Here is a 52,724-nt window from a genome sequence, read left to right on the forward strand (position 1 = left end):
CGCCTCCCCGGGGCGCCCGGCGGCGCGGGCCCCCCCCGGGGGGGGGGGGCGGCCGGGGGGGGGGGGGGGGCGGGTGAGTGGGGGCTGGTCGCGCAGTTCCCCGCGCCCCTTAAAAGCAAGGGCTACCGCCCCCAAAGACAAAGGCCGGGGCGCAGCCCCGGCCTTTGTCTTCAGGGGCGCGGGGAACTGCGCGACCAGCCCCCACCGCCCCGCACCCGACGAACTGACCCCGAGCCGCTATTCCTTCTCAGGACCCTCGGGGAGCTCCGCTGCCAAGGCCGCCGCGGCCTGGACCAACGGCAGGGCGAGCAACGCCCCCGCCCCCTCCCCGACAGTCACTCCGTGATCGAGAAGCGGCTCAAGGGCCATCCGGTCGAACGCCTTCGCCTGGGCCGGCTCACCACTGGTCTGCCCCGCCAACCACCAGTCCGGCGCCCGGAAGGCAACCCGCTGCCCGACCAGCGCGCACGCGGCCGAGACGACTCCGTCAAGGATCACCGGCGTCTTCCGTGCCGCACTCTGCAGCAGGAACCCGGTGATCGCGGCAAGATCCGCCCCGCCCACCGCCGCGAGCAACTGCAGCTGATCCCCGAGCACGGGCCGAGCGCGACGCAGGGCGTCGCGAACCGCCGCGCACTTGCGCATCCAGGCGAGGTCGTCGATGGCCCGCCCTCCACGCCCGGTGACGACCGACGCGTCGGTGCCGCACAGCGCCGCGATCAGTACGGCCGCGGCGGTGGTCCCGCCCACGCTCACATCGCCGAGCACGACGAGATCGGTCCCGGAGTCCGCCTCCTCGTCCGCGACGGCGACGCCCGCGAGGAAGGCGGCCTCCGCCTCCTCCAGGGTCAGCGCGTCCTCCACGTCGATCCGCCCGGAGCCGCGCCGCACCCGGTGCCGTACGACCTCGTCGGGCAGGCTCTCCGGCTCGCAGTCGAGCGCCATGTCCACCACGCGCACGGGCACACCGAGCCGCCGGGCCAGTACGGAGACGGGGCTCGCGCCGTCGAGTACGGCGCGCACCAGCTCGTCCGCGCTCCCCGCGGGCCGCGCCGACACTCCGAGTGAGGCGACCCCGTGGTCGCCTGCGAACAGCACCACACGCGGACGCTCGATCGCCCGCACCGGTACGGCCGACTGCGCGGCCGCAAGCCACTCACCGAGGTCGTCGAGGCGTCCCAGGGCCCCGGGCGGCACGACCTGTCGCTCCCGGCGCGCCTCGGCGTCACGGCGCACACCGCCGTCGGGGCGCTCGATCAGATCGGTGAAGTCGTCGAGATTAAGCGAGCTCATTCGCCGAACAGTACCGGCAGTGATCGGACCGGTCCCCTGACGGTCGGTCAGTGCGCTGCACGGGGTCGTTGCATCGGAGATCGCCATCCCATACGTTCCGGTTTGCAGTGGATTGTCATACCGGTTTGTATCGACCGGTAGCAGCTCATATCAGCCTCTACAGGGTCGTACCGCGTCGTACCGGCAGGAGCAGACAGACCATGCCCCCCACACCCGCCACACCTCCCGCACCCCCCACACCTCCCGCCCAGCAGACCGCCGCCCGGCGCCGCGCCGCGTATCTCAGCGAACTCGCCCAGGGCACCGACCACTTCCACGAGCCCCGCCGGACCGACTGCCCCTGGTGCGGCTCCCGGCGGCTGCGCACCCGCCTGCGCACCCCGGACCTGCTCCAGCACAAGCCCGGCACCTTCGTCGTCGACGAGTGCGAGGACTGCGCCCACGCCTTCCAGAACCCCCGTCTCACCGCCGAGGGCCTGGCCTTCTACTACCGGGACTTCTACGAGGGCCACGAGCACACCGAGACCCACGAGGGCTTCGCCGAGCGGATCCTGCGTGGCCGCGCCGGACGCAGACGCCACGAGGCCGCCGCCCGCGCGATGCTCCCGTACCCCGAACCCGAGAGCTGGCTGGACGTCGGCACCGGCCACGGCCACTTCCCGGCGGCGGCCAAGGAGTTGTACACGTACACGTCCTTCGACGGGCTCGACCCCACCTCGCGCGTCGAGCAGGCCCGGACGGCGGGCCGCGTCGAGGAGGCGCACCACGGCCGGCTGCCCGACCTGGTCGACCGACTGCGCGCCCGCTACGACGTGGTCAGCATGTTCCACCACCTGGAGCACAGCCCCGACCCGCGCGAGGAACTGCGCGCCGCGCTCGCCGTACTGCGCCCCGGCGGGCATCTGCTCGTCGAAGTCCCGGACCCGGACTGCGCGTTCGGGGCGCTGCTCGGCAAGTGGTGGGTGTCCTACTGCCAGCCGCAGCACCTCCACCTCATGCCGCTGCGCAACCTCCTCGACGAACTCGACGAGCTCGGCTGCACGGTCGTCTCCACCGACCGCCGCGAACCCCACATCCCGTACGACCTGACGGGCGCCCTCGCTCTGGCGATCGGCAACCGGCTGCCGGGCGGCGACGAGCCCTGGCGCCCGAGCCCGCCGACCGACCTCCAGCGCACCCTCCGTACGGCCCTGACCCGGGCCACCACCCCGCTGCTGGCCTCCGCCTTCGCCCTGGACCACGTCCTGGCCCCGCTGCTGCGCCGCACCCGCTTCTCGAACGCGTACCGCATCATCGCCCGCAAGACGGCGGGCAGACACACTCCCCGCCCTTCGGACGCCTAGCGCATGGACTCCTCGCCCTTCAGGGTGAGCGCCTGCCCCGCCACCACCAGCAGCACGTGCTCGCACTCGGTCGCGAACGCCGCGTTGAGGCGGCCGAGTTCGTCGCGGTAGCGGCGGCCGGAGGGGGTGGCGGGGACGATGCCGGAGCCGACCTCGTTGGAGACGGCGACCACCGTGCGGCGGGTCTCGCGGACGGCGGCCGTCAGCTCCTCCACCCGGGCCCGCAGCGCACGCTCACCGCCACCGCCCCACTCGTCGTCGTCCCACGCGTTCACCGAGTCCATCGCGTCCGTCAGCCACAACGACAGACAGTCCACGAGCAGCGGCGCCCCGTCGTCCTTCAACAGGGGTACGAGGTCACAGGTCTCGGCGGTACGCCAGGAGCCGGGCCGCCGCTCACGATGGGCGTGCACCCGGGCGGCCCACTCGCCGTCCCCGTTCCGCGTCCCGCCGGTGGCCACGTACAGCACATCGGGAAACGCCTCCAGACGCCGCTCGGCCTCCACCGACTTCCCGGACCTGGCCCCGCCCAGCACCAGAGTCCGCCTGGGCACGTCGGGCACGTCCTCGTAAACCCCCACGGTCAGCGTCGTGCCGTCCGGCACCGCCCGTGCCCCCGCCGCCGCGAGCCGCCGTGTCAGCTCCCGGCCGGGCGGCACGTCATGGTCGAGGTGCACCGCGATCACGTCCGTGGCCGGCCCGACGGCTCCCGCCAGCCGCAGCCGGGCCAGCGCGTCCGGCCGCCCGACGACATCGGCGACCACCATGTCGTACGCCCCGGCCACCCCCTCAAGACCCGCGGGCGCCGCACCCGGCGGCAGATACAGCAGCCGCTGCCCGTCCGGCCCCGTCACCGCGTATCCGGTGCCCGGCGCGTCCATCGGCACCGCCCGCACCCGATGCCCCGTCAGCAGCGCCAGCTCCCGCCCGTCCGGCACCCGCCCAGGCTGCGGCAGCCCCGCCGGCACCTCCACCGCGGGCCCGTTGTGCGGATGCGACAGCAACACCTGCCGCACCCCGCCCAACGACCGCCCGGCCCGAGCCGCGGCAAAGGCCGCCCCGGGCGTCAGGTCCAGCAACAACGCCCCGTCGACCAACAAGGCGGCGGCCGCCCGCGCATCCACACCCAGCGCCACCGCACAAACAGCACACGGACAATCGGGCCGAGGCAGCCCCGCAGGCCCACCAGTACCAAGCAAAGTCACTTCCACGGATCTGATTTTCCCGCGTCAACACGGCTTGTGCCCGTCAGGGGGGTACACGGGAGCGCGCCCCTTAAGGGGCGCGGGGAACTGCGCGACAAGCCCCCACCAACCCGCAGACAGCACACAACACTTCTCGACCTGCACTTTTGAACACCGGACAACCACCGAACCGCCTAGGCTTCAGGGCGAGAGCCCGATCTTGCTGGGAACTTTGGGAGGCTGACATGGCGGCATGGACGTGGCGGTTCGAGAAGGCCGACGGGACGGAAGTCCAGCCCGCGGTCCAGCCCGAGGAGTTCACCACCCAGGGCGACGCGGAGTCCTGGCTCGGCGAACACTGGAAGGCGCTGGCCGAGGCGGGGGCGGACCAGGTCCGGCTCTCCGAGGACGCCACGGAGATCTACGGTCCGATGAGCCTGCACGCAGAGGCTTCCTAGGCCCCCGTAGCCCATACGCGTGAGGGCCGCGGCCGTACGAACGACCGCGGCCCCTCCGCAGCCCATCTCCCCCCGTCTCCACCACCCGCCGAAGGCCGTGACACGGCCGGCCTCCCGCAGGGTCACTGCTCGCCGAGCGTCACTTCGGCGCTCTTCTCCTCACCGTCGCGGGTGTACGTCACCCGCACCTTCTCGCCCGGCTTCCGGGCCGCGAGCGCCTCGGAGAGCGAGGTGACCGTGGTGATCCCGGTGTCATCCAGCCCGGTGATGACGTCCCCGCGCTCGATGCCCGCGTTCGCGGCCGCGCCGCCGTCCTTGACCTCGACCACCGCGACCCCGGCGGGCAGGTAGTCGGCGCCCACCACGGTCCGGGCGGTGATGCCGAGCGCGGCCCGTCCCGAATCGGTGACCCTGCCGTCCTCGACGATCTGGTCGGCGACCGTGCGTACCATCGACGCGGGAATCGCGAAGCCGATGCCCGCCGCCGCGCCCTCACCCATGCCGGGATCGGTCGCGGCGAGCGTTGGGATGCCGATGACCTGCCCGTCGAGGTCGACGAGGGCGCCACCGCTGTTGCCCGGGTTGATCGCGGCCGACGTCTGCACCATGTTGGCGATGGTGGCGCCCGTCCCTCCGTCCGTACTGCCCTCGCTGACGGTGCGTCCGGTCGCCGACACGATGCCCTGGGTGACGCTGGACGACAGCCCGAGCGGCGAGCCCATCGCCAGCACGATCTGGCCGACGTCCACCTTCGAGGAGTCCCCGAACTCGGCCGCCTTCAGCCCTTCCGGCCTCTTGTCCAGCTTGATGACCGCGAGGTCCTGCTGCGGGTACGTGGAGACGAGCTTCGCGGTCAGCTCGTCCTCGCTGTTGGCCGTCGTCACCTTGAAGGTCTTCTCGTCCCCGACCACATGCGCGTTCGTGACGATGTGCCCCTTGTCGTCGTACACGACCCCGGAGCCCAGATCACTGGTCGCCTGGATCTGCACGACCGACGGCAGGACGTCCTTGATCACCTTCTGGTAGTCGTCCTGCAGATCGTTCGCGGCCCGGGGAGCGGCGGCCCGGGCGGCCTTGGTGCCACTCCCGGTCCCGGTCGACGCCCCACCGCCGGAACACCCGCCGAGCAGGACCACGCAGCAGCCGACGATCAAGGGAAGGACACGGGCAAGGGCGCGGCTACGGGGCCGGGCAGGCGGCGACGCAACATCCATGTCCCGAGTCTTGCCTCGGGGCGGTGGGTCCGGCCTGCGGTGCGGGGCCGAACAGGGGGTTCTCAGCCCCGTACGCCGCACAGGTGAAGCAGGGCGGCCACCCGGCGGTACGGATCCGTCCGCCCGGCCCGCTCCTCGGCGGCCAGCAGCGTCTCCACGTCGTCCGGGACGGCCGCGTCGTCCGCCGCGGTGTCCGTGAAGACCCGCACGCCGTACCAGGCGTGCAGCGGCGCCCCGATCCCGGCGAGCGTGCCGGTGAGCGCGTCGAGCCGGTCGGCCCGTACGTCGAGTCCGAGACGGTTCGTGTACGCGCTGGTGTCGAAGGACGCCAGGGTGCCCGCCCAGTCGCCGGCCAGCCCCGGCCGCATGGCCAGCGCGTCGGCGTTCCGTACGAGCAGGGAGAGCAGTCCGCCGGGGGCCAGCATCCGGGCGAGCCCGGCGAGGAGGGGGTCGGGCTCCTCGACGTACATCAGCACACCGTGGCACAGCACCACGTCGAAGCTGCCCGGCAGGAAGTGGACGCCGGTGTCCCGGCCGTCGCTCTCGACGAGCCGCACACGGCTGCGGATCCCCTCCGGCTCGGCGGCGAGGCTCTCACGTGCGACGGCGATCATCGTGGAGTCCTGCTCGACCCCCGTGACCTGATGTCCGGCCCGGGCCAGCCGCAGCGCCTGCGTGCCCTGGCCCATGCCCACGTCGAGCACGCGCAGCCGCTGCCCGACCGGGAACCGCCCGGCTATCTGCTCGTCGAGCTGCCGGGCGACCAGTTCCTGCCGTACGACATCACGCAGGCCGCCCAGCTTGCTCAGCCAGGCTTCGGCCGCGCCCCCCGTGAAAGATCCCGCGCTCAGGGCCGCTCTCCGCGCTTGACCTGCGGCTTCGGCAGCCGGAGGCGACGCATCTGGAGGCTGCGCATCAGCGCGTAGGCGACCGCGCCGCGCTTGGGCTCTTCCGGGAAGCGCGCGTTCAGCTGCTTCTTCATGCGGATCGCGATACCGATCGAGTCGACGATGATCATCACGATCACGAAGAGCCACAGCAGCAGCGCCACGTTCTGCAGCTGGGCGATCTGGACCATGCTCAGGACGAGGATGATCACCGCCAGCGGCAGGAAGAACTCGGCGATGCAGAACCGCGAGTCGATGAAGTCGCGCGCGAACTTGCGCACGGGGCCCTTGTCACGGGCGGGCAGATAGCGCTCGTCCCCACTGGCCAGCGCTTCGCGCTGCTTCGCCATCTGGGTACGGCGATCGTCACGCTGCCGCTTGGCGGCCTCCTTGCGCGTCGTCGGCGTATTGGCCACGCTGCGGCGCTGGGACTGGGCCTCACTGCGCTTGGGCGTGGGCCGACCCTTGGGGGCCTGCGGGTCACGGGGCTGAGTGGAGTCGGTCACCGGCGCCTTGTCGGCGTGGGCCTTCTCATCCTTGGCACGGCTACGGAACACAAAACCCAAGGGTAAGGGGTACGGAGGCATGGACGTCAGCCCAGTGGGGAACGATCCGGCAACACCGGTCGTCTGTAGGGGGACAGAAGAGCCCGAAAAGGGGTGGCTGCCCACGGTTCTCCGGGCCGACCCCGGGACGAACCCCGGGGGACACCTACTCCCTACGCCGGAGCAAGATCATTCACAGTCGTCCTTGGGGATGAGCGCATCCGTCCCCGAACAGTGCGGTAATGGATGCAGGGCCCGTACTGTGGGTTCTGTTGCAGTCGCTGGAGCTGGAGTCCGTCAGAAGGGGGCGCGCGAAGCCCATGAGCGGTGTCATGAAGCGTATGGGGATGATCTTCCGCGCGAAGGCGAACAAGGCCCTTGACCGGGCCGAGGACCCGCGCGAAACCCTCGACTACTCGTACCAGAAGCAGCTGGAGCTGCTGCAGAAAGTGCGCCGGGGAGTCGCCGATGTGGCGACCTCCCGAAAGCGCCTGGAGCTGCAGCTGAACCAGCTCCAGAACCAGTCCTCCAAGCTGGAGGACCAGGGCCGCAAGGCGCTCGCGCTCGGCCGGGAGGACCTGGCCCGTGAGGCGCTGTCGCGCCGTGCCGCGCTCCAGCAGCAGGTCACCGACCTGGAGACGCAGCACCAGACCCTCCAGGGCGAGGAGGAGAAGCTCACCCTCGCGGCGCAGCGGCTCCAGGCCAAGGTCGACGCCTTCCGGACCAAGAAGGAAACGATCAAGGCGACGTACACGGCCGCCCAGGCGCAGACCCGCATCGGCGAGGCCTTCTCGGGCATCTCCGAGGAGATGGGCGACGTCGGCATGGCCATCCAGCGCGCCGAGGACAAGACCGCGCAGCTCCAGGCTCGTGCCGGTGCCATCGACGAGCTGCTCGCCTCCGGCGCCCTCGACGACTCCTCCGGGCTCGCCAAGGACGACATCCAGACCGAGCTCGACCGGCTCTCCGGCGGCACGGACGTGGAGCTGGAGCTCCAGCGGATGAAGGCCGAGCTGGCCGGCGGTTCCTCCTCCCAGCAGGCGATCGAGGGCGGCAAGGACCAGACTCAGTCCAAGCAGCAGTCGCAGGACACTCCGCGCTTCGACAAGCAGTAGCAGCAGCCGCTGGCTGCGGTCCCACGCCTAGGAGGGCGTCATGATCGTACGGATCATGGGGGAGGGACAGGTGAGGCTGGACGACGGCCACCTCACCGAACTGAACAAGCTGGACGACGAACTCCTCGCGGAGATGCAGTCCGGTGACGAGGAGGGCTTCCGGCGCACGCTGGGGGCACTCCTCGACGCGGTCCGCCGCCTCGGCACGCCACTCCCCGACGACGCCCTCGAACCCTCCGAGCTGATCCTCCCGTCCCCGGACGCGACCCTCTCCGAGGTCCGGGACATGCTCAACGACGACGGCTTGATCCCGGGCTGACTTTTCTTCGCCCCCGCCGCCCCTACCCATTCCCGTCACTACTCGGGGGCCAGCCCCCGAACCCCCAAAAAGACTGCGCAGTTCCCCGCGCCCCTAAGGTCTTTTGGGGCGCGGGGAACTGCGCGACCAGCCACAGCCGGACCCGCACCCGAAATCGCACCCACGGGGTCTGGGGCGGAGCCCCAGGGGACGGGAATGGGTAGGGGCGGCGGGGGCGAAAAACGTCGGACCAGGCCCGATTACCGGTGGCACCAGTTCCGCCCCCTGCAAGGGCCCCGTACCGTAAACAACCGTGAGCACACTCGAGCGCGCCCGAACCCGCTTGCGGGCATACCCGCTGGTGGTGGACGGCGCCCTCGCGGCAGCAGTCCTCGCCTGCATGGTCGTCGGCTCGTTCGCGGAGCCGAACGGCAGACACGGCGGCCCGGACTGGGGCGCCCGCACCCCGGACGTCCTCAGCCTCACCCTCATGCTGCTGGCCGCGACCGCCCTGGTCTTCCGCCGCGGCCACCCCCTGAGGGTGCTCCTCGCGACGAGCGCCCTGTCGGTCGTGGAGTTCGTGACGGGCGACCCCAGGGCCCCGGTCGTGATGTCCGCCGTCGTCGCCCTCTACACGGTGGCGTCGGCGACCGACCGGCCCACCACCTGGCGCGTGGGCCTCCTCACGATGACGGTCCTGACCGGCATCGCCATGCTCGCGGGCCCCCTGCCCTGGTACGCACAGGAGAACCTCGGCATCTTCGCCTGGACCGGCATGGCGGCAGCCGCGGGCGACGCGGTCCGCAGCCGCCGAGCCTTCGTACACGCGATAAGAGAGCGCGCCGAGCGTGCCGAACGCACCCGCGAGGAGGAGGCGAGACGCCGCGTCGCCGAGGAACGCCTCCGTATCGCCCGCGACCTGCACGACGTCGTCGCCCACCACATCGCTCTCGTCAACGTGCAGGCCGGAGTGGCCGCGCACGTCATGGACAAGCGCCCCGACCAGGCCAAGGAAGCCCTCGCCCACGTCCGCGAGGCCAGCCGCTCCGCGCTCAACGAACTCCGCGCCACGGTCGGCCTGCTGAGACAGTCCGGCGACCCCGAGGCCCCCACCGAACCGGCCCCCGGCCTGCACCGCCTCGAAGAACTCGTCGGCACCTTCCGCAACGCGGGCCTGCCCGTCGAGGTGGCCCGCACCGACCACGGCACCACCCTCCCCGCCGCCGTCGACCTGGCCGCGTACCGCGTCATCCAGGAAGCCCTCACCAATGTGCAGAAGCACGCGGGCCCCGAGGCGAAGGCCGAGGTCAGCGTCGTACGCGTGGGACCGAACGTGGAGATCACAGTCCTCGACAACGGACCGGGCGACGACGCCGAGGCCCGGCTGGAGGAGAACGGCGGCCACGGACTGCTCGGCATGCGCGAGCGGGTCACCGCGCTGAGCGGCGTCTGCACCGCCGGACCCCGATACGGAGGCGGCTTCCGGGTCCATGCGATCCTGCCGGTCAAGAGCCGCACCGGAAGCACCGCGTCCACCGCGGCGGCACCCGCACCCGCACCCGCTCCGGCCTCCAGACCGGCGGCATCGACCACGGCACCCACGGGGGACCCCGCATGACCATCCGCGTCCTGCTCGCCGACGACCAGGCACTGCTGCGCAGCGCGTTCCGTGTGCTTGTCGACTCCGAGTCCGACATGGAGGTCGTGGGAGAGGCCTCGGACGGGGCGGAGGCCGTGCGGCTGGCACGCGACGAGCGGGCCGACGTCGTGCTCATGGACATCCGCATGCCCGGCACCGACGGTCTCGCCGCGACCCGGCTCATCAGCGCCGACCCGGGCCTCGCCCACGTACGCGTCGTGATGCTGACGACCTTCGAGGTCGACGAGTACGTCGTGCAGTCGCTGCGCGCCGGAGCCTCCGGGTTCCTCGGCAAGGGCTCCGAGCCGGACGAACTGCTCAACGCGATCCGGATCGCGGCCGGCGGCGAGGCGCTGCTGTCACCGGCCGCCACCAAGGGACTGATCGCCAAGTTCCTCGCCCAGGGCGACGGCGATGACGACGACCGGGACCCCGGCCGCGCCGAACGCCTCGAAGCGCTGACCGTCCGCGAGCGCGAGGTCCTCGTCCAGGTCGCCGGCGGGCACTCCAACGACGAGATCGCCGAGCGCCTCACGGTCAGCCCGCTCACGGTGAAGACGCACGTCAACCGGGCCATGGCCAAGCTGGGAGCCCGCGACCGGGCACAGCTGGTGGTCATCGCGTACGAGTCCGGACTGGTACGCCCAAGGGTGGAGTGAGCTCCACCCGCACGTACTGCGGGCGCGGTATGCGCGGCATAAGGAAACGGGACCTGGGGGCGAGGGTAGGGCCTCACCCATGGCTCAGAGTGATAGGCGGACGCTCACATGAGCCCATTCTGCCGCTCCAGAGACTCAAGCCACAGAAGAGAGACCCGTCACCCATGTCCTGGCTGTCCCGCTTCAGCCTCGCCCAACGTGCCCTCATCGGGCTCATGTCGATCATCGCGCTCGCCTTCGGGGCGATAGCGATCCCGCAGCTCAAGCAACAACTGCTGCCCACCATCGAACTGCCCATGGTGTCGGTGATCGCGCCGTACCAGGGCGCGTCCCCCGATGTGGTCGAGAAGCAGGTCGTCGAGCCCATCGAGGACAACCTCGAAGCGGTCGACGGGATCTCCGGCGTCACCTCCACGGCCAGCGAGGGCAACGCCCTGATCATGGCCTCCTTCGACTACGGCAACGACTCCGCCCGGATCGTCGCCGACGTCCAGCAGGCCGTGAACCGCGCCCGTGTGCAGCTCCCGGACGACGTCGACCCGCAGGTCGTCGCCGGTTCCACCGACGACATCCCGACCGTGGTCCTCGCGGTCACCTCCGACAAGGACCAGCAGGCCCTCTCGGACCAGCTCGACCGCACGGTCGTCCCCGCGCTGAAGGACATCGACGGCGTCGGCCAGGTCACCGTCGACGGCGTACAGGACCTTCAGGTCGCGGTCACGCCCGACGACGCGAAGCTGGCGAAGGCCGGGCTGAACACGGCCGCGCTCGGCCAGGCCCTCCAGGCGGGCGGCGCGACCCTCCCGGCCGGTTCCTTCGACGAGGACGGCAGCAACCGCACGGTCCAGGTCGGCGGCGGTTTCACCTCGCTCAAGCAGATCCAGGACCTGATGGTCACCGGCGAGGGCGGCAAGAAGCCCGTACGCCTCGGTGACATCGCCACCGTCGAGGAGGAGCCCGCCACGGCGGACTCCATCACCCGCACCGACGGCAAGCCCAGCCTCGCCGTCTCCGTCACCATGGACCACGACGGCAGTGCGGTCGCGGTCTCCGACGCGGTCCAGGACAAGCTGTCCGGCCTGCGCGAGGACCTCGGTTCCGGCGCCACGCTGACCGTCGTCAGCGACCAGGGCCCGGCCGTCTCCAAGTCCATCAAGGGCCTGACCACCGAGGGCGCCCTCGGACTGCTCTTCGCGGTCCTCGTCATCCTGGTCTTCCTGGCGTCGATCCGCTCGACGCTGGTCACCGCTGTCTCCATCCCGCTGTCGGTCGTCCTCGCGCTGATCGTGCTGTGGACCCGCAGCGAGTCGCTCAACATCCTGACGCTGGGCGCCCTGACCATCGCCATCGGCCGGGTCGTCGACGACTCGATCGTGGTCCTGGAGAACATCAAGCGGCACCTCGGCTACGGCGAGGAGCGCCAGGAGGCGATCCTCAAGGCCGTACGCGAGGTCGCGGGCGCGGTCACCTCCTCGACGCTCACCACGGTCGCGGTGTTCCTGCCCATCGGCCTGACCGGCGGCATGGTCGGCGAACTCTTCGGCTCGTTCTCCCTCACCGTCACGGCGGCCCTGCTGGCCTCGCTGATCGTCTCGCTGACGGTCGTACCGGTGCTCTCGTACTGGTTCCTGCGCGCCCCCAAGGACGTGCGCGGCATCGACCCGGAGGAGGCCCGCCGCAAGGCCGAGGAGAAGGAGGCACGCAGCCGCCTCCAGCGCTTCTACGTGCCCGTGCTGCGCTTCGCGACCCGCCGCCGCCTCACCAGCGTGGCGATCGCGGTGGTGGTCCTCGTCGGTACGTTCGGCATGACGCCCCTGCTGAAGACGAACTTCTTCGACCAGGGCGAGCAGGAAGTCATCACGGTCAAGCAGGAGTTGAAGCCCGGCACCAGCCTGGCGGCGACCGACGCCGAGGCCAAGAAGGTCGAGAAGATGCTCGACGGCGTCAAGGGCGTCGAGGACTACCAGGTCACGGTCGGCTCCTCCGGCTTCATGGCCGCGTTCGGCGGGGGCACGGACACCAACCAGGCCTCCTACACCGTCAAGGTCGCCGACTCGGCCTCCTTCGACGACGTCCAGGACGGAATCGAGGAGGGGCTCGGCAAGCTCTCCGGGATCGGTACGACGACGGTCGCGGCCGGTGACGGCTTCGGCAGCCAGGACCTGAGCGTCGTGGTGAAGTCGGCCGACGCCGCCGTACTGCGCGAGGCCGCCGAGGAGGTCCGGGACGCGGTCGCCGGGCTCGACGACGTCACCGACGTCACCAGCGACCTGGCCCAGTCCGTGCCGCGGATCTCGGTCAAGGCCAACGACAAGGCCGCCGCGGCCGGGTTCAACGACACGACCCTCGGCGCGGCCGTCGCCCAGGCGGTGCGCGGCACCACCAGCGGCAAGGCGATCCTGGACGACACCGAGCGCGACATCGTCATCAAGTCGGCGAAGCCGGCCGAGACGCTGTCCGAGCTGAGGAGCCTCAGCCTCGGGTCCGTGAAGCTCGGTGACATCGCGACGGTGAAGCTGGTCGACGGGCCGGTCTCGATGACCCGTATCGACGGTCAGCGCGCCGCCACCATCTCGGCGAAGCCGACCGGTGACAACACGGGCGCGGTCAGCGCCGACCTCACGGCGAAGCTCGACGCGCTCAAGCTGCCGGCCGGTGCCACGGCCGACATCGGCGGCGTCTCGCAGGACCAGGAGGACTCGTTCGCGTCCCTCGGCCTCGCGATGCTCGCCGCGATCGCGATCGTCTTCATGCTGCTGGTCGCGACCTTCCGGTCGCTGATCCAGCCGCTGATCCTGCTCGTCTCGATCCCGTTCGCGGCGACGGGTGCGATCGGTCTGCTGGTCATCACCGGTACGCCGATGGGTGTGCCGTCGATGATCGGCATGCTGATGCTCATCGGCATCGTCGTGACCAACGCGATCGTGCTGATCGACCTGATCAACCAGTACCGCAAGCAGGGGTACGGGGTCGTCGAGGCCGTGGTGGAAGGCGGCCGGCACCGGCTCCGCCCGATCCTCATGACGGCCCTGGCGACCATCTTCGCGCTGCTGCCCATGGCACTCGGCATCACCGGCGAGGGCGGCTTCATCGCCCAGCCGCTGGCGGTGGTGGTGATCGGCGGTCTGATCACGTCGACGCTGCTGACGCTGCTCCTGGTGCCGACGCTCTACGCGATGGTCGAGCTCCGCAAGGAGCGCCGCGCGAAGAAGAAGGCGGCGAAGCGGGGGGAGAAGGCCGAGGCCTCCGACTCCTCCGACAAGCCTGAGCCCGTAGGGGTGTAGGTCACCGATTGCGCAGTTCCCCGCGCCCCTTAAAAGGGGCGCGGGGAACTGCGCAATCTTTTTTGCTTTACGGAAGCGCCAGCATCCGCTCCAGCGCCAGCTTGGCGAACTGCTCGGTCTCCCGGTCCACCTCGATGCGGTTGACGAGGTTGCCCTCGGCCAGGGACTCCAGGGTCCAGACCAGGTGGGGGAGGTCGATGCGATTCATGGTCGAGCAGAAGCAGACCGTCTTGTCGAGGAAGACGACCTCCTTGCCCTCGCTCGTGAAACGGTTCGCCAGCCGCCGTACGAGATTCAGCTCCGTGCCGATCGCCCACTTGGAACCGGCCGGAGCCGCCTCAAGGGCCTTGATGATGTACTCCGTGGAACCCACGTAGTCGGCCGCCTCGACGACCTCGTGCTTGCACTCGGGGTGCACCAGGACGTTTACACCGGGGATCCGGGCGCGCACGTCGTTGACCGAGTCGACCGAGAAACGGCCGTGCACCGAGCAGTGGCCCCGCCACAGGATCATCTTGGCGTCGCGGAGCTGCTCGGCGGTGAGCCCGCCGTTCGGCTTGTGCGGGTTGTAGAGGACGCAGTCCTCCAGCGTCATCCCCATGTCCCGGACGGCGGTGTTCCGCCCCAGGTGCTGGTCGGGCAGGAACAGCACCTTCTCGCCCTGTTCGAAGGCCCACTCCAGGGCGCGCTGGGCGTTGGACGACGTGCAGATCGTGCCTCCGTGCTTGCCGGTGAAGGCCTTGATGTCCGCGGAGGAGTTCATGTACGAGACGGGCACGACCTGCTCGGCTATGCCGGCCTCGGTCAGCACGTCCCAGCACTCGGCGACCTGCTCGGCGGTGGCCATGTCGGCCATCGAGCAGCCGGCGGCCAGGTCGGGCAGGACGACCTTCTGGTCGTCGGAGGTCAGGATGTCCGCCGACTCGGCCATGAAGTGCACACCGCAGAACACGATGTACTCGGCCTCGGGGCGCGCGGCCGCGTCCCGGGCCAGCTTGAAGGAGTCCCCCGTGACATCCGCGAACTGGATGACCTCGTCGCGCTGGTAGTGGTGGCCGAGGACGAAGACCTTGCTCCCGAGCTTCTCCTTGGCCGCGCGGGCGCGCTCGACCAGGTCCGGGTCGGACGGCGAGGGCAGGTCACCGGGACATTCGACGCCGCGCTCGCTCCTCGGGTCGGCCTCACGGCCGAGGAGCAGCAGGGCGAGGGGCGTCGGCTGTACGTCGAGCTCCTGGGTCTGGGCGGTGGTCACGGCACGCACCCTTTCTGTTCTGCGGCCCGCTTGGATCGACCGGCTGGAACGATCAAGCAGAACAAGCCTTTTCGTCGAAATGACGTTATCTATCATAACCGCTTCACGTCACTTTGACGATGCCCATAGCGTCCATGTGACGTGAATCCCGTGGGGTGGTCGACGGGGTGGTCGTGGCGTGGCCGGCGAGGTGTGGGCGGTGGTTGTCCACAGGGCGTTTTCCGCTTCGGGGCGGGTGTGCGAGCATGAAGAGAGAAGCCAAAGACTTAACGCTCGGCGCGGAATGAATCCGCGGCTCCGCCGGTTGCAACCGTCGGCAAGCAGTCTCCGTACAACCCGGGAGAGAAGCAGATGTCCGTATCGGACGAGACCACCACCGTGAGCGACGGCATCCTCCTGTCGGACGCCGCCGCGGCCAAGGTCAAGGGCCTGCTGGAGCAGGAAGGCCGCGACGACCTGGCGCTGCGTGTCGCCGTTCAGCCCGGCGGCTGCTCCGGCCTGCGGTACCAGCTCTTCTTCGACGAGCGCTCCCTCGACGGCGATGTCGTCAAGGAGTTCGGCAGCGTGAAGGTCGTCACCGACCGCATGAGCGCTCCGTACCTGGGCGGCGCCTCCATCGACTTCGTGGACACCATCGAGAAGCAGGGCTTCACGATCGACAACCCGAACGCGACGGGTTCCTGCGCCTGCGGCGACTCGTTCAGCTAAGCCTGCTGCTTGCGTTTGACGGATGACGGCCGGGTCCGTCGTCCCGGACGACACCGAAAGGCGGCGCCCCCTCCAACAGGGCGCCGCCTTTCGCGTACCAGCGGGTTCTCACGTACCAGCGGGTTCTCACGTACCGGCGGGTGCGCGTCCTCCGCGTGCCGGTCGCCGGGTGTCCCCGGCAGCCCCGGCTACCTCGCCCCGGTCGGGTTCGGCAGGTCCTTCTCCAGCGGGACCGCCTTGCCGTCCGTGTCGACGACCTTCCGCTCCCCGAGCGACTGCTTGAGCTCGACCTTCTCGTGGAAGACCTTGGCGATCAGGATGCAGACCTGGTCCGTCTTCAACGTCTCGGTCACCCGGACCGTCACCTTGCCGCCGGACTCCTGCGCCGAGGCCTTGTAGTCACTGCACACCCCGCCCGTGAAGCGCACGGTCAGTTCCTTGCCGTCCACGCTGTAGCCCTCGACCCGGACATCCCGGGTCTCGGTCTTCGGCGCCCCCGTCGTCCCGCCGCCCGGCTCGCTCGGCCGCGGGCTCGGAGCCACCGTCGGGTCGTCGCTCGGGGTGCCGCCCGGAGGCTTCGGAGCGGTCAGATACCGCGGGTCGACCGCGGGATGCGTGACCGTGAAGCCGGCGCCCGCCCCCGAGGGCCGCACCTCGAAGAGCCAGGACGGCACCAGCGCCTGCCGCCCGTCCACGAAGTGCGTGGCCAGACCGAACACGGCGTCCTCGACGACGACCGTCTCGGGCTTCGGCGCCACCGTCGACGTCTCGCAGGGCTGCTCGTCCTTGTCCTTCAGCGGTACGGGACTCGCGCACCCGCCGATCCCCACGCGCCCGCCGCCCGTCCCGGACCCGTTCAGCAGGGCGAGCGTCTTCTCGGCACTGAGGACGGGGTACGTGTCGCTCTTCACCGGGGTCTTCAACTGGCCGCTGCCGCCGACCACTTGGCCGTCCGGGCCGATCTGGAGGCCGGTCGACCAGCCGTACGTCGGCAGCCCGCCCACCTTCGGATCCGCGTTCACCACGCGTACGGCGGCCATGAGCTGGCTCGCGTCGAGCTTCGCGTCGTCCTGGCCGACCGCCTTGAGAACGGGAGCGGCGGCCTTCTTCGCGGCCTCCACGCCGACCGGGTCGGTCTCGGCACCCTTGGCGCCGGTCTCGGCACCCTTGGCGGTCCCGCTCGCGCACACCGTGGTGCTCTTGCAGTTGTCGCTGCCGGGCACGAAGCGGTTGAACGTCCAGGTGCCGGGTGCCTTCTTGTTGACCCGCAGACCCGGCCCGGAACCGTCCTTCGTGGCACCGACCAGCCAGGCGTCGCCCTCCGCCTTCGGAGTGCCTTCCACGCCGAGGGCCTTGGCCAGCTTCGCCACCTCCGCCGCGGTGACCTCGCCCTTCGCACGGTGGACGGCCGCGGAGGAGGGGCCGTCGGGGAGTTCGCCCTCGGCGCGGTAGGTCGCGCCGTTCGGGTCGGGCTCGCCGGGCGCGATGCCGTTCGTGCCGTCCGTGCCCTTCGCGCCGCCCTCGGTGTAGCCGTCCAGGGCGAGCGGCGGCGGGTTGCCGTCGTCGCCCGGAGTACCGGAGCTGTCCTTGCTTCCACCGCCGCCTGACGCGGTCGTGGCGAAGTAGGCACCGCCGCCCCCGGCGAGCAGCACGGCGGCCGCGACCGAGGCGACGACCACCGGCGAATGCCGCCTGCGCGGCTTGTCCTCGTCGGCGGCCTCGGCCGCGTCGTTGTCGGGTCGCTCGCTGTCCACCGCATCGCTCCTTCTGCCGCACCGCTGTCCCATGAGACCCGCCCCTGACCGGGTCAGGACACAGCAGGGTCGTATCCTGCCTCCCCTTTACGGGGGACAGCGATGGGACGCGACGGGGGAGCGCACGGTTCCCTAATTGGCGCCGCTCACCTTTTTAGGACGCGGCACCCTACTTCTCCTTGGGGGCGGGCGGTGCCCTACGTCTTTCAGGGGCGCGGGGAACTGCGCGACCAGCCACAGCCGGCCCGCACCTTCCATCCAGCCCTCCGCGAAGCGATCAGTCGCCGTAGTCCGACATCGCATCCAGCATCCGCGCGGAAGCCGACGGCACCGTCACACCATGAATCAGTGACGGCGACACCGGAAGCGCCACGATCCTGGCGGGAGCCGACCAGTGCGGGACCATACGCGCGCAGTCACCCCGAAGCTCGGCCAGACCGCCGTCGAGATCGAGCGGAGCATCGCCATGGATCTTGAGGTTCGTCATAACGGAACCGTAAGCACCGCATGCCCTACGAAAAAAGCCCTACTATTGGGTAGTTTTGCCTGCTTCGAAGCCGCGGCGCGGACCCGATAGCGTTAGATGTCAATCTCCCTCCTCGCAGGAGCGTGTCCTAGCCGTGCGTATCGCAGTCTCGGGCTCCATCGCCACAGACCACCTCATGACCTTCCCCGGCCGCTTCGCCGACCAGCTGGTCGCGGATCAGCTGCACACGGTCTCCCTCTCCTTCCTGGTCGACAATCTCGACGTACGCCGGGGCGGCGTGGGTGCGAACATCGCCTTCGGCATGGGCCAGCTCGGCACCTCGCCGATCCTGGTCGGGGCAGCGGGCTCCGACTTCGACGAGTACCGCGCCTGGCTGGACCGGCACGGCGTCGACACCGCCTCCGTACGGATCTCCGAGGTGCTGCACACCGCGCGCTTCGTCTGCACCACGGACGCCGACCACAACCAGATCGGCTCCTTCTACACCGGTGCCATGAGCGAGGCCCGCCTGATCGAGCTCAAGGCGGTCGCCGACCGCGTGGGCGGACTCGACCTGGTCCTGATCGGCGCGGACGACCCCGAGGGCATGCTCCGGCACACCGAGGAGTGCCGGACCCGTTCGATCCCCTTCGCCGCCGACTTCTCGCAGCAGATCGCCCGCATGAACGGTGACGAGATCCGACTGCTGCTCGACGGTGCGACGTACCTCTTCTCGAACGAGTACGAGAAGGGGCTCATCGAGTCCAAGACCGGCTGGAGCGACGCCGAGATCCTCTCCAGGGTCGGCCACCGGGTGACGACCCTCGGGGCGCGCGGCGTGCGGATCGAGGGGGTCGGGGCGGACACGATCGAGGTCGGTGTGCCCGAGGAGACGGCGAAGGTCGACCCCACCGGGGTCGGGGACGCCTTCCGGGCCGGTTTCCTGTCGGGCCTGGCCTGGGGCGTCTCGCACGAGCGGGCCGCGCAGGTCGGGTGCATGCTCGCGACGCTCGTCATCGAGACCAAGGGCACGCAGGAGTACCAGTTGCGGCGGTCGCACTTCCTGGACCGGTTCACGAAGGCGTACGGGCATGACGCCGCGGCGGAGGTCCAAGGGCATCTGGCCTAGTGCCGGTGCCCTTTTGACGGGCGCGTCTGTTCGTTTATGTCTGCGGGTGCGTGGGGGCTGGTCGCGCAGTTCCCCGCGCCCCTAAAAGAACTGGGCTGGTCGCGCTCACGCGGCGGAGCCGCAGATGGATACAGCCCCGCGCCCCTGAAAGACGCCGGTGCGCGGGAGCCGCGATGGATACGGCCCCGGGCCCCTAGAGGGGCGCTCTGCGGCGGACCACGTACGCCGTTCCGCCCTCTGTCGGTTCCTCTCCCACGTACTCCTGGCCCCGCATCTCGCACCACGCCGGGATGTCGAGGCGGGCCGCCTCGTCGTCGGAGAGGACGCGGACCGTGCCGCCGACGGGGACGTCGGTGATCACCTTGGCGAGTTCGATCACCGGGATCGGGCAGCGCTTGCCGAGGGCGTCCACGACGAGGGAGTCGTCCTGGACGACGGTCACGGCGGGGGCGCCCGTGGGGGCGCCCAGCTTCTCGCGCACCGCCGCGACCGTGCGGGGCAGGACGTCCAGGAAGCGGTCCACCTCCTCCGCCGGGGTGCCGAGGGGGAGGGACACCCGGACGTTGCCCTCGCTCAGAACGCCCATGGCCCTCAGGACATGGCTCGGCGTCAGCGTGCTGCTCGTGCAGGACGATCCGGACGAGACCGAGAAGCCCTCGCGGTCCAGCTCGTGCAGCAGTGTCTCTCCGTCGACATAGAGACAGGAGAAGGTGAGGAGATGGGGGAGCCGGCGCACCGGGTCGCCCACCACCTCCACGTCCGGGACCAGTTCCGGCACCCGCGCGCGGATCCGGTCCGTCAGCTCCCGCAGCCGGGCCGACTCGGCGGCCGCCTCCGCACGTACGGCCCGCAGCGAGGCCGCCGCGGCGACGATCCCGGGGATGTTCTCGAAGCCGGGAGCGCGCCCCGACTCCCGTTCGTCGGCCGGGCCCTGAGGGGCGTACCGCACCCCCTTGCGCACGACGAGCAGCCCGACGCCCGAGGGTCCGCCCCACTTGTGGGCGCTGCCTGTCAGCAGTGACCAGCCACCCTCCACCCGGCCCCAGGCCAGCGACTGCGCCGCGTCCACCAGAAGGGGGACGCCCGCCGCGCGGCACGCCACGGCGACCGCGGCCACCGGCTGCTCCGTACCCACCTCGTGGTTGGCGGACTGGAGGCAGGCGAGCGCGGTGTCGGGGCGCAGGGCCTCGGCGTACGTGTCGGGGGAGACCGCACCCGTGCGCAGAACGGGCACTTCGGACACCGTGCCGCCCTGGGTCCGGTGCGTCTCGGCCGAATGGAGCACCGAAGAGTGTTCGACCGCGGACACGATCAGGTGGCGTCCGACGCGGTGGCGTCCCGCGAGCGTGCCGGCGATTCCGATGTGGACCGCCCGTGTGCCGGAGGTCGTGAACACCAGCTCGTCCGGGCGGCAGCCGATCGCCTCGGCGGCGGCCTCGCGGGCGGCGTCCAGGAGGAGCCGGGCGCGTCTGCCCTCCCGGTAGAGGCGGGCCGGGTCCGCCCAGCCCTCGTCCAGGGAGGCCTGGAGGGCCTGGCGCGCGACGGGGTGGAGGGGGGCGGAGGATGCGGCGTCGAAGTAGGACACGACCTCACGCTATGCGGTGTGGTGGGGTACGGGTGCGTTGGGCTTGATCGTCGGGTGCGGGTGCGGGTGCGGGTGCGGGTGCGGGTGCGGGCCGGTGGGGGCTGGTCGCGCAGTTCCCCGCGCCCCTGGCCTGCTGGGCCGAGCCCCTGCTCTTAAGGGGCGCGGGGAACTGCGCGAGCAACCACATCGCACCCGCACCCGCCGACAAACCGCACCACCCGAGTCCACAGCCGCCCCGCGACGGGCCGTCACATACGGCCCGGAGCCCCGCATTCCATCCCTTCGGGGTGAGCCGCGGCGCGTTGGGGACCCTCCCCGCGCGACCCCAAAAAGCGTCCAGTAGGGTTTGCTCCGCATAAACATCCAAACCCCTGCCCGACGCAGGGCGGCGACCGACCAGCGAGAAGGCCGCAGCCAACAGCGCGGGCGAGACTCTCGGGAAGGCGCTACGTGAGTCCCTACGGCTCCGACCGCTCGCCGCGGCGCCCGATGCGGCGGAAGCTGCTGCAGGCACTGACTGCGGGCCTGGTCCTGGCGACCGCCACCGGTTGCACATACAAGGACTTTCCCCGTCTTGGTATGCCCACCCCGACCACGGAAGAGGCTCCCCGGATCCTCTCCCTGTGGCAGGGCTCGTGGGCTGCGGCGCTCGTCACGGGCGTGCTGGTCTGGGGCCTGATCCTGTGGAGTGCGTTCTTCCACCGGCGCAGCCGCACCAAGGTCGAAGTTCCTCCGCAGACCCGGTACAACATGCCCATCGAGGCGCTGTACACGGTGGTCCCGCTCATCATCGTCTCGGTGCTCTTCTACTTCACGGCCCGCGACGAGACGAAGCTCCTCAGCCTCAAGGAGAAGCCCGACGTGACGGTCAACGTCGTCGGCTTCCAGTGGAGCTGGGGCTTCAACTACATCGAGAACGTCGACGGCTCGACCGGTGACGCGGCGACCGACAAGAACCTGGACGCGATTCCGGACAGGTTCAAGAAGCAGTTCCCGGCGAACGCCGGTGGCGTCTACGACGTCGGTACGCCCGCCACGAAGAACCCGCAGAACGGCAACCCCGGTCCGACCCTCTGGCTCCCCAAGGGCAAGACGGTCCGCTTCATCCTCACTTCGCGTGACGTCATCCACTCCTTCTGGGTGGTGCCGTTCCTCATGAAGCAGGACGTCATCCCGGGCCACACCAACTCCTTCCAGGTGACTCCCAACAAGGAGGGCACCTTCATGGGCAAGTGCGCCGAGCTCTGCGGCGTCGACCACTCCCGGATGCTGTTCAACGTGAAGGTCGTCTCTCCCGAGCGCTACGAGGCCCACCTCAAGGAGCTCGCCGAGAAGGGTCAGACCGGTTACGTCCCGGCCGGTATCGAGCAGACGGACCACGAGAAGAACCGGGAGACGAACAACCTGTGAGCATCCTCAATGAACCTCAGGGTGCTGCCGCGGCCGAAGACTCGTACGAGAACGAGCTACCGGTACGGCGCAAGCAGCCCGGCAACGTTGTGATCAAGTGGCTCACCACCACCGACCACAAGACGATCGGTACGTTGTACCTGGTCACGTCGTTCGCGTTCTTCTGCATCGGTGGCGTGATGGCGCTGTTCATGCGCGCCGAGCTGGCCCGTCCGGGCACGCAGATCATGTCGAACGAGCAGTTCAACCAGGCGTTCACGATGCACGGCACGATCATGCTGCTGATGTTCGCGACGCCGCTGTTCGCCGGTTTCACCAACTGGATCATGCCGCTGCAGATCGGCGCGCCCGACGTGGCGTTCCCCCGGCTGAACATGTTCGCCTACTGGCTGTACCTGTTCGGCTCGCTGATCGCGGTCGGCGGGTTCCTCACCCCGCAGGGCGCGGCCGACTTCGGCTGGTTCGCCTACAGCCCGCTCTCCGACGCGGTCCGCTCGCCGGGCATCGGCGCCGACATGTGGATCATGGGTCTGGCGTTCTCCGGTTTCGGCACCATCCTGGGTGCGGTCAACTTCATCACCACCATCATCTGCATGCGCGCGCCGGGCATGACCATGTTCCGCATGCCGATCTTCGTGTGGAACGTGCTGCTCACCGCGGTCCTCGTGCTGCTCGCCTTCCCCGTGCTTGCCGCCGCGCTGTTCGCGCTGGAGGCGGATCGGAAATTCGGCGCACACATCTTCGATGCCGCCAACGGTGGTGCCCTGTTGTGGCAGCACCTGTTCTGGTTCTTCGGCCATCCAGAGGTGTACATCATCGCGCTGCCGTTCTTCGGCATCATCAGTGAGGTCATCCCGGTCTTCTCCCGCAAGCCGATGTTCGGCTACATGGGCCTGATCGGCGCGACCATCGCGATTGCCGGTCTGTCGGTGACGGTGTGGGCGCACCACATGTACGTCACCGGCGGTGTGCTGCTGCCGTTCTTCTCCTTCATGACGTTCCTCATCGCCGTGCCAACCGGCGTGAAGTTCTTCAACTGGATCGGCACCATGTGGAAGGGGTCCTTGTCGTTCGAGACCCCGATGCTATGGGCCACCGGCTTCCTGATCACCTTCACCTTCGGTGGTCTGACCGGTGTCATCCTGGCCTCGCCGCCGATGGACTTCCATGTCTCGGACTCCTACTTCGTGGTGGCGCACTTCCACTACGTGGTGTTCGGCACGGTGGTGTTCGCGATGTTCTCCGGCTTCCACTTCTGGTGGCCGAAGTTCACCGGCAAGATGCTCGACGAACGCCTCGGCAAGATCACCTTCTGGACGCTGTTCATCGGCTTCCACGGCACCTTCCTCGTCCAGCACTGGCTGGGTGCCGAGGGCATGCCCCGTCGTTACGCGGACTATCTCGCGGCCGACGGCTTCACCGCCCTGAACACGATCTCGACGATCAGCTCGTTCGTGCTCGGCCTGTCGATCCTGCCGTTCTTCTACAACGTGTGGAAGACCGCCAAGTACGGCAAGAAGGTCGAGGTCGACGACCCGTGGGGTTACGGCCGTTCGCTGGAGTGGGCCACGTCCTGCCCGCCGCCGCGGCACAACTTCCTCACGCTGCCGCGGATCCGTTCCGAATCCCCCGCCTTCGACCTGCACCACCCGGAGATCGCCGCTCTCGACCAGCTCGAGAACGCCGGTCACGGTGAGAAGGCCCTCGCTGGTGGCAAGGAGGCCGGCAAGTGAAGGTCCAAGGCAAGATGTTCATCTGGCTGGCAGTCTTCGTGCTGGCCATGGCCATCGTCTACGGCGTGTGGTCCAAGGAGCCCGCCGGCACCACGGCGCTCTTCCTGGGCTTCGGCCTGTGCATCATGATCGGCTACTACCTGGCCTTCACGGCCCGGCGTGTCGACGTGGGCGCCCAGGACAACAAGGAGGCCGACGTCGCCGACGACGCCGGTGAGGTCGGTTTCTTCAGCCCGCACAGCTGGCAGCCGCTCTCCCTCGGCATCGGTGGCGCGCTCGCCTTCATGGGCGTGATCTTCGGCTGGTGGCTGCTCTACTTCTCGGCCCCGATCATCATGATCGGCCTGTGGGGCTGGGTCTTCGAGTACTACCGCGGCGAAAGCCAGAACCAGTAACACGCGCAGAGCACAGGAAGCCCGGACACTCCGTCAGGAGGTCCGGGCTTCCCTCTTTTGCCACACCGCTCGTCCCTCGCACGGCCCACTCGACGCGCCGGGTCCGGCCCCGCTTCCTAGCGTGAGGTCATGAGCCACACACCGCGATACCGCACAGCCGTCAGCACGGCACTCATAGTCGCCCTCGGCGCCGGGGTCACGGCCTGCGGCTCCGACGGTCACCCGCTGTCGGCCAAGCCGTACGACGCCGCGGATGACATCTCCTTCAGCATCCCCGTGGACGACGGCAAGAAGGCCGACCCGGACAAGCCCCTGGAGATCACCGCCGAGGACTCCGACGGCCGCATCACCGACGTGACCGCCACGGACGCCGCAGGACGGTACGTGGCGGGCGAACTCTCGGCCGACGGGTCCCGCTGGCACAGCACCTCCCCGCTGGCCGCCGGCGTCCACTACCGGGTCCGCGTGAGCACCGAGGACGAGGACGGCGCTCCCGGCCGCAAGGTCGTCGACTTCGACACCGGAACCCCCACCACGAAGCGGCTGGACGTGAAGTTCGGGCCCGACAAGGGCACGTACGGCGTCGGTCAGCCCGTCACCGCCGAGCTCAGCCTCCCGGTCAAGGACAAGGCCGCCCGCGCCGTCGTGGAGCGCTCACTGAAGGTCGACTCCCGGCCCGCCGTGGAGGGCGCCTGGCACTGGGTGGACGACAAGAAGCTGCACTACCGCCCCAAGGAGTACTGGCCCGCCCAGGCCACCATCAGCGCCCGCAGCAACCTGGCCGGGATAAAGGTCGCCGAGCGCCTCTGGGGCGGCAAGGCCAAGCCCCTGACCCTGACCACGGGCGACCGCGTGGAGGCCGTCACGGACGCCTCGGCGCACTCCATGACGGTCTACAGGAACGGCGAGGCGATCAAGTCGATCCCCGTCACCACCGGCAAACCGGGCTATGACACCCGCAACGGCGTCAAGGTCGTACTGGGCAAGGAAGGTACCGTTCGCATGACCAGCGCCAGCATCGGTTCCTCCGACTTCTACGACCTGATCGTCCACAACTCGGTCAGGCTCACCAACAGCGGCGAGTACGTCCACGCCGCCCCCTGGTCCACGGGCTCCCAGGGCTACGCCAACGTCAGCCACGGCTGCACCGGCATGAGTACCGCCAACGCCCAGTGGTTCTACGAGAACATCCGCGCCGGCGACATCGTCCAGGTCGTCAACTCGTCCGGCGACATGATGGCCCCGTTCGGCAACGGCTTCGGCGACTGGAACCTCACCTGGAAGAAATGGCGCACAGGCAGCGCCCTGGTGGCCGACACCCCAGAGGGCCCCGGCCCGGAGGCCCGCCTGAGGCTACGCCCGGAGTCCGTGTAAGCCCCGTAAGGGGCGCGGGGAACTGCGCGACCAGCCACCACGGACCCGCAGTCGCCACACCACATCCCCCGCGGGGCGATCAGGCGCTCAAAGCCCGCTTGCTGCGAAGCAACCCCGCCAGCGCAGAGGCGAACTCCACCGGCTCCACCGGCAGGGTCACCGCGGCGTCAGCCCGGCTCCACGTGGCCAGCCACGCGTCCTGAGGCCGCCCGATCAGCACCAGCACCGGCGGACAGTTGAAGATCTCGTCCTTGATCTGCCGGCAGATCCCCATCCCGCCCGCGGGAACGGCCTCGCCGTCGAGCACGCAGACATCGATGCCACCGCGGTCCAGCTCCTTGATGACGGCGGCGGGCGTCGCGCACTCGATGAACTCGACCGGAGGAACGTCCGCGGCCGGCCTCCGGCCGGTGGCGAGCCGCACCTGCTCACGGGTGTTGGAGTCGTCGCTGTAGACCAGCACCGTTGCGGTCGGCTGCATTCTTCCTCCGGGACGTCAGCGTCGTAGAGACCGGTACGGACAGGGTCCGATGCGCGGATGCTACTCCCTTGAACTCAAGGTCAACAGCGGTTCGGACAGGGCTTCGATGGGCCATATGGGCTGGACACGACCCACAGACACTCCGAACGGCACCCCCGGGAGTGAGGGCGAGATAAGCGACCGACATAATGTCGGTCGTGGCGACAGCAACGACAGTAGAAACCGGGCACGCGCACCCGTCGGTCAATCGGCCGAACCTCACCAGCGTCGGAACCATCATCTGGCTGAGTTCCGAGCTGATGTTCTTCGCGGCCCTCTTCGCGATGTACTTCACCCTGCGATCGGTGACCGGGCCGACTCACTGGAAGGAGATGGCGGAACATCTCAACTTCCCGTTCTCGGCCACGAACACCACGATCCTGGTGCTCTCCTCCCTCACCTGCCAGCTCGGCGTGTTCGCCGCCGAGCGCGGGGACGTGAAGAAGCTCCGGATGTGGTTCATCGTCACCTTCATCATGGGTGCGATCTTCATCGGCGGTCAGGTCCTCGAGTACACCGAACTGGTCAAGGAAGCGGGCCTCTCCCTCTCCTCCGACCCGTACGGCTCGGTGTTCTACCTGACCACCGGCTTCCACGGCCTGCACGTGACGGGTGGTCTCATCGCCTTCCTGCTGGTCCTCGGGCGCACCTACGCCGCCCGCAGGTTCACGCACGAGCAGGCGACCGCCGCCATCGTCGTGTCCTACTACTGGCACTTCGTCGATGTCGTCTGGATCGGCCTCTTCGCCACGATCTACATGATCAAGTAGCCGGGCCCGTTCCCGAGCACATTCCAGAAGCATCGACGCAGAAGATCCTGACACCGGGGTAATCCGTGAAAAAGCTCTCCGCACGACGACGCCACCCGCTGGCGGCGCTTGTCGTCCTACTCCTCGCGCTGGCATGCACCGGGGGGCTGTATACCGCGTTCGCGCCCGCGGACGAGGCGCAGGCCGGTACGACCGCCCAGTCCCTAGCAATCGACGAGGGCAAGAAGCTCTACGCCGTCGGCTGCGCCAGCTGCCACGGCACCGGCGGTCAGGGCACCACTGACGGTCCGAGTCTCGTCGGCGTGGGCGCCGCGGCCGTCGACTTCCAGGTCGGCACCGGCCGCATGCCGGCCCAGCAGCCCGGCGCGCAGGTACCGAAGAAGAAGGTCATCTACTCGCAGGCCGAGATCGACCAGCTCGCGGCGTTCGTCGCCTCGCTCGGTGCCGGTCCGACCGTGCCCACCGAGGCGCAGTACAACCCCGAGGGCGCGGACATCGCCAAGGGCGGTGAGCTCTTCCGTACCAACTGCGCCCAGTGCCACAACTTCACCGGCAAGGGTGGCGCGCTGACGAACGGCAAGTACGCCCCGACGCTGGAGGATGTCGACCCGAAGCACATCTACGAGGCCATGCAGACAGGCCCGCAGAACATGCCGTCCTTCCCCGACACCACGCTGACGGAGAAGAACAAGCAGGACATCATCGCGTACCTCGACGCGGTCAACAGCAATGACTCGGAGAGCCCCGGTGGTCTGGAGCTGGGCGGCCTCGGGCCGGTCAGTGAAGGCCTCTTCGGCTGGATCTTCGGTCTCGGCGGACTGATCGCCGTCGCCGTGTGGGTCGCCGCCCGGACCGCAAAGGCCAAGAAGTCATGAGTAGCCAAGAGACCCCAGAAGAGAACCTGCCCGCCGAGCGGGCCGACGACGAGCACGCGCACGGCGCCGTGAGTGTCGCGGACGAGAAGCACCCGTTCGCGGACCCCGGTCTGCCGCCGCACGAGCACCGGATCCAGGACATCGACGAGCGGGCCGCCAAGCGCTCCGAGCGCACGGTCGCCCTGCTGTTCACGCTGTCGATGCTGGCCACGGTCGGCTTCATCGCGTCGTTCGTGACGATTCCCGCCGACAAGATCGTCTACATCTTCCCGCTCGGTCACATCAGCGGACTGAACTTCGCCCTGGGCATGACGCTCGGTCTGGCGCTGTTCTGCATCGGCGCGGGCGCGGTCCACTGGGCCCGCACCCTGATGTCCGACGAGGAGATGACCGACGAGCGCCACGCCATCGCGGCGGAGCCCGAGGTCAAGGCCAAGGTGCTGGCCGACTTCAAGCAGGGCGCCAAGGAGTCCGCGCTCGGCCGCCGCAAGCTGATCCGCAACACGATGTTCGGCGCGCTGACGCTGTTCCCGCTGTCCGGCATCGTCCTGCTGCGCGACCTCGGTCCGCTGCCGGAGGACAAGCTGCGGCACACGTTGTGGCGCAAGGGACTGCAGCTCGTCAACATGAACACGAACGAGCCGCTGCGTCCCTCCGACGTCGCCGTGGGTTCGCTCACCTTCGCCAAGCCCGAGGGCCTGGAGGAGCACGACCACGAATTCCAGACCGAGATCGCCAAGGCGGCCCTGATGATCGTCCGGCTGCAGCCGGACGACATCAAGGACAAGCGTGAGCTCGAGTGGTCCCACGAGGGCATCGTGGCGTACTCGAAGATCTGCACCCATGTCGGTTGCCCGATCTCCCTGTACGAGCAGCAGACCCACCACGTCCTCTGCCCGTGCCACCAGTCCACCTTCGACCTCGCCGACGGAGCCCGAGTTATCTTCGGCCCGGCCGGTCACGCCCTGCCGCAGCTGCGCATCGGCGTGAACGACGAGGGCTACCTTCAGGCGCTCGGCGACTTCGACGAGCCTGTCGGTCCTGCATTCTGGGAGCGCGGATGAGCACTACGACCACTTCCGACTCGCGCTCGCGCGAGAAGGCGCCGGCCGGCGAGAAGATCGCCGACTGGGCCGACGGCCGGCTGGGGATCTACTCCCTGGCCAAGGCCAACATGCGCAAGATCTTCCCGGACCACTGGTCCTTCATGCTGGGCGAGATCTGCCTCTACAGCTTCATCATCATCATCCTCACGGGTGTGTATCTGACGCTGTTCTTCCACCCCTCGATGAACGAGATCGAGTACCACGGAAGCTACGTCCCGCTGCAGGGGCAGCTGATGTCGGAGGCCTTCGCCTCCACGCTGGACATCAGCTTCGACGTCCGCGGCGGTCTGCTCATCCGGCAGATCCACCACTGGGCGGCCATCGTCTTCCTGGCCGGCATGTTCGTGCACATGATGCGCGTGTTCTTCACCGGCGCGTTCCGCAAGCCGCGTGAGATCAACTGGATGTTCGGCTTCCTGCTGTTCGTCCTCGGCATGTTCACCGGGTTCACCGGCTACTCGCTCCCGGACGACCTGCTCTCCGGCACCGGCGTCCGCTTCACCCAGGGCGCGATCCTCGCCACGCCGATCGTCGGAACGTACATCTCGATGTTCCTGTTCGGCGGGGAGTTCCCGGGCGGCGACTTCGTCTCGCGGTTCTACTCGATCCACATCCTGCTGCTGCCCGGCATCATGCTGGGGCTCGTGGTCGGCCACCTGATCCTGGTCTTCTACCACAAGCACACGCAGTTCGCGGGTCCCGGAAAGACCAACAAGAACGTCGTCGGCATGCCGCTGCTGCCGGTCTACATGGCCAAGGCCGGAGGCTTCTTCTTCCTGGTCTTCGGTTTCATCGCGATGGTGTCCGCGGTCGCGTCCATCAACCCGATCTGGGTGCTGGGACCGTACCGGCCGGACCAGGTGTCCACGGGCGCCCAGCCGGACTGGTACATGGGCTTCGCCGAGGGTCTGATCCGCGCGATGCCCGGCTGGGAGATCAACCTCTGGGGTCACACACTCGTCCTGGGTGTGTTCATCCCACTCGTGCTCTTCGGTCTCTTCCTCGGAGTCCTCGCGCTCTATCCGTTCATCGAGTCCTGGATCACCGGGGACAAGAGCGAGCACCACATCCTGGACCGGCCGCGCAACGCGCCGACCCGTACGGCCTTCGGTGTCGCCTGGGTGACCGCGTACATGATCATGCTGATCGGCGGTGGCAACGACATCGTCGCGACCCACTTCCATCTGTCGATCAACTCGGTCACCTGGTTCGTCCGGATCGGGTTCTTCGTCGGACCGGTCGTCGCGTTCGTCGTCACCAAGCGGATCTGTCTCGGCCTCCAGCGCCGCGACAAGGACAAGGTGCTGCACGGCCGCGAGTCGGGCATCATCAAGCGCCTGCCGCACGGTGAGTTCATCGAGGTCCACGAGCCCCTCAGCCAGGAGGCTCTGCACACCCTCACGGCGCACGAGCAGTACGAGCCGGCCGTGATCGGCCCGGCGGTCGACGAGAACGGTGTCGAGCGCAAGGTGAAGGGCCCGCAGAAGCTGCGCGCCAAGCTCAGCAACGCGTACTTCGGCGAGGACAACCAGATCCCGAAGCCCACCGCCGAGGAGTACAAGGAGATCACGAGCGGCCACGGCCACCACTGATCTTCGACCTGTTCGCCACGGCAGGAGCCCCGTCCATTGCCCGGACGGGGCTCTTTGCCGTCCCCGGGGCTGGATAGGGTGGACCTGTTCCGTACGAGCCATGAGTCATGAGCCACGAGATATGGGCTGACCCATATCTCGTGTCCCACATCCCACATTTCACAGGCGTCCCTATCGCGGACGAACAACCCAGGAGCGGCATATGAGCGCTGTGACCCCCGCCGGAGGCGACACCGCGGCGGTCCGTTCCTGGCCCGCCCTGCTGAACGGCCTGCTGGACGGACACGACCTGAGCGCCGCCGACACCGCCTGGGCGATGGACCTGATCATGCGGGGCGAGGCGACCGACGCGCAGATCGCCGGGTTCGTGGTGGCGCTGCGGGCCAAGGGCGAGACCGTCGAGGAGATCGTCGGGTTCGTCCGGGCGATGTACGAGCACGCGAACGTGATCGAGGTGCCGGGGGAGACCGTCGACATCGTCGGTACGGGTGGCGACGGGGCGAAGACCGTCAACATCTCCACCATGTCGGCGATCGTCATCGCCGGTACGGGTGCCAAGGTCGTCAAGCACGGCAACCGGGCGGCCTCCTCGGCCTCCGGGGCGTCCGACGTGCTGGAGAAGCTCGGCGTCAATCTGGAGCTGCCGACGCATCGCGTGGCGCAGGTCGCCGAGACGGCCGGGATCACCTTCTGCTTCGCGGCGAAGTTCCACCCCGCGATGCGCTACGCGGGTGCCGCGCGTGGGCAGTTGGGGATCCGTACGGTCTTCAACGCGCTCGGTCCGCTGACCAACCCGGCGAAGGTGAGGGCGCAGGCCGTCGGGTGCGCCGATCCCCGGATGGCGCCGATCATGGCCGGCGTGTTCGCCGAGCGCGGCAACTCCTCGCTCGTCTTCCGCGGCGACGACGGGCTGGACGAGCTGACGACGACGGCCACGTCGCGGGTGTGGGTCGTACGGGACGGCAAGGTGCGCGAGGAGTCGTTCGATCCGCGTGACGTGGGGATCGAGCTGGTGCCCGTGGAGGCGTTGCGGGGGGCCGACGCCTCGTACAACGCGGATGTGGCCCGGCGGCTGCTGAACGGGGAGACCGGGCCTGTGCGGGACGCCGTGCTGCTGAACTCGGCGGCCGCGCTGGTGGCTCTCTCGCCAGGGGACGGTCCGCTCGCGGACCAGCTCCGGGCGGGGATGGCCAAGGCCGCGGACGCGATCGACTCCGGGGCGGCGAAGGCCACGTTGGAGCGGTGGGTGGCGGCGAGCAACGCGTAGCGGGTGCGGCGGGGGGTTTTCTCGCCCCCGCCGCCCCTACCCATTCCCGTCACTTCCTCAGGGGCTCCGCCCCCGAACCCCCAAAAGATTGCGCAGTTCCCCGCGCCCCTAAAAAACCTAGGGGCGCGGGGAACTGCGCAGTCTTTTAGCCTCTCCGGCGTTTGAGGAGCGGGGGTTCGGGGGCTGGCCCCCGAGTAGTGACGGGAATGGGTAGGGGCGGCGGGGGCGAGAAAGGCCCCGTCGCCCCCGACCGTCCCGGTATTCGGACGACGGGGTTGCGGTCGGATCATCGTGTGGCAAGATGCTGGCAGGTCATGAGCGACAGTCATCAGGCCCCGGCCGACTGTCCGGCAACCCTCCGTCCGTGGCGGGGTGCCCCGGGTGAAGACCAGGCCGTAGGCAGTGAGGTCTACGGCAAGCGCGGACCCCTCGCATCACCAGGGGTCCTGGTCGTCCGAGGGAGCCTTCTGTGAGCAAGCGAATGCGATAGGGCGTAGAGCCCCGCCTCCGCACACCCTTTTCCACCTCCACCACGCTTGAGCCGTACCCAGTCGTACCCGCTCGCGTGGTGTTCCCGCCTGCCTCACAGGAGCTCGCCATGTCTGTTTCCACCGTTGTCTCCGCTTCGCTGCCCGTTCTGGGGCGGGACGTCACCGTGCCGCTCGTCACCGGCGGCGAGGTCACCTACGCCGCGCTCGACTACGCCGCCAGCGCCCCGGCCCTCCAGCGGGTGTGGGACGACGTGGCCGCGTACGCCCCGTACTACGGGAGCGTGCACCGCGGGGCCGGGTACCTCTCCCAGCTGTCCACCGACCTGTTCGAGAACGCCCGCAGGACCGTCGAGGAGTTCCTCGACTGCCGCGACGGCGACCAGGTCGTCTTCACCCGGTCCACCACCGACTCGCTCAACCTCCTCGCCGCCGCCCTCCCCGCGGACTGCCAGGTCTTTGTCTTCGAGACCGAGCACCACGCGTCCCTGCTCCCGTGGCGGGACGCCCGCGTCACGTACCTCAACGCTCCGCGGAGCCCGGGCGAGGCCGTCGCGACGCTGGAGCGGGCGCTCGCCGAGCGGGACCCCCACGGGCCGGCGCTCGTGTGCGTCACGGGCGCCTCGAACGTCACCGGCGAGCTGTGGCCCGTACGGGAACTGGCCGCCGCCGCCCACGCGCAGGGCGCCCGGATCGTGCTCGACGCCGCCCAGCTCGCGCCCCACTACCCCGTGTCCGTACGGGAGTTGGACGTCGACTGGGTCGCCTTCTCCGGGCACAAGCTGTATGCGCCCTTCGGGTCGGGTGTCCTCGCCGGACGCGCCGACTGGTTGACCGAGGCCGAGCCGTACCTCGCGGGCGGGGGCGCCTCGCGGAAGGTCTCACGGCGGGTGGACGGCGGCGTGGACGTCGAGTGGCACGAGAGCGCCGCGCGGCACGAGGCCGGGTCGCCCAACGTCATCGGCGCCTACTCCATCGCCTCCGCCTGCAAGGCCCTCACCGAGGCCGGCTTCGACACGCTGGTCGCCCGGGAGCAGCACCTGATCGACACCGTCCGGACCGGTCTCGCCGAGGTGCCCGAGGTGCGTGTCCTCTCCCTCTTCGACGACGACGCGCCCCGCGTCGGCGTCATCTCCTTCGTCGTCGAGGGCTGGAACAGCTCGCACTTCGCCGCCGCGCTCTCCGCCGAGTACGGCATCGGGGTGCGGGACGGCCTGTTCTGCGCCCACCCGCTCGTACGCACGCTCCTCGGCAGCGACCCGCAGTCCCAGGGAGAGTGCGGTGCCCCCGAGGCGGCACCCGGCGAGAAGTCCCTCAACGCCATTCGCGTCAGCTTCGGGGCGGGCACCCCGGACGAGCACGTCGAGCGGTTCGTCCGAGCCGTCAAGGAACTCGTACGCGACGGCGCGAAGTGGAACTACCGCACGGTGGAAGGGCGTTGCGTTCCGGCGGTCTGACCGGCGGGTGGCTCCCCGAGCGTCTGCCGCCGCCCCGCCGGGGCTGCGCTCACACGCCCGCTCCCCGTGGCAGCCCCGCCCCCAGCAGGATCATCCGCAGCGCCCGCTCGGTCGCGTCCGTGAGGAGTTCGGAGGCTCGTACGAGGGCCTCTGCCAGGGCCATCGGGGCGGGCAGGATGCCGGTGAAGGCGTCCACGCCCGGGACCGTGTGGGCGCCCTCGCCGAGGGTGCCCGCCAGGGCGAGGACCGGGCGTCCGTTCAGCTTGGCTCGGCGGGCCACCTCGGCCGGGACCTTGCCGCGCGGGGTCTGGTGGTCCAGGGCGCCCTCGGCGGTGAGGACCAGGTCGGCGCGGGCGAGGCGGGCGTCCAGGTCGAGATGGTCGAGGAGCACCTCGAAGCGGGGGAGGAGACGGGCGCCGAGAGCGGCGAGGCCCGCGCCCAGGCCGCCGGAGGCACCCGTACCGGGGCCGCCGTACAGGTCGCAGGTGACCGGGAGGTCCCGGGTGAGGACGTACGCCCAGTTCTGCAGGCCCGCGGACAGCTCCTCGACCTGCGCGGGGGTCGCGCCCTTCTGCGGACCGAAGACGCGGGCGACGCCGCGCTCACCGCACAGCACGTTGTACGGGTTGCAGGCGACCAGCAGTTCCGTGTCGGCGAGGCGGGGGTCGAGGCCCTTCGGGTCGATGTGGTGCAGGCGGGTCAACTCCCGGCCGCCTTGCGGAAGTTCGAAGCCGTCCTCGTCCAGCAGGCGGGCGCCGAGCGCCTGTAGGGCTCCGGCGCCCCCGTCCGACGTACCCGAGTCGCCGCAGCCGACGAGGATGCGGCGTACGCCCGTGTCGAGGGCGGCGCGGATCAGCTCGCCGACGCCGTACGTGGTGGTGGCGCCCGGATCGCGCAGGCCGTGCGGGACGAGGGAGAGGCCGGCCACCGCCGCCATCTCCACGACGGCCGTGTCGGCGGAGCCGGGGCCGACGCCCGGGCCCGTGCCGAGCAGTGCGAAGTGGGTGCCCACGGGCTCGCCGAGCGGGCCGGTGGCGGGCAGGGCGACCAGTCGGCCCCCGGTCGCCGAGGCGAGGGCCCGGGCCGTCCCCTCGCCGCCGTCCACCAGGGGGATCAGGTCGACCTCGGCGTCCGGTACGACACGGCGTACGCCCGCCGCGATGGCGTCGGCGGCGGCCTGGGCGGACAGGGACTCCTTGAAGCCACTGGGGGCGACGGCGAAACGGGTCAGCATGGGAGGGGCTCCTTGGGGGCTTCGCGGTTAGGACGGCTGGGACGGCTGGGACGGCTTCCGGGCTTCCGGGCTTCAGGGCTTCAGTACCGGTACGCCGAGCAGCGGCCATACGGTGAGGGCGAAGAGCAGGACGAGCGTCGCCGTCAGCGGGGCCAGGACCGCGGACAGACGCAGCAGGTCGCGCGGGGTGTACGTCGGCGTGCCGGGTATCTCGGCGAAGAGCGTGACCGGCTTGGCCGAGGCCGGAAGCGTGTGGCAGAAGCCCGCCGCGGCCGTGGACGCCAGCGCGGCCGCGACCGGGTTGACCCCAGCGCCCACCGCCGCCGCGACCACCAGCGGCACGAGGACGGAGGAGCGGGCGGAGCGGGACTGGAGGACCAGATGGGCGGCCGTGCTCACCGCGACGACGAGCGCGAGGAACAGCCACGGGTCCACGCCGGCCGGCAGCCCGGACACCAGCCACTCCGCCGCCCCCGAATCCGCGAGCGCGACGCCCATCGCCATCGTCGCCGCCATGAAGAGGAGCAGCGACCAGGGAACGGTCTTCAGGGCGTCCTTCAGGCCCACGGTCCCGAGTGCGGGCGAGGCCGCGACGACCGCGCCGATCAGGGCGACGACCGCGGGGGACACCTGATGGAGGGGCTCGCTGCACCAGAGCGCGACCACCGTGGCAAGCAGCAGCGCGCACCGCGACTCGGCCGGCGACCAGGGGCCGGTGACGGGCTGCTCGCTGTGCTGCTGGATGTCATCGGCGGTGATCCGTACGGGAGTTCGGCGATCCGCGCGCCGAGTCGTCGTCAACAGCACGGTCTCGGCGGCCAGATGGGAGGACGCCACGGCCAACGGCAGTCCGAGCAGCAGCCACTGAGTGAAGTCGATACGGTCCCCGGTCGTCTCCCACAGCACCGACACCGTGATCAGATGCGCACCCGCACCGATCAGGGTCGCCACCGCCGACAGCAGGATCACGGTCGGAAAGAGCAGCGCCAGCATCACGACCAGTCGCTTCCGGTCGGCCAGCACCTTGGCGAGCGCGAGGAAGACGGGCAGGGCGAGCGCCGCCCGTCCGGAGGTGGCGGGCACCGCGAAGGCCGTCACGACCAGCGCGGCCGTTGTCAGATGCACCAACTGCCGAACACTGCGCGCCCCACCCACCAGAAAGGCCGCGGCCCGCCCCGCGAGCCCCGTCCGCGCCACCGCGGCCGCCAGCACGAAGGCACAGATCAGCAGCCAGACCGTCGAGTCCCCGAGCGTGCCGAAGAGCGTCTCGCTGCTGATCACGCCGGTCACCGTGAGCGCGAGACCCGCGCCCAGCGCGATGTACGTGTCGTCGATGGGCGTACCGATCCACGCACAGGTCGCCAGCGCGAACACGGCCAGCGTCAGCCGCGCGTCACCACCGAGCCCGGGAAAGTTGCCGGGCACGATCAGCAGGGCACAGAGACTCAGGGCCACACAGAGGGCGGCGGCTTGCCGAAAATTCAGACTCACGACATTCAGAGTTCAGCCGGGCGGTGAGCCTCCAATGAGCCCCACATGAGGGAACCTTCACACGAGCCCCGTAAGGGGCGCGGGGAACTGCGCGACAAGCCAAGTCCGGCCCGCAGCCGACAAACAACCTCTGCAGCGGAACACTCACACGGGTAGCCGATACCCCATACCGCGCACAGTCTCCACCCGCTCAGCCCCAAGCTTCTTCCGAAGCGAACGAACGTACACATCAACGATGTTGGAGCCCGGATCGAAGTCGTATCCCCACACATGCGACAGGATCTGCTCACGCGACAGAACCTGCCCGGGATGCCGCAGGAACAGCTCCAGCAACACGAACTCACGGGCCGTCAGGTCAACCACCCGCTCGCCCGCCCGAGCCCGCCGCGTACGCAGATCCAGCGTGAGGTCACCACAGCGCAGCACGGTGACCTCGGGAACCCCCGCCGCCGTACGCAACCGCAGCCGAACCCGCGCGAGGAGTTCCTCGAACCGGAACGGCTTGGTCATCCAGTCGTCGGCGCCGCCCTCCAGACCCGCCACCGTGTCGCGTACGGAGTCCCGGGCGGTCAGCACGATCACCGGGACCGTCACCCGGGCCTCGCGCAGTTCGCGCAGCACGGTGAACCCGTCCCGGCCGGGCAGCCCGATGTCCAGGATCACCAGGTCGAAGCCGCCGGTCAGCGCGTACTCGTACGCGGAGTCGCCGTCCGTGACGACGGTCGTGGTGAAGCCGCCCGCGCGCAGCCCCTTCTCGACGAAGGAGGCGATGCGCTCCTCGTCCTCGACGATCAGGATGCGCTTCATGTCCAACGGGCCTTTCCGGTACGGGCGTTCATGTGAGGGTGTTCATGCGCGGTCCGTCTCAAGGGGAGAGTCCGGCACGGAGTCGAGCACGACGACGAAGGTGGCCCCGCCGCCCGGGGTCTGCCGCAGCCCGACCTTCCCGCCCCGGTGCCCCTCCGCGATGGCCCGCACGATCGACAGGCCGAGGCCCGCGCCACTGCCCCGGGTGCCGCGCCGTGAGGTGCCGCGCCGGAACCGCTCGAAGATCACCTCGGCGTCCTGCGGCTGCACACCGGGGCCCGAGTCGGCGACGTACAACTCGATGCGGCCGCCTTCGACGCGCGAGCCGATACGGATCGACTGGCCGGGGACGGTGTGCTGCACGGCGTTCTGCGCCAGCTGGACCATCGCCTGGGTGATGCGCTGCGGGTCCAACTGGGCTTCTCCGTCGGCGACTTCGGCCAGTTCCCAGTGGCGGTCGCCGAGGGTGCGGGCCTTGACGAAGACGTCGGCGGTGAGTTCGGCGAGCTGCACGGGCTCGGGGGTGACGAAGTCGGGGCGCTCGGTCTTGGCGAGCAGCAGCAGGTCCTCGACGATGCGGCTCATCCGGTCGAGTTCGTCGGTGACCAGCCGGATCGTCTCCTCGCGCTCGGCCGGATCGTCGCCCATCAGCTCCAGATGGCCGCGCACGATGGTGATCGGGGTGCGCAGCTCGTGGCCCGCGTCGTCGACGAACTCGCGCTGGGCCGCGAAGGCGCGTTCCAGCCGGTCGAGCATCGCGTTGAACGTCTCGGCGAGCGCGGCGATGTCGTCGTGGCCGCGGACCGGGATGCGCCGCGTGAGGTCCTGCTCGGTGAGCTGAGCGGCGGCGGTACGCACCAGACGTACCGGCTTGAGGATCCGCCCGGCCACCACCCAGCCGATCCCCGTCGTCATCAACAGCGCGACCCCGGAGATGGCGAGCAGGATGCGGAACACCTCGTCCACGCGGTCGTGCTCGCGCCCCGGATGGAAGGCGACCACGAAGGCGGCCTCCGGTTCACCGCCGGAGCGGGCGATGGCGACCTTGGCCCACCGGACGTCCCCGGCGGCGCGGTGCAGCGTGCCGGTGGACTCGGCGGACCCGAAGATCTGCCGACGGCCGGCCTCGTCCTCGTGCAGGGGCAGTGCCGCGGGGATCTCACGGTCCTGGACGAGCTTCGCCGGGACCGTGTCCGGGTCTCCCGCGAGCAGCCCCATCAGCTCCTCGTCCGGATCGGCGTACTGCCGCTCCAGGAAGACCTTGAGCAGCCGCCCCGGCTCGGTGAACGGCTCCCCGGTCGCGGGGTCCACCCCCCGCTCCTCGAAGTTCGCGAACTCGCCCGCCTCCTGGGCGAGCAGACCGCTGACGCGGGAGTCGACGTCCCGCAGGAGGATCGAACGGGTGGTCGTGGCCACGGCGGCGAGCGCGACGGCCATCACGAGCAGCAGCCAGAGCAGGATGCGGACCCGGGCGGAGATCCGCCGACGCACGGGAACGGGATCGAGATGGGGCTCGGGGCCGGACATGGGTTCGGGTGCGGGCTCAGCCGTCGTCCCCGGGTCCGTCGTCATCGTCATCGTCGTCACTCACCGGAGGCCGCGACACGACCTCGTCACTCGGCGTCGGAGTCGGCGTCGGTGTCGGAGAGGCGGTCGACGTGGGAATCGCGGAGGGCGACCCACTCTCCAGCTCCACCTTGGGCGGCACCTTCGGAGACTCCGGGCTGTCGGTCAGGGCGTAACTCGTAGCGGCGATCCCCAGAGGAATCACCACCACAGCGGCAAGAGCCGCCATCCGATGAGAGAAAACCATGGCCCGATGCTGCGGGTCCCACCGGCGACCCCGGATGAGCGCCGGATGAAGAACTCTTCATCTGAGCTCGACGACGCAGCATGGGGCGCCACTCAAGGGGCGCGGGGAACTGCGCGACAAGCCACGACGCACCCGCACCCGACACCCAACCCCACGACCCGAGCTAGTTGTCGAGCCCGATCGCGAACGCAGCCTCAAGATCATGCTGAGAGTACGTACGGAACGCCACATGCGTATCCGTCCCCTCCACCCCCGGAATCTTGCTGATCATCCCGGGAATCACATCCGCCAGATCGTCATGCGCCTTCACCCGAACCATGGCGATCAAGTCGTACGTGCCGGTCACGGAGAACACCTCACTGACGGAGTCCAGCGCGGCGATCGACTCCGCGATCTCGGGGATCCGGTCCACGCTGGTCTTGATGAGCACGATCGCGGTGATCACGGCTGGTTTTCTCCCTCGGTGGCCGTCGCTGGGGATTTCACTCTAGTCGTACGTCCATAGCGCACCCACGCGTAGAGGAACCCCGCCGAGAAGCCCAGCAAGTGCGCCAGATACGCCACCGCGGGCCCCTGGGTCGCGCGGCTCGCCGCCATCCACTGGAGGGACACCCAGAAGGGCAGGACGACCCAGGCCGGAAACCGCAGCGGCAGGAAGAAGAGGAACGGAAAGAGACTGGTCACCCGGGCTTTGGGGAACAGGTAGAGGAACGCACCGAGGACCGCGGAGATCGCCCCGGACGCGCCGACCAACGTCTGCGCGGAGTCGGAGTGGGCGGCCGCGTAGCCGAACAGGGCGAGGTAACCACAGCCCAGATAGAAGAGGGCGAACGCGAAGTGGCCCATCCTCTCCTCGGCCATCGCCCCGAAGACATAGAGGAAGAGCATGTTCCCCAGCAGATGCAGCCAGCTGCCGTGCACGAAGAGGGCGGTGGCCGGAGTGAGAGCGGCCCTCGGTGTCCCCTCGAACAGTTCGACGGGCACCACGCCCCAGCGTTCGAAATAGGCCCGCTGCGCGGAAAGCAGCTCGTCACCGGTGCCGTACGCGGGGCTGAGGCCCGAGAGCGGACCGATCACGAACACCAGGCAGCACAGGGCGATCAGTCCGTAGGTCACCGGAGCGGACTGACCCCGGACCCCCCGGACTGCCCTCACCGCCCTGTCGACGGGGCTACCCCAGTTGCCGATCATGAACAGAGCATGACGTAACGGGACCGAACCGCACAGAGCGCCTCGCCGCTCCCGGTGGACGGGCGTCGAGTACCCGCCAGGCCTTAGGGTTACGAGCCACACGCTCCAGGGAACCTGGTGCGGCATGAGGACTCAGGAAAGTGAGCGACTGCAACGATGACGGTACCCCTGCCGACCGCCGAGACCCGGTGGCGCTGCACGCTCTGCGGCAACCTCACGCGCTTCGACGTGACACGTTCGTCGAAGGTCGTCGAGTACGTGCATCTGGACCTGGCCGGGGAACCGAAGATCGAGGAGCGCGAGGTGGTCAGTGAGACCATCGAGTCGGTGCGCTGTCGCTGGTGCAACGCGGTGGATCAGGTGGAACTGGTGGACAGGCCGGGCGCCGGCTCCTGACAGGAGCGGGCCCCGCACGGACGATGGGGTGAAGGATGGTGGAGACCACCACGGGCGGGGAGCCGGACGACGGCGCCGCCGAGGTGCTCGACCGTCCGCTGCCCGACGGCGTGCGGCGCAGGGTCGTACAGATCGTCTCGGACGGTTTCGGCGGGCTGACCGTGGCCGAACTGCCCGTACAGCTGCGGCAGTACGCTCGGTTCGCCCCCAACCGCCGTGCCAAGTTCGCGGGCAACGCGATGGCGGCCGCGCTGGAGACGGACCCACTTTTCAGACAGCGCATCGCCGAGAAGCTCAGAGAGGCCCAGTCGGAGCTGACCGGCGCCCTCGACTCCGGCTCGCCGCCCCCGGCCGCGGACCCGCTGGACGTGGCGGCCGCGGCCTATGTGCTGCGTCCCCCGGGCTGGGTGAAGCTGGTGACCGCCGCGGGCGAGGAGGCCCTGCGGGCGGACGCCGAGCGTGCCGACGAGGAGACCCGCGCCGAGCTGGACCGGCTGCGTGAGGAGCTCGCCGAGGCGCGCGGCCAGACCCGTATCGAGACGGAGCGGCTGCGGACGGAGCTGGAGTCGGCGAAGAAGGAAGCCGAATCGCTTCACCGCAAGCTGCGCGGGGCCCTCAGTGACGTCAAGCGTGGCGAGGCGGCTCTGCGGAAGCTGCGGGGAGAGATGGAGTCCGTCCGCGGCGAGGGGCAGGCCCATGTGTCCGCCGCCGAGAGCGAGACGCGGCGGCTCAAGGCGCGGCTGAGCGAGGTCGAGGCCACTCTGGAGGCCACCCGCCGCGCGGCCCGCGAGGGACGCAGTGTCGAGGACATGCGCGTACGGCTGCTGCTTGACACCGTGCTCGACGCGGCTCAGGGGCTGCGTCGCGAACTCGCCCTGCCGCCGGTGTCGGTGCGGCCCGCGGAGACCGTGGACGCGGTCGAACCGGGACGGATGACACCAAAAGACATCGCGGCCCGCGCGCTGTCCGAAAACGATCCCGCGATCCTCGACCAGCTGCTCGCGCTGCCGCAGGCGCATCTGGTCGTCGACGGCTACAACGTCACCAAGACCGGCTATCCGCAGATGCCCCTGGAGAAGCAGCGGCTGCGGCTCCTCGGGCAGCTCTCGCAGCTCGCCGCGCAGACGGGTGCCGAGGTCACCTGTGTCTTCGACGGGGCCGAGCTGGCCGCCCCGGTGCTGCTCGCCCCGCCGCGCGGGGTGCGGGTGCTCTTCTCCAAACCCGGCGTCACCGCCGACGAGTTGATCCGCCAGCTGGTGCGCGCCGAGCCGCCCGGGCGGCCCGTCATCGTGGTCTCGACGGACCGTGAGGTGGCCGACGGGGTGGCGAAGGCGGGAGCGCGCCCGGTGGCCTCCGCGGTGCTCCTGAAGCGGTTCTAGCGCGACCGGGCAAGGGGTTCTCGCGCGGCCGGGCGAGCGTGTTCCTGGCAGCCGGGCGAGCGTGTTCCGGGCGGCTGGGCGAGCGGGTTTCAAGCGGGCGCGCAAGGGAATTTCGCGCGGCCGACCTTCTGATGGCGTACGTCACCTACGTAACAGACGCCCCAAGCGCAACACATGTGCAGCTTGCCCGAATTGGCGAAACCTTCACGCAACGTAGCGTCAAGCGAGCATTACTGCATGTGAGTTGAGTGCAAAGAATGCGGTCGGTGACCGAGATTTTTCCGAGGAGGATTTGAACTGATCACAAGAACATCACTAGGGTCAGCCGTCGAACCTCTACTCGGGTGATCACTCATTGGGAGTGACGGTGGAGGGGCACCGCCAACCGGTGTTCTCGGTGGGCGGCTGAGGTAATGAAGGAGCTCGCCTCCGTGGCGTCCCACCGTCGACCGAAGCAGCCGAGCCGCACCCGCGTGACCGTGCTCACCACCGCCGCCGCCGCTGCCGTGGCCCTCAGCTCGCAGGCGGCCAACGCCGCGCCCAGCGAGAAGCCGGGCAAGGACGAGGTCAAGGCCAAGGTCGACAAGCTCTACGAAGAGGTGGAGCGCGCCACCGACAAGGCCAACGGGGCCGAGGAGAAGCAGGAGAAGCTCGAAAAAGAGATCGACACCATCCAGGACCAGGTCGCGCGAGGCCAGGACGAGCTCAACACCATGCGCGACAGCCTCGGTCTGATGGCCAGCTCCCAGTACCGCACGGGCGCGATCGACCCCTCCGTCCAGCTCTTCCTCTCCTCCGACCCGGACGACTACCTCGACAAGGCGTCCACGATCGACCAGCTGAGCGCCCAGCAGGTCGAGGCGCTGAAGAAGGTCCAGGAGAAGCAGCGGACCCTCGCCCAGCAGCGTCAGGAAGCCGCCGGCAAGCTCAAGGACCTCTCCGAGACCCGCAAGACCCTGGGTCAGAAGAAGAAGGAAGTCCAGACCAAGCTCGCCGACGCGCGCAAGCTCCTCAACACCCTGACCGCCAAGGAGCAGGCGGCCCTGAACGCCGCGGACACGCGCGCCAGCCGGGACGCCGGGGACCGCATCGAGCTCGGCAACGAGGTGCCCGCCTCCGAGCGTGGCGCCGCCGCCCTCGCCGCCGCCAAGACCCAGATGGGCAAGCCGTACGTCTCCGGCGGCAGCGGCCCCAACTCGTACGACTGCTCCGGTCTGACGCAGTGGGCGTACGGCCAGGCCGGTGTGTCGATATCCCGGACCACCTACACGCAGCAGAACGACGGCACGAAGATCGGCCGCGATCAGCTCAAGCCCGGCGACCTCGTCTTCTTCAACAGTCTCGGCCACGTCGGTCTGTACGCGGGCAACGGCGTCATCGTGCACGCCCCGAAGCCCGGTGCCGTCGTGCGCCTCGAGTCGATGAGCACGATCGGTACCTTCCAGTTCGGCGTCCGGGTCTGATCCCGGGCTCCCTCGCCCGGTCGTCCGCGATCCGATTCCCCGTCCGGCCCGGAACGTCTCCGGGCCCGCCGGGAGGTTGATCGCCACGCCGCCCGAACGGGCGAATTCCCGCAACTCCCGCTGACCCCACGCCCCGCTGATGACCTGCGTCTGAGGCGGGGCGTCACGTTGTGTACCCGTATGGGTCTTTGGCCACCGCGTAGTCGCACGGCTACTGTCTGCCGCGTTTCCCCCAACTCCGGGGGTACGTCAGCGGAAGGGAGTGCGGCTTCCTGTGGGGTCCCATCGCCGCCTTGTACCGTCCGGCTTCGACCGGGGCGCCCGAGGCGCCACCCTGTGCGTACTGACCGCCGCGGCCGCGGCCCTCGGCGTCCTGCCGGCCGGCGCTGCGCCGCAGGACGACACCCGTGCCGAGGTGGACCGGCTGTACGAGGAGGCCGAGCACGCCACCGAGTCGTACAACAAGGCAGACGAGCGCACGGACACACTGCGCGACCAGGTGGACAGGGCGCAGGACCGGATCGCCAGACAGCAGGACCGCATCAACACCATGCGGGACGCGCTCGGTTCGCTCGCCGGGGCCCAGTACCGCTCAGGCGGCCTCGATCCCTCGCTGGCGCTGATGTTCTCCGACGACCCGGACGACTACCTCGACAAGGCGGCCGTGCTCGACCGGATCAGCTCCCGGCAGGCCGGGGAACTCAAGGAACTGCAGGGCGCCATGCGAGATCTCTCCCAGGAGCGCGAGGAGGCGACCCGCAAGCTCGGCGAACTGGACAGGAGCCGTAAGGCGGTTGCCCGGCACAAGCGCACCGTCGAGCAGAAACTGTCCAAGGCACGGCAGTTGCTCAACGCCATGCCCGGCGCAGACCGCGCCGCCTACGACCGGGCCTCCCGCTCGGGCCGCGTCCCCAACCTCACCGGTGCCGTCCCGTCCTCCGGCCGCGCGGCCGCCGCCGTCGCCGCGGCCCGCTCAGCCGTCGGCCGCCCGTACGTCTGGGGCGCCAACGGACCCACCGGGTTCGACTGTTCCGGCCTCACCCAGTGGTCGTACGCGCAGGCCGGTGTCGGTCTGCCGCGCACCTCGCAGGCCCAGGCGCACACCGGACGGGCGGTGCCGCTCTCCCAGGCACAGCCCGGCGACATCGTCACCTACCGGGGCGACGCCAGCCATGTCGGTATGTACGTGGGCAACGGCCAGGTGATCCACGCCCCCTACCCGGGCGCCCCGGTGCGCTACGACCCGGTGGGCATGATGCCCGTCAACACCGTGACGCGCCCCTGACCACACGGGCCGGGCGCCGTACGATCAGGGTCGTGGCTGGTCGTGGGCATGCGCCGAGGTGGATCGTGGGAGTGCTGCTGGCGGCTCTGACCGCGTCGGCCGGCTGCGGAGGCGGCTCCGGGACCGACAGCGCGTCCGGCGACGTCCAGCGCGTGCTCGACACCCGGGCGGCGGCGGTGCGCGACGGCAGCGAGCGGGAGTTCGTGGCGACGCAGGCACCGGCCTCCGTCGCCGCCGGTGAACGGGCCACCGCGCGCACCGAGTTCAGGAACCTGCGGGGGGTTCCGCTGGCCGACTGGGCGTACCGCGTGACCGGCCTCCGCCGCTCCGGCGACCGCGCCACGGCCGACGCGGAACTCCGCTACCGCATAGAGGGCTACGACAAGGCCCCCATCGTCACCGCCCGCACACTGAGCCTGGCACGGGCCGACGGACGTTGGTACGTGACCGCCGACCGGCCCGCCAAGGACTCCAGCCAGCAACTGTGGGAGCAGGGGGCCGTCCAGGCCGTACGCGGCGAGCACAGCCTCGTCCTGGGCGTCGGGCGTCCCCGCGACGCGCTGCGCCACTACGCGGAACTGGCCGACCGCGCGGTGCCGGCGGTGCGGGAGGCGTGGGGCGAGGAGTGGTCGCGGCGGGTCGTCGTCCTCGTACCGAAGTCGCTGGACGCGATGGCGGGGCTGCTCGGGGCGCCCGCGTCCGGGTACCGGGGGATCGCCGCGGTCACCACGGGCGAGGCGGGAGGATCCGCGAAGGCGCCCGCGGACCGGATCATCGTCAACCCCGACGCGTACGGGGTGCTCGGTGCCTTCGGGCGGCAGGTCGTCCTCACGCACGAGACGACCCATGTCGCGACCCGCGCGTCGACCTCGGCGGCCACTCCGCTGTGGCTCTCCGAGGGGTACGCCGACTGGGTCGGCTACCGCGGCACCGGACGTACGGCCCCGCAGGCCGCGCCGGAGCTGGCGCGGGCGGTGGCCGAGGGACGGGTACCCGACGCGCTGCCGGGCGACGAGGACTTCGGTTTCGGCGGCGACGCCGGTTCGCTGGCGCGAGCCTATGAGGGCGGATGGCTGGCCTGCCGGATGATCGCCGAGCGGTGGGGCGAGGTGCGGCTGGGGGAGTTCTACCGGGCCGTGGGGGATCACGAGAAGAGGGCGGGGGCGGTGGAGGCGGGGATGCAAGAGGTTCTGGGTACGTCGCTGGAGGAGTTCACCGAGCAGTGGCGGGCCTATGTGCGGGATCGGCTTGGGTGATTGGTGCGGGTCCGTCGTGGCTGGTCGCGCAGTTCCCCGCGCCCCTGAAAAGCACGGGTGCACGCGCGTTTTTGTCTTTCAGGGGCGCGGGGAACTGCGCACCCAGCCACGACGGACCCGCACAGGAAGCACCGGACGCCAGCGGAGCCGCTCAGGAGCTCAGCGTCTTCTGGGCGCGGGGAGTCTCGCTGGGCAGCTCGGTCGGTGTCGCGTACGACACCGTGTCGCGCCACAGGAGGGCGGCGGCCGTGACGGACGCGGCGACCAGCAGGCCGTTGCGGATCACCAGGAGCGTGATGCCGAGGCCGTCGCTGCCGACGACGTTCGCGAAATAGATGGGGAACTCCAGGACGGTGAAGAAGCTCGCCGTCAGGACCATCCCGGCCGGCAGCCCCATCCGGCTGCCGCGGAAGACCATGCACACGGCGGCCAGACCGACCAGCCACACCATGTACTGCGGGCTGATCACCCTGCTGGTCGTCGTGAACAGGAGCACCGCCACGAACGCGGCGTCCGCGACCGTGTGCGCCAGGAAGCGCGTCGCCAGCAGCCGCCACATCAGCAGCCAGCCGAATGCGAGCGCCGTCAGCAGCAGGGCCGCCGTGCTCACCAGGTCGACATACGGGCCGAGGAACTCCACCGAGCCGTAGTTCAGCAGGACCTGGCCCTCCCACCCGTGGTGCCGGGCGATGTGGAAGACCAGGGAGCCGAGGGACTCGACCTCGGTACCCCGGTCGCGCTGGAAGGTCATGAACGCGAACGCGCCGGGCATCGACACGGCGAACAACAGTGCCAGCCCCGCGGCCGTCGCCGCCGCCGCGCCCCACGCCCTCCGCTTCGCCGAGCCCACAAGCAGCAGCGCCGGCCACACCTTCAGCATCGCGCCGAACGCGGCGAGCACACCCATCACACGCGGATGCCGGGCGCCCACGAGGATCGCGGCCACGACGACGGCCGTCACCATCACGTCGTACCGCGAGTACACCGTCGGCCCGAGCAGCGGGACACCCACCACCCACACCCAGGCGCCGCGCAGCGACTTGCCCGGGCGCCGGCCCGCGTACAGGAGCAGACCGAAGGCGACCAGATCGGCGAGGAAGGCCATGACGAAGAACGCCGAGGTGTACTCGAGGAAGGGCAGCAGCCCGGGGGAGAGGATCGCGAGCGCGGCGGCCGGCGGGTACTGCCAGGTCACGTCGTCCAGCGGGAAGGTGCCGGTGCGCAGGACCTCGTACCACCCCTGGTAGATCACCGAGACGTCGCTGGTGACATCGGGGCCGGGGAAGATCCACACCTTGAAGACGAAGAGCAGCAGCATCAGCCTGGTCAGGCCCCAGGCCCCCACCAGCGGATACGGGAACCTCGCCCCCCTCGCTCCCGTCATGCCCACCTGTCCTCTTCCGTACGGATCCTGTGTGCGGCCATGATTCCCCGCGCGGCTGTGCGAGAGCCATGAAGCGCGGCCGTGCGGAGCTGCTGGGTGCGGGTTCGGTACTTCCGTGCTTTCGGTACTGTCGACGGCGATGCACAAGACCCTGATCGTGACCAACGACTTCCCGCCGAGGCCGGGCGGCATCCAGGCATTCCTGCACAACATGGCGTTGCGCCTGGACCCCGAGCGGCTCGTCGTCTACGCCTCCACCTGGAAGCGGGGCCGGGAGGGAGCCGAGGCGACGGCCGCCTTCGACGCCGAACAGCCCTTCGCCATCGTACGCGACCGAACAACCATGCTGCTGCCCACTCCGAGGGTCTCCCAGCGGGCCGTGGGGCTGCTCAGGGAGCACGGTTGTACGTCGGTGTGGTTCGGCGCGGCGGCGCCGCTCGGGCTGTTGGCGCCCGCGTTGAGGAATGCCGGCGCCGAGCGCCTCGTGGCCACCACGCACGGGCACGAGGCGGGGTGGGCGCAACTGCCCGGCTCGCGCGAACTGCTGCGCAGGATCGGAGAGTCGACGGACACGATCACGTATCTCGGCGAGTACACGCGCTCGCGGATCGCCGCCACGCTCACGCCCGAGGCCGCCGCGCGGATGGCCCAACTGCCGCCGGGCGTCGACGAGAAGACCTTCCACCCCGGCTCGGGCGGCGACGTCGTCCGAGCCCGCCTCGGCCTGACCGACCGCCCGGTCGTCGTCTGCGTCTCCCGGCTGGTGCCGCGCAAGGGCCAGGACACGCTCATCCTCGCGATGCCGCGGATCCTGGCGAGCGAGCCCGAGGCGGTGCTGCTGATCGTGGGCGGCGGACCGTACGAGAAGGATCTGCGCAGGCTCGCGCACGAGACCGGGGTCGTCGACTCCGTCCGCTTCACCGGGGCCGTTCCCTGGTCCGAGCTGCCCGCCCACTACGGCGCCGGTGACGTCTTCGCCATGCCGTGCCGCACCCGCCGCGGCGGTCTCGACGTCGAGGGTCTCGGCATCGTCTACCTGGAAGCCTCCGCGACCGGGCTTCCCGTGGTCGCCGGCGACTCCGGTGGTGCGCCCGATGCCGTCCTCGACGGCGAGACCGGCTGGGTCGTCCGGGGCGGCTCCCCCGAGGACGCGGCCGACCGCATCACCGCCCTGCTCGGCGATCCGGAGCTGCGGTGCCGGATGGGGGAGCGGGGCCGGGAGTGGGTCGAGGAGAAGTGGCGCTGGGACCTGCTGGCGGAGAGGCTGAAGGAGTTGCTGTAGGGCTGCGCCCTGCTGCTTCTTGGAGCTCGGCCGAGCAGGTTGTCGGGTGACTGCGGGTGAGCTGTGGCTGATCGCGCAGTTCCCCGCGCCCCTAAAGGGGCTGGGGCTGCACCCACCGTCTTTTCAGGGGCGCGGGGAACTGCGCGACAAGCCCCCACCGGGCCGCGGCCATCACGATCACCGGGCCCGCGCCACAAGAAGGATCCAGTGAGGCTCAGCCTCGATAGATGGCCTCGATCTCGTCCGCGTAGTCCTTCGCCACCACATTGCGCTTGAGCTTCAGGGACGGCGTGAGGTGGCCGGAGTCCTCGGTGAACTGGGAGGCGAGGATGCGGAACTTCCGTACCGACTCCGCCTTCGACACCGCGGCGTTGCCGTCGTCGACGGCGCTCTGGATCGCCGCGAGCAGATCCGGATCCTGTCCGAGCGACGCCGCGGTGGAACCCGCCGGCTTGCCGTGCTCCTCGGCCCAGCGGCCAAGGAACTCGTCGTCGATGGTGACCAGCGCGCCCACGAACGGACGCCCGTCGCCGACGACCATGCACTCCGCGACCAGCGCGTGCGCGCGGATGCGGTCCTCGATCACGGCCGGGGCGACGTTCTTGCCGCCCGCGGTGACGATGATCTCCTTCTTGCGGCCGGTGATCCGCAGATAGCCGTCCTCATCGAGCGTGCCGATGTCACCGGTGTGGAACCAGCCGTCGGCGAGCGCCTCGGCGGTCGCGGCCTCGTTGTTCCAGTACCCCTTGAACAGGTGCTCGCCGTGCAGCAGCACCTCGCCGTCGTCCGCGATGCGGATCACGGAACCCGGCAGCGGCTGGCCGACCGTGCCGATCTTCTGCCGGTCCCACGGGTTGAAGGCGGTGGCCGCACAGGACTCGGTGAGGCCGTAGCCCTCCAGGACCGTGAAGCCGATACCGCGGAAGAAGTGGCCCAGGCGCTCGCCCAGCGGGGCGCCGCCCGAGATCGCGTACTCGCCCTTGCCGCCGAGCACCGCGCGCAGCTTGCTGTAGACGAGCGCGTCGAACGTCCTGTGTTTGATGCGCAGGCCGATCGACGGGCCCGACGGGGTGTCCAGCGCGCGGCTGTACGCGATCGCCGTGTCCGCCGCCTTGTCGAAGATCTTGCCCTTGCCGTCCGCCTGCGCCTTGGCCCGCGCCGAGTTGTAGACCTTCTCGAAGACGCGCGGCACACCGAGGATCAACGTCGGCCGGAACGAGGCCAGTTCGTCGGTGAGGTTCTTGATGTCCGGGACCATGCCCAGCTTGATCGGCGCCATCATCGGCGCGACCTGCACGAGTCGCCCGAAGACGTGCGCGAGCGGCAGGAAGAGCAGCACCGAACACTCACCCGTACGGAACAGGGGGCGCAGCCGCTCCACGATGTTGCCGCACTCGGCGAAGAAGCTGCGGTGGGTCAGCACGCAGCCCTTGGGGCGCCCGGTGGTACCGCTCGTGTAGACGATGGTCGCCGGGTCGTCGGCCTTGGCGAGCGAGCTGCGCTCCTCCACGGCGGCGTCCGTGACGTCCTTGCCGGCCCGGCCCAGCTCCTCGACCCCGCCGCCCTCGATCTGCCAGACGTGCTTGAGGTGGGGCAGCCCGTCACGCACCGACTCCACGGCAGCCGCGTGGGCGTCCAGTTCCACGACGACGGCGGTCGCGCCCGAGTCGCCGAGGATCCACTGCACCTGCTCCGCCGAACTGGTCTCGTACACCGGCACGGTGACCGCGCCCGCGCTCCAGATCGCGAAGTCGAGGAGCGTCCACTCGTAGCGCGTACGCGACATGAGGCCGACCCGGTCGCCGGGTGCCACGCCCGAGGCGATCAGGCCCTTGGCGGCGGCCTGTACCTCGGCGAGGAAGGTCGTGGCCGAGACATCCGTCCAAGTGCCGCCGACCTTACGGGCAATGACCGCCACGTCCGGATGCTGCGCGGCGTTTCTGCGGACGATGTCGGTCAGATTGCCGTCCGCGGGGACCTCGTACAAAGCCGGAAGGCTGAACTCGCGCAAGACTGCTGCTCCTCATAGGGCGCCGACGCCACGACTTCGTGTGATGCGACGGAGCGGTCCAAGGCTCGGGCGTGTGCTCTGGGACCCAAGGTGGTTGAAACCCTGAGCACGACTGGACTGCCCGGACGTTACCCGCCGGTACTGCCTCTACGACAGGGGGGTCGGGTGAGATGTTCCCCGCGTCACACGCGTTGGTGTTCCTCTTGAGTGTTTCTCCGCGCAGAGTAGTCCACCACGTTACTGACTGGGAGGTAACCGCAGGTCCGCCCGCGTCTACACACGTTTGCTCCACAGGCTTACCCTTGATCGCCATGGCAGGCACACAAGGCGGCGACGCCGACGACACCGGCGGCCCGGGCGGCGAGGCCCGAAAGACACGCGTCCACGTCGTGAGCGACGTACACGGCAACGTCCGTGACCTGGTCAGGGCCGGTGACGGCGCGGACGCCCTGATCTGTCTCGGCGACCTCGTGCTCTTCATCGACTACGCCGACCACTCCCGCGGCATCTTCCCCGACCTCTTCGGCACGGAGAACACGGACCGCATTGTCGAGCTGCGCACCGCCCGCCACTACGAGGAGGCCCGGGCCTTCGGCGCGCGGCTGTGGGCGGGCGTCGACCGCGGACCCGCCATCGAGAAGGCCGTACGGAAGCAGTACGCCGAACTGTTCGCGGCGTTCCCCACTCCGACGTACGCCACCTACGGCAACGTCGACGTGCCGCCCCTGTGGTCGGAGTACGCCGGGCCCGGCACCACCGTGCTCGACGGCGAGCGGGTCGAGATCGGCGGCCGCGTCTTCGGCTTCGTCGGCGGAGGCCTGCGTACGCCCATGCGGACGCCGTACGAGATCAGCGACGAGGAGTACGCGGCGAAGATCGAGGCCGTCGGCGAGGTCGACGTGCTGTGCACGCACATCCCGCCGGAGGTGCCCGAGCTCGTCTACGACACCGTGGCGCGGCGCTTCGAGCGGGGGAGCCGGGCACTGCTCGACGCGATCCGGCGCACCAGGCCGCGTTACTCGCTCTTCGGCCACGTCCACCAACCGCTCGCCCGGCGGATGCGCGTCGGCGCCACGGAGTGCGTCAACGTGGGCCACTTCGCCGGAACGGGGAAGCCGTGGGTGCTGGAGTGGTGAGGGCCGCCGGCGGTCCCAGGGCCGGGGGCGGCCGGTGGTCCGCCGCGCGGTAGCCTTCACGCTGCATACACAGGCAGGAAGCGTTCGTACCCCGAAGAACACCCTTATGTCCGGACCGCATCTGGAGGAGCCACGGCGATGGCGGAACACACCAGCTCGAGCATCACGATCGAGGCGGCACCGGCCGATGTCATGGCGGTGATCGCCGACTTCGCCCGCTATCCGGACTGGACCGGCGAGGTGAAGGAGGCGGAGGTGCTCGCCACGGACGACAAGGGCCGCGCGGAGCAGGTACGCCTCGTCATGGACGCCGGCGCGATCAAGGACGACCAGACCCTCGGCTACACCTGGACCGGCGACCACGAGGTCTCCTGGACCCTCGTCAAGTCCCAGATGCTCCGCTCCCTCGACGGCTCGTACATTCTCAAGCCCGCGGGCACCGGCGCCACCCAGGTCACCTACCAGCTCACCGTCGACGTCAAGATCCCCATGCTCGGCATGATCAAGCGCAAGGCGGAAAAGGTCATCATCGACCGCGCGCTGGCCGGCTTGAAGAAGCGCGTGGAGTCGGGCGAGAAGTAGGCGGTGCGGGTGAGTGGGGGCTGGTCGCGCAGTTCCCCGCGCCCCTGAAAAGCGGGGCTGCGCCCCTGCCTTTCAGCCCGTCCGGCGTTTGAGGACGAGGCCGTTCAGGCCGATCTCCCCCCCCCCCCCCGGGAAACCCCCCCCCCCCCAAACCCCCCCCCCCCCCCCCCCCCCCCCCCCCGGGGGGGCGGGGCCCCGGCGGCCGCCCCCGGGG

At 69.8% G+C, this 52,724-nt stretch carries 46 protein-coding genes and 1 riboswitch; of the genes, 27 read left to right on the forward strand and 19 right to left on the reverse strand.

Annotated features, from left to right (window positions below; all coding sequences use genetic code 11):
- Positions 1–237: 237 nt before the first annotated feature.
- Positions 238–1,293: a nicotinate-nucleotide--dimethylbenzimidazole phosphoribosyltransferase gene (gene cobT, locus ACIBEI_RS28990; RefSeq protein ID WP_398893186.1), complete on the reverse strand. Its 1,056-nt coding sequence runs from the start codon at positions 1,291–1,293 to the stop codon at positions 238–240.
- Between the two features lie 200 nt (positions 1,294–1,493).
- Between cobT and ACIBEI_RS28995 the strand changes: the two genes are divergently transcribed.
- Positions 1,494–2,636 (forward strand): class I SAM-dependent methyltransferase, encoded by a 1,143-nt coding sequence (locus ACIBEI_RS28995; protein WP_398893187.1) that lies wholly within the window; start codon positions 1,494–1,496, stop codon positions 2,634–2,636.
- Here ACIBEI_RS28995 and ACIBEI_RS29000 read toward each other — a convergent pair.
- Positions 2,633–3,847: a bifunctional adenosylcobinamide kinase/adenosylcobinamide-phosphate guanylyltransferase gene (locus tag ACIBEI_RS29000; protein ID WP_398893188.1), complete on the reverse strand. Its 1,215-nt coding sequence runs from the start codon at positions 3,845–3,847 to the stop codon at positions 2,633–2,635. The two genes, ACIBEI_RS28995 and ACIBEI_RS29000, sit on opposite strands and share 4 nt — an antisense overlap.
- Before the next feature lie 218 nt (positions 3,848–4,065).
- Here ACIBEI_RS29000 and ACIBEI_RS29005 point away from each other — a divergent pair, with 218 nt between their 5' ends.
- Positions 4,066–4,278, forward strand: a complete 213-nt coding sequence (locus tag ACIBEI_RS29005; protein WP_055618417.1) for a hypothetical protein — start codon at positions 4,066–4,068, stop codon at positions 4,276–4,278.
- A 122-nt stretch (positions 4,279–4,400) separates the two neighbouring features.
- On the opposite strand, the gene ACIBEI_RS29010 is transcribed toward ACIBEI_RS29005, so the two are convergent.
- The 3 genes from ACIBEI_RS29010 to ACIBEI_RS29020 form a co-directional block, all read right to left on the reverse strand.
- The gene (locus ACIBEI_RS29010) at positions 4,401–5,492 is read right to left on the reverse strand and encodes a S1C family serine protease (RefSeq protein WP_398893189.1); all 1,092 of its coding nucleotides are present in this window, start codon (positions 5,490–5,492) and stop codon (positions 4,401–4,403) included.
- Positions 5,493–5,554: 62 nt separating this feature from the next.
- A complete protein-coding gene (locus tag ACIBEI_RS29015; protein ID WP_143632796.1) occupies positions 5,555–6,259 on the reverse strand; it encodes a bifunctional 2-polyprenyl-6-hydroxyphenol methylase/3-demethylubiquinol 3-O-methyltransferase UbiG in 705 nt (234 codons plus the stop codon).
- 80 nt (positions 6,260–6,339) lie between these two features.
- Positions 6,340–6,966 (reverse strand): DUF3043 domain-containing protein, encoded by a 627-nt coding sequence (locus tag ACIBEI_RS29020; RefSeq protein ID WP_398893190.1) that lies wholly within the window; start codon positions 6,964–6,966, stop codon positions 6,340–6,342.
- Positions 6,967–7,244: 278 nt separating this feature from the next.
- Between ACIBEI_RS29020 and ACIBEI_RS29025 the strand changes: the two genes are divergently transcribed.
- The 5 genes from ACIBEI_RS29025 to ACIBEI_RS29045 all read left to right on the forward strand — a co-directional run bounded on the left by ACIBEI_RS29025 (position 7,245) and on the right by ACIBEI_RS29045 (position 13,919).
- Positions 7,245–8,039 (forward strand): PspA/IM30 family protein, encoded by a 795-nt coding sequence (locus ACIBEI_RS29025; protein ID WP_398893225.1) that lies wholly within the window; start codon positions 7,245–7,247, stop codon positions 8,037–8,039.
- A 40-nt stretch (positions 8,040–8,079) separates the two neighbouring features.
- Positions 8,080–8,358, forward strand: a complete 279-nt coding sequence (locus ACIBEI_RS29030; RefSeq protein ID WP_398893191.1) for a hypothetical protein — start codon at positions 8,080–8,082, stop codon at positions 8,356–8,358.
- Positions 8,359–8,650: 292 nt separating this feature from the next.
- A complete protein-coding gene (locus ACIBEI_RS29035) occupies positions 8,651–9,955 on the forward strand; it encodes a sensor histidine kinase (protein WP_398893192.1) in 1,305 nt (434 codons plus the stop codon).
- Positions 9,952–10,635: a response regulator gene (locus ACIBEI_RS29040; RefSeq protein ID WP_398893193.1), complete on the forward strand. Its 684-nt coding sequence runs from the start codon at positions 9,952–9,954 to the stop codon at positions 10,633–10,635. Before ACIBEI_RS29035 ends, ACIBEI_RS29040 begins: the two co-directional genes overlap by 4 nt.
- Before the next feature lie 164 nt (positions 10,636–10,799).
- A complete protein-coding gene (locus ACIBEI_RS29045) occupies positions 10,800–13,919 on the forward strand; it encodes an efflux RND transporter permease subunit (protein WP_398893194.1) in 3,120 nt (1,039 codons plus the stop codon).
- A 67-nt stretch (positions 13,920–13,986) separates the two neighbouring features.
- On the opposite strand, the gene nadA is transcribed toward ACIBEI_RS29045, so the two are convergent.
- Positions 13,987–15,171 (reverse strand): quinolinate synthase NadA, encoded by a 1,185-nt coding sequence (gene nadA / locus ACIBEI_RS29050; RefSeq protein ID WP_398893195.1) that lies wholly within the window; start codon positions 15,169–15,171, stop codon positions 13,987–13,989.
- Positions 15,172–15,522: 351 nt separating this feature from the next.
- Between nadA and ACIBEI_RS29055 the strand changes: the two genes are divergently transcribed.
- Positions 15,523–15,879, forward strand: a complete 357-nt coding sequence (locus ACIBEI_RS29055) for an iron-sulfur cluster assembly accessory protein (RefSeq protein ID WP_200398763.1) — start codon at positions 15,523–15,525, stop codon at positions 15,877–15,879.
- Positions 15,880–16,067: 188 nt separating this feature from the next.
- Here the strand turns inward: ACIBEI_RS29055 and ACIBEI_RS29060 are convergent, their stop codons facing one another.
- Together ACIBEI_RS29060 and ACIBEI_RS29065 are read right to left on the reverse strand one after the other, a co-directional pair.
- Positions 16,068–17,633 (reverse strand): hypothetical protein, encoded by a 1,566-nt coding sequence (locus ACIBEI_RS29060; protein ID WP_398893196.1) that lies wholly within the window; start codon positions 17,631–17,633, stop codon positions 16,068–16,070.
- 277 nt (positions 17,634–17,910) lie between these two features.
- Positions 17,911–18,120 (reverse strand): hypothetical protein, encoded by a 210-nt coding sequence (locus ACIBEI_RS29065; protein ID WP_398893197.1) that lies wholly within the window; start codon positions 18,118–18,120, stop codon positions 17,911–17,913.
- Between the two features lie 133 nt (positions 18,121–18,253).
- Here ACIBEI_RS29065 and ACIBEI_RS29070 point away from each other — a divergent pair, with 133 nt between their 5' ends.
- Positions 18,254–19,228: a carbohydrate kinase family protein gene (locus tag ACIBEI_RS29070; protein ID WP_359725867.1), complete on the forward strand. Its 975-nt coding sequence runs from the start codon at positions 18,254–18,256 to the stop codon at positions 19,226–19,228.
- Positions 19,229–19,421: 193 nt separating this feature from the next.
- Here the strand turns inward: ACIBEI_RS29070 and ACIBEI_RS29075 are convergent, their stop codons facing one another.
- On the reverse strand, positions 19,422–20,813 hold the full coding sequence (locus ACIBEI_RS29075) for a cysteine desulfurase/sulfurtransferase TusA family protein (protein ID WP_398893198.1): 1,392 nt from the start codon (positions 20,811–20,813) through the stop codon (positions 19,422–19,424).
- A 450-nt stretch (positions 20,814–21,263) separates the two neighbouring features.
- On the opposite strand from ACIBEI_RS29075, the gene coxB reads away from it, so the two are divergent.
- From coxB to ACIBEI_RS29095, 4 genes are all read left to right on the forward strand, one after another.
- Positions 21,264–22,223: a cytochrome c oxidase subunit II gene (gene coxB, locus ACIBEI_RS29080; RefSeq protein WP_398893199.1), complete on the forward strand. Its 960-nt coding sequence runs from the start codon at positions 21,264–21,266 to the stop codon at positions 22,221–22,223.
- Positions 22,220–23,956 carry a cytochrome c oxidase subunit I gene (ctaD, locus tag ACIBEI_RS29085; protein WP_307525335.1) on the forward strand — a complete coding sequence of 579 codons (1,737 nt, stop codon included), beginning with the start codon at positions 22,220–22,222 and terminating at the stop codon, positions 23,954–23,956. Before coxB ends, ctaD begins: the two co-directional genes overlap by 4 nt.
- The gene (locus ACIBEI_RS29090; RefSeq protein WP_307525337.1) at positions 23,953–24,351 is read left to right on the forward strand and encodes a cytochrome c oxidase subunit 4; all 399 of its coding nucleotides are present in this window, start codon (positions 23,953–23,955) and stop codon (positions 24,349–24,351) included. Before ctaD ends, ACIBEI_RS29090 begins: the two co-directional genes overlap by 4 nt.
- Positions 24,352–24,480: 129 nt before the next feature.
- The gene (locus ACIBEI_RS29095) at positions 24,481–25,725 is read left to right on the forward strand and encodes an Ig-like domain-containing protein (RefSeq protein ID WP_398893200.1); all 1,245 of its coding nucleotides are present in this window, start codon (positions 24,481–24,483) and stop codon (positions 25,723–25,725) included.
- Between the two features lie 79 nt (positions 25,726–25,804).
- Here ACIBEI_RS29095 and ACIBEI_RS29100 read toward each other — a convergent pair whose 3' ends face one another.
- Positions 25,805–26,206 (reverse strand): hypothetical protein, encoded by a 402-nt coding sequence (locus ACIBEI_RS29100; protein WP_398893201.1) that lies wholly within the window; start codon positions 26,204–26,206, stop codon positions 25,805–25,807.
- A 188-nt stretch (positions 26,207–26,394) separates the two neighbouring features.
- Here ACIBEI_RS29100 and ACIBEI_RS29105 point away from each other — a divergent pair, with 188 nt between their 5' ends.
- The 6 genes from ACIBEI_RS29105 to ACIBEI_RS29130 all read left to right on the forward strand — a co-directional run bounded on the left by ACIBEI_RS29105 (position 26,395) and on the right by ACIBEI_RS29130 (position 33,800).
- Positions 26,395–27,015: a heme-copper oxidase subunit III gene (locus ACIBEI_RS29105; RefSeq protein WP_307525341.1), complete on the forward strand. Its 621-nt coding sequence runs from the start codon at positions 26,395–26,397 to the stop codon at positions 27,013–27,015.
- Between the two features lie 65 nt (positions 27,016–27,080).
- The gene (locus ACIBEI_RS29110; protein ID WP_307525342.1) at positions 27,081–27,890 is read left to right on the forward strand and encodes a c-type cytochrome; all 810 of its coding nucleotides are present in this window, start codon (positions 27,081–27,083) and stop codon (positions 27,888–27,890) included.
- Entirely contained in the window at positions 27,887–28,954 is a 1,068-nt protein-coding gene (locus ACIBEI_RS29115; RefSeq protein WP_398893202.1) for a Rieske 2Fe-2S domain-containing protein, read from the forward strand. The genes ACIBEI_RS29110 and ACIBEI_RS29115 overlap by 4 nt, the downstream gene beginning before the upstream one ends.
- Complete coding sequence (locus ACIBEI_RS29120) at positions 28,951–30,588, forward strand: cytochrome bc complex cytochrome b subunit (RefSeq protein WP_398893203.1); 1,638 nt, start codon at positions 28,951–28,953, stop codon at positions 30,586–30,588. Before ACIBEI_RS29115 ends, ACIBEI_RS29120 begins: the two co-directional genes overlap by 4 nt.
- Before the next feature lie 202 nt (positions 30,589–30,790).
- Positions 30,791–31,855 (forward strand): anthranilate phosphoribosyltransferase, encoded by a 1,065-nt coding sequence (gene trpD / locus ACIBEI_RS29125; protein ID WP_398893204.1) that lies wholly within the window; start codon positions 30,791–30,793, stop codon positions 31,853–31,855.
- Between the two features lie 310 nt (positions 31,856–32,165).
- Positions 32,166–32,282, forward strand: a riboswitch (SAM riboswitch).
- Positions 32,283–32,453: 171 nt separating this feature from the next.
- Positions 32,454–33,800 (forward strand): aminotransferase class V-fold PLP-dependent enzyme, encoded by a 1,347-nt coding sequence (locus tag ACIBEI_RS29130; protein ID WP_398893205.1) that lies wholly within the window; start codon positions 32,454–32,456, stop codon positions 33,798–33,800.
- A 49-nt stretch (positions 33,801–33,849) separates the two neighbouring features.
- On the opposite strand, the gene ACIBEI_RS29135 is transcribed toward ACIBEI_RS29130, so the two are convergent.
- The 7 genes from ACIBEI_RS29135 to ACIBEI_RS29165 form a co-directional block, all read right to left on the reverse strand.
- The gene (locus ACIBEI_RS29135) at positions 33,850–35,034 is read right to left on the reverse strand and encodes a glycerate kinase (RefSeq protein WP_398893206.1); all 1,185 of its coding nucleotides are present in this window, start codon (positions 35,032–35,034) and stop codon (positions 33,850–33,852) included.
- A gap of 72 nt (positions 35,035–35,106) precedes the next feature.
- Positions 35,107–36,525 carry an SLC13 family permease gene (locus tag ACIBEI_RS29140; protein WP_398893207.1) on the reverse strand — a complete coding sequence of 473 codons (1,419 nt, stop codon included), beginning with the start codon at positions 36,523–36,525 and terminating at the stop codon, positions 35,107–35,109.
- A 144-nt stretch (positions 36,526–36,669) separates the two neighbouring features.
- Entirely contained in the window at positions 36,670–37,332 is a 663-nt protein-coding gene (locus tag ACIBEI_RS29145) for a response regulator transcription factor (RefSeq protein WP_398893208.1), read from the reverse strand.
- A 42-nt stretch (positions 37,333–37,374) separates the two neighbouring features.
- Positions 37,375–38,859 carry a sensor histidine kinase gene (locus ACIBEI_RS29150; protein WP_398893226.1) on the reverse strand — a complete coding sequence of 495 codons (1,485 nt, stop codon included), beginning with the start codon at positions 38,857–38,859 and terminating at the stop codon, positions 37,375–37,377.
- Between the two features lie 16 nt (positions 38,860–38,875).
- Complete coding sequence (locus tag ACIBEI_RS29155; RefSeq protein WP_398893209.1) at positions 38,876–39,145, reverse strand: small secreted hydrophilic protein; 270 nt, start codon at positions 39,143–39,145, stop codon at positions 38,876–38,878.
- A 163-nt stretch (positions 39,146–39,308) separates the two neighbouring features.
- Positions 39,309–39,590 carry an Lrp/AsnC family transcriptional regulator gene (locus ACIBEI_RS29160; protein WP_055615922.1) on the reverse strand — a complete coding sequence of 94 codons (282 nt, stop codon included), beginning with the start codon at positions 39,588–39,590 and terminating at the stop codon, positions 39,309–39,311.
- On the reverse strand, positions 39,587–40,336 hold the full coding sequence (locus tag ACIBEI_RS29165) for a rhomboid family intramembrane serine protease (protein ID WP_398893210.1): 750 nt from the start codon (positions 40,334–40,336) through the stop codon (positions 39,587–39,589). Before ACIBEI_RS29165 ends, ACIBEI_RS29160 begins: the two co-directional genes overlap by 4 nt.
- Positions 40,337–40,492: 156 nt before the next feature.
- Here ACIBEI_RS29165 and ACIBEI_RS29170 point away from each other — a divergent pair, with 156 nt between their 5' ends.
- The 5 genes from ACIBEI_RS29170 to ACIBEI_RS29190 all read left to right on the forward strand — a co-directional run bounded on the left by ACIBEI_RS29170 (position 40,493) and on the right by ACIBEI_RS29190 (position 46,115).
- Positions 40,493–40,732 (forward strand): hypothetical protein, encoded by a 240-nt coding sequence (locus ACIBEI_RS29170; RefSeq protein WP_055615920.1) that lies wholly within the window; start codon positions 40,493–40,495, stop codon positions 40,730–40,732.
- Between the two features lie 35 nt (positions 40,733–40,767).
- Entirely contained in the window at positions 40,768–42,111 is a 1,344-nt protein-coding gene (locus tag ACIBEI_RS29175) for an NYN domain-containing protein (protein WP_398893211.1), read from the forward strand.
- 431 nt (positions 42,112–42,542) lie between these two features.
- Positions 42,543–43,574 carry an NlpC/P60 family protein gene (locus tag ACIBEI_RS29180; protein WP_398893212.1) on the forward strand — a complete coding sequence of 344 codons (1,032 nt, stop codon included), beginning with the start codon at positions 42,543–42,545 and terminating at the stop codon, positions 43,572–43,574.
- A gap of 274 nt (positions 43,575–43,848) precedes the next feature.
- Entirely contained in the window at positions 43,849–44,859 is a 1,011-nt protein-coding gene (locus ACIBEI_RS29185; protein ID WP_398893213.1) for an NlpC/P60 family protein, read from the forward strand.
- A 32-nt stretch (positions 44,860–44,891) separates the two neighbouring features.
- Positions 44,892–46,115, forward strand: coding sequence for a hypothetical protein (locus ACIBEI_RS29190; RefSeq protein ID WP_398893214.1), 1,224 nt, complete (start codon positions 44,892–44,894; stop codon positions 46,113–46,115).
- Between the two features lie 151 nt (positions 46,116–46,266).
- Here the strand turns inward: ACIBEI_RS29190 and ACIBEI_RS29195 are convergent, their stop codons facing one another.
- Complete coding sequence (locus ACIBEI_RS29195; RefSeq protein WP_398893215.1) at positions 46,267–47,499, reverse strand: glycosyltransferase 87 family protein; 1,233 nt, start codon at positions 47,497–47,499, stop codon at positions 46,267–46,269.
- Between the two features lie 139 nt (positions 47,500–47,638).
- On the opposite strand from ACIBEI_RS29195, the gene ACIBEI_RS29200 reads away from it, so the two are divergent.
- Positions 47,639–48,781 carry a glycosyltransferase family 4 protein gene (locus tag ACIBEI_RS29200; RefSeq protein ID WP_398893216.1) on the forward strand — a complete coding sequence of 381 codons (1,143 nt, stop codon included), beginning with the start codon at positions 47,639–47,641 and terminating at the stop codon, positions 48,779–48,781.
- Between the two features lie 214 nt (positions 48,782–48,995).
- On the opposite strand, the gene ACIBEI_RS29205 is transcribed toward ACIBEI_RS29200, so the two are convergent.
- Positions 48,996–50,792 carry an AMP-dependent synthetase/ligase gene (locus ACIBEI_RS29205; protein ID WP_398893217.1) on the reverse strand — a complete coding sequence of 599 codons (1,797 nt, stop codon included), beginning with the start codon at positions 50,790–50,792 and terminating at the stop codon, positions 48,996–48,998.
- Positions 50,793–51,103: 311 nt separating this feature from the next.
- Here ACIBEI_RS29205 and ACIBEI_RS29210 point away from each other — a divergent pair, with 311 nt between their 5' ends.
- Together ACIBEI_RS29210 and ACIBEI_RS29215 are read left to right on the forward strand one after the other, a co-directional pair.
- Entirely contained in the window at positions 51,104–51,928 is an 825-nt protein-coding gene (locus ACIBEI_RS29210; RefSeq protein ID WP_398893218.1) for a metallophosphoesterase, read from the forward strand.
- Between the two features lie 138 nt (positions 51,929–52,066).
- Positions 52,067–52,510, forward strand: coding sequence for an SRPBCC family protein (locus ACIBEI_RS29215; RefSeq protein WP_398893219.1), 444 nt, complete (start codon positions 52,067–52,069; stop codon positions 52,508–52,510).
- Positions 52,511–52,724: the final 214 nt, after the last annotated feature.

This window comes from Streptomyces sp. NPDC050988, assembly GCF_044456225.1.
In the GTDB taxonomy this organism is placed as follows: domain Bacteria; phylum Actinomycetota; class Actinomycetes; order Streptomycetales; family Streptomycetaceae; genus Streptomyces.

Coding starts and splice junctions, on each gene's coding strand:
- cobT (WP_398893186.1), bottom strand. CDS start 1,293: ATGAGCTCGCTTAATCTCGACGACTTCACCGATCTGATCGAGCGCCCC.
- ACIBEI_RS28995 (WP_398893187.1), top strand. CDS start 1,494: ATGCCCCCCACACCCGCCACACCTCCCGCACCCCCCACACCTCCCGCC.
- ACIBEI_RS29005 (WP_055618417.1), top strand. CDS start 4,066: ATGGCGGCATGGACGTGGCGGTTCGAGAAGGCCGACGGGACGGAAGTC.
- ACIBEI_RS29010 (WP_398893189.1), bottom strand. CDS start 5,492: ATGGATGTTGCGTCGCCGCCTGCCCGGCCCCGTAGCCGCGCCCTTGCC.
- ACIBEI_RS29020 (WP_398893190.1), bottom strand. CDS start 6,966: ATGCCTCCGTACCCCTTACCCTTGGGTTTTGTGTTCCGTAGCCGTGCC.
- ACIBEI_RS29025 (WP_398893225.1), top strand. CDS start 7,245: ATGAGCGGTGTCATGAAGCGTATGGGGATGATCTTCCGCGCGAAGGCG.
- ACIBEI_RS29030 (WP_398893191.1), top strand. CDS start 8,080: ATGATCGTACGGATCATGGGGGAGGGACAGGTGAGGCTGGACGACGGC.
- ACIBEI_RS29040 (WP_398893193.1), top strand. CDS start 9,952: ATGACCATCCGCGTCCTGCTCGCCGACGACCAGGCACTGCTGCGCAGC.
- ACIBEI_RS29045 (WP_398893194.1), top strand. CDS start 10,800: ATGTCCTGGCTGTCCCGCTTCAGCCTCGCCCAACGTGCCCTCATCGGG.
- ACIBEI_RS29055 (WP_200398763.1), top strand. CDS start 15,523: ATGTCCGTATCGGACGAGACCACCACCGTGAGCGACGGCATCCTCCTG.
- ACIBEI_RS29065 (WP_398893197.1), bottom strand. CDS start 18,120: ATGACGAACCTCAAGATCCATGGCGATGCTCCGCTCGATCTCGACGGC.
- ACIBEI_RS29095 (WP_398893200.1), top strand. CDS start 24,481: ATGAGCCACACACCGCGATACCGCACAGCCGTCAGCACGGCACTCATA.
- ACIBEI_RS29100 (WP_398893201.1), bottom strand. CDS start 26,206: ATGCAGCCGACCGCAACGGTGCTGGTCTACAGCGACGACTCCAACACC.
- ACIBEI_RS29105 (WP_307525341.1), top strand. CDS start 26,395: ATGTCGGTCGTGGCGACAGCAACGACAGTAGAAACCGGGCACGCGCAC.
- ACIBEI_RS29115 (WP_398893202.1), top strand. CDS start 27,887: ATGAGTAGCCAAGAGACCCCAGAAGAGAACCTGCCCGCCGAGCGGGCC.
- ACIBEI_RS29120 (WP_398893203.1), top strand. CDS start 28,951: ATGAGCACTACGACCACTTCCGACTCGCGCTCGCGCGAGAAGGCGCCG.
- trpD (WP_398893204.1), top strand. CDS start 30,791: ATGAGCGCTGTGACCCCCGCCGGAGGCGACACCGCGGCGGTCCGTTCC.
- ACIBEI_RS29130 (WP_398893205.1), top strand. CDS start 32,454: ATGTCTGTTTCCACCGTTGTCTCCGCTTCGCTGCCCGTTCTGGGGCGG.
- ACIBEI_RS29135 (WP_398893206.1), bottom strand. CDS start 35,034: ATGCTGACCCGTTTCGCCGTCGCCCCCAGTGGCTTCAAGGAGTCCCTG.
- ACIBEI_RS29145 (WP_398893208.1), bottom strand. CDS start 37,332: ATGAAGCGCATCCTGATCGTCGAGGACGAGGAGCGCATCGCCTCCTTC.
- ACIBEI_RS29150 (WP_398893226.1), bottom strand. CDS start 38,859: ATGTCCGGCCCCGAGCCCCATCTCGATCCCGTTCCCGTGCGTCGGCGG.
- ACIBEI_RS29155 (WP_398893209.1), bottom strand. CDS start 39,145: ATGGTTTTCTCTCATCGGATGGCGGCTCTTGCCGCTGTGGTGGTGATT.
- ACIBEI_RS29165 (WP_398893210.1), bottom strand. CDS start 40,336: ATGATCGGCAACTGGGGTAGCCCCGTCGACAGGGCGGTGAGGGCAGTC.
- ACIBEI_RS29170 (WP_055615920.1), top strand. CDS start 40,493: ATGACGGTACCCCTGCCGACCGCCGAGACCCGGTGGCGCTGCACGCTC.
- ACIBEI_RS29175 (WP_398893211.1), top strand. CDS start 40,768: ATGGTGGAGACCACCACGGGCGGGGAGCCGGACGACGGCGCCGCCGAG.
- ACIBEI_RS29195 (WP_398893215.1), bottom strand. CDS start 47,499: ATGACGGGAGCGAGGGGGGCGAGGTTCCCGTATCCGCTGGTGGGGGCC.
- ACIBEI_RS29200 (WP_398893216.1), top strand. CDS start 47,639: ATGCACAAGACCCTGATCGTGACCAACGACTTCCCGCCGAGGCCGGGC.
- ACIBEI_RS29210 (WP_398893218.1), top strand. CDS start 51,104: ATGGCAGGCACACAAGGCGGCGACGCCGACGACACCGGCGGCCCGGGC.
- ACIBEI_RS29215 (WP_398893219.1), top strand. CDS start 52,067: ATGGCGGAACACACCAGCTCGAGCATCACGATCGAGGCGGCACCGGCC.